Raw genomic sequence first — 56,589 nt, 5'->3', positions numbered from 1 at the left:
GCAGGGGGGACCCTGTGGGAGAGTAGGACACCGCCGAACAATTCTTCAGCCTCGGTCCAGGGAACCTCGTTCCCCGGACCGAGGCTTTTTTTGTGTCCCTTTCGGTTTGCGTTCGGACCGTGGCAGCCGATTAGGTGTTCGGGCCTTCCTCGGGGTATAGTTCTCACGTCGCCGCGAGGGAAACCTCGAAAACGACAGGCCCCTATAGCTCAGTCGGCAGAGCGTCTCCATGGTAAGGAGAAGGTCAACGGTTCGATTCCGTTTGGGGGCTCCGAACAGAAGGCCCCCCGCCTCACGGCGGGGGGCCTTCGTCGTATGCGGAACCCTACTGCTGGTGCGGCTCCGGGACGCGCAGCGTCAGGATCGCCATGTCATCCGACGCCGGCTCCGCGGCGAACCGCTCCACCGCCCGCAGCACACGCGCCGCGACCGCGCCGGCCGTCAGACCCGTACACGTCCGCAACACCTCCGTCAGGCCGTCGTCGCCCAACATGCGCGCACCCTCACGGCGCTCCGTGACACCGTCCGTGACGCACAACAAGACATCGCCCGGATCCAGCGTCACCGTCTCCTCGTACAACTCCAGATCGTCCATCACACCCAGCAGAGGCTGCGGCTCCGCGGCCGGTACCACCGTGCCGTCCTGGCGCAGCCGCAACGGCAGCGGATGCCCCGCGCACACCACCTTCAACACCGCGCTGCCGTCCTCCTGCGGCCGCAGCTCCCCGTACAGCAGAGTGAGGAAACGGCTCCGGGCCCCCTCGTCGAGGATCGCCGCGTTCAGCCGCTCCAGCACCGCCGGACCGCCCAAACCCTCACGGGCCAGCAGCCGTAGCGCATGACGGGCGAGACCCGTCACCGCGGCCGCCTCCGGGCCCGTACCGCACACATCGCCGATCGCGAAGCCGTACGCCCCGTCCCCGATCGGGAACAGGTCGTAGAAGTCGCCTCCCACCTCGTTGCCCTCGCCGGCGGCCCGGTAGATCACGTCCACCTCGACCCCCGGGACCTGCGGCAGCCCCGGCGGGAGGAGACTGCGCTGCAGCGACTGGCTGATCGCCGTCCGCTCGCTGTACAGCCGCGCGTTGTCCAACGCCAGCGCCGCACGGCGGGACAAGTCCTCCGCCAGTTCCAGGATCTCCTGGCGGAAGCGGTCGTCCGACGGCTTGCCCAACGTCAGCATGCCGATCACCCGGTTGCGGGCCACCAGCGGCAGCACCACCGTCTCACCGCCCACCGCGGCCGCCGTCGCCAGCGTCGTACCGATCCCCGACGACAGCGGCGACGACACCCCGCCCAACTGCCGGCGCGACGCCTCCAACGCCGCCCGCTGGGCCGCCTCCGCGGGCGCGTTCCACACACGGGCACCCGGCGTCGGCACCGGATCCGGTGGGGTGACGCCCGACAGGAGGTCCTTCAACCCGTCGATGCGCTCCTCGTCCTCGTGCAGCACGTACGACAGGAACGGGTCCGACGCCTGATCGGCGATCGTGTACACGGCGCACCACGTCGCCAGCGTCGGGACGGTCATCTGGGCCATCAGCGCCAGCGTCTGGTCCCGGTCCAGCGTGCCCGCGAGCAGGTCCGACGCCTCCACCAGGAAGCTCAGCGAACCGCGGCGCAGCCGCTCCAGCTCGCCGAGACGGGCCGACTCGACGGCCAGGGCGATCCGGTCGGCGGCGAACTGCAGCCGCAGCGCCTCCTCGTTCGAGTAGCGGCCCGCCGACTCCGCCGCCACCCCCAGGGAACCCGTCAGGCGGCCCTCCACCTTGAGGGGGACGGTCACGACCGAGCGCATGCCCGTGCCGTTCAGCAGCGGAACCGCGCCCGGCACCGCCAGCAGGTCCTCGTGGACGGCCGGCATGCGGGCCGACGCGTACCGGCTCGTCCCCGCCTCCACCGGTACGCGCGCGAAGCGCTGGCGGGCGGACGGAAGGCCTGTCGTGGCCCGCACCTCCAGCTCCGTCTCGTCGTCCGTCGCCAGGAGCAGGAACGCGGCGTCCCCGTCGAGCATGTCGCGGGCCCGCTCCACCGTGCGCTGGAGCAGACCGTCCAGGTCGTCCGGGGCGGGAGAGCCGATGAACACCTCGAACGGGTCCGCCGTACGCCCCTCGCCCGCCGAGTCGCCGCCCGCAGCGCGGGGCGGGGTCTGCAGGACGGCGCGCTCGTAGTCGCGCACCAGCAGGCACACCGTCGACGGTTCGCCGTGCGTGTCGCGGACCCGCAGGTGGGAGGCGTACACGGGGATCACACGGCCGTCCGTGCCGCGGATGCCGTAGCTGCCCTCCCAGCGGGACAGCCGCAGCGCCTCCGCCAGGCCCGTGCCCGTACCCGGCGTGTGCGGCCAGGCGGCGAAGTCGCCGAGCGGCTTGCCGACGACCTGGTCCGCGGCGTACCCGAAAAGGTGCTCCGCGTCGTCGTTCCAGGCCGCGATGGCGCCGGCCCGGTCGATCTGCACGACCGCGACCCGGACGCGCTCGTCCGCGACGGGCAGCAGGTCCGTCGGGAGCGCGGGGCCCGCGTGGCGCGTGCCGACCGGGCGCTCCGGAAGGTCCAGCTGGAACCAGACGCGTTTGCGGGTGGGGGAGTACTCGACGCCCCAGCGGGTGGCCAGGGCGGCGCAGAGGAGCAGCCCGCGGCCGTTCTCCCGGTCCAGGGCCGCGGTGGGCTGGGCGACGCCCTGGAGGGGCACCTCGCGCTCCGGGTAGCGGTCCGCGACCTCGACCCGCACGCCGTCCTCCGTGCGCAGGCACAGGACGTCCGCCGCCGTACCGGCGTGGACCATGGCGTTGGTGACGAGTTCGCTGGTCAGGACGACGGCGTCGTCGACGATGTCGGAGTAGCCCCAGCCTTGCAGGGTGTCCCGGACGAAGGCCCGGGCGGTCGCGACCGACCGTCCCACAGGTTCGAAGGTGGCAGCCGCCCGCGCGGTGATCACAGAACTCCTCGTACGCGTCTCGACGCCCGGCTTCGCCATGATCGGCCCCGCCCCTCCCGGTACCCCGTGCTCGTACGGTCACACCGCCCCCGCCGGGCGGACCGGGGCGGTTGGACAGCCGCATGCCAGGTTACTTACCTTCACAGTCCGGGCGGGCGGTGGTCACGGCTGTTTCCGTCCCCAGTGGACGGGGACGTTATGCGAAGCTGCCGAACTGTTATGGCCCGGTCTGTTCGCGGTGGAAGACTGGGAAGGATTCCGGCGGCGGTCACCGCGAGGGCCGCGGCCGGATCGGCATCCGAACACGAGCCCGAGGAATACGGTCAACCCCTGCGGGAGGGACACGGTGGAGTCTGGCGTAGCGGCGCGGGGCGGTAGCACGCGCGCGAAGGGCGGACGGTCCCGGAGCAGCGGAACCGTCGAGGTGGACGCCGCCGCACTGGAGCGGTTGCTGGGAGCTCTGGTCGCGATGCGCGACGGCAACTTCCGCAAGCGGCTCACCGTCACCGGCGAAGGGACGATGGCGGAGATCGCCGCCGTCTTCAACGAGGTCGCCGACCGCAAGCTGCACCTCACCGGTGAGCTCGCGCGGGTCCGCCGGGTCGTCGGCCGGGAGGGGAAGCTGTCGGAGCGGCTGGAGGTCGGCGCCAGCGAAGGCGCCTGGGCCAGCGCGATCGAGGCGGCCAACGCGCTCGTCGACGACCTGACCAGGCCCGTCTCCGAAGTCGGGCGGGTACTGTCCGCGGTCGCGGACGGTGACCTGGAGCAGCGCATGGAGCTGCGCTCCGAGGGGCCCGACGGGGCGGGGCGGCCGCTGCGGGGCGAGTTCCTGAAGGTCGCCCGTACCGTCAACAACCTCGTCGACCAGCTGTCGTCGTTCACCGACGAGGTGACACGGGTCGCCCTCGAGGTCGGTACGGAGGGCAAGCTCGGCGGGCAGGCGCAGGTGCGCGGGGTGTCCGGCTCGTGGAAGGACCTCACCGACTCCGTCAACACGATGGCGTACCGGCTGACCGCGCAGGTCAGGGACATCGCCCTGGTCACCACGGCGGTCGCCAAGGGCGACCTGTCGCGCAAGGTCACCGTGCACGTGGCCGGCGAGATGCTGGAGCTGAAGAACACCGTCAACACGATGGTGGACCAGCTGTCGTCGTTCTCCTCCGAAGTGACCCGCGTCGCGCGCGAAGTCGGTACGGAGGGCGAACTCGGCGGGCAGGCCGAGGTGCCCGGCGTCGCCGGCGTGTGGAAGGACCTGACGGACTCCGTCAACACGATGGCGGGCAACCTCACCTCCCAGGTGCGCGGCATCGCGGAGGTCACCACGGCGGTCGCCAACGGTGACCTGTCGCAGAAGGTCACCGTCAGCGCGCGCGGCGAGGTCGCGCAGCTCGCGGACACCATCAACCAGATGACCGAGACGCTGCGCACGTTCGCCGACGAGGTGACGCGTGTGGCGCGGGAGGTCGGTGTCGAGGGGTTGCTCGGCGGGCAGGCGCAGGTGCCCGGTGCGGCCGGCACGTGGAAGGACCTGACGGACTCGGTCAACACGGCGTTCCGGAACCTGACGGGTCAGGTGCGGGACATCGCGCAGGTGACGACGGCGGTCGCCAACGGCGACCTGTCGCAGAAGGTCACGGTCGACGTGGCCGGCGAGATGCTGGAGCTGAAGAACACCGTCAACACGATGGTCGACCAGCTCTCCGCGTTCGGCTCCGAGGTGACGCGTGTGGCGCGGGAGGTCGGTGTCGAGGGGTTGCTCGGCGGGCAGGCGCAGGTGCCCGGTGCGGCCGGCACGTGGAAGGACCTGACGGACTCGGTCAACACGGCGTTCCGGAACCTGACGGGTCAGGTGCGGGACATCGCGCAGGTGACGACGGCGGTCGCCAACGGCGACCTGTCGCAGAAGGTCACGGTCGACGTGGCCGGCGAGATGCTGGAGCTGAAGAACACCGTCAACACGATGGTGGCGCAGCTCTCGTCGTTTGCCGACCAGGTGACGCGGATGGCCCGCGACGTGGGAACGGAGGGCCGACTCGGCGGCCAGGCGCGCGTACCGGGGGTGTCCGGTACGTGGAAGGAGCTCACCGACTCCGTCAACTTCATGGCGGGCAACCTCACCTCGCAGGTGCGGCAGATCGCGCAGGTGACGACGGCCGTGGCGCGGGGCGACCTGTCGCAGAAGATCGACGTGGACGCGCGCGGTGAGATCCTGGAGCTGAAGAACACCATCAACACGATGGTCGACCAGCTCTCCGCGTTCGCCGAGCAGGTCACGCGGGTGGCCCGCGAGGTGGGTACGGAGGGGCGGCTCGGCGGCCAGGCGCAGGTGCCGGGCGTGGCCGGGGTGTGGCGCGACCTGACGGACTCCGTGAACAGCATGGCGGGGAACCTCACCGCCCAGGTCCGCAACATCGCCCAGGTGGCCACGGCCGTGGCGCGGGGCGACCTGTCGCAGAAGATCGACGTGGACGCGCGCGGTGAGATCCAGGAGCTGAAGAACACCCTCAACACGATGGTCGACCAGCTCTCCGCGTTCGCCGAGCAGGTCACCCGGGTCGCCCGCGAGGTGGGCACCGAGGGCATCCTGGGCGGGCAGGCCGAGGTTCCCGGCGTCGCCGGCACCTGGAAGGACCTGACGCTGTCGGTCAACTTCATGGCGAGCAACCTCACCTCCCAGGTGCGGCAGATCGCCCAGGTGACCACGGCGGTCGCCAAGGGTGACCTGTCGAAGAAGATCACCGTCGACGCGCGGGGCGAGATCCTCGACCTGGTCACCACCGTCAACACGATGGTCGACCAGTTGTCGAACTTCGCGGACGAGGTCACGCGCGTGGCGCGCGAGGTCGGTACGGAGGGCATCCTCGGCGGCCAGGCGCGGGTGCGCGGGGTGACCGGCATCTGGAAGGACCTCAGCGACAACGTCAACGTGATGGCCAACAACCTCACCTCGCAGGTGCGGAACATCGCGCGCGTGTCGGCGGCGGTCGCCAACGGCGACCTGACGAAGAAGGTGACGGTCGAGGCGCGCGGTGAGGTCGCGGAGCTGGCCGACACGGTCAACACGATGGTGACGACGCTGTCGTCGTTCGCCGACGAGGTCACGCGCGTCGCGCGCGAGGTGGGCACCGAGGGCGAACTGGGCGGCCAGGCACGCGTGCCGGGGGTGTCCGGTACGTGGAAGGACCTCACCGAGTCGGTGAACTCGATGGCGTCCAACCTGACGGGTCAGGTGCGGCAGATCGCGGCCGTCACGACCGCCATCGCCAAGGGCGATCTCACCAAGAAGATCGACATCGACGCGCGCGGTGAGATCCAGGAGCTGAAGAACACCATCAACACGATGGTCGACCAGTTGTCGTCGTTCGCGGAGGAGGTCACGCGCGTCGCGCGCGAGGTGGGCACCGAGGGCATCCTGGGCGGCCAGGCACGCGTACGGGACGTCGACGGCACGTGGCGGGACCTCACCGAGTCGGTGAACGAGATGGCCGGGAACCTCACCCGGCAGGTGCGCGCCATCGCCGCCGTCGCCACGGCGGTGACCCGCGGCGATCTGAACCTGAAGATCGACGTGGACGCGTCCGGGGAGATCCAGGTCCTCCAGGACAACATCAACACCATGATCGCCAACCTGCGCGACACGACCCTGGCCAACGAGGAGCAGGACTGGCTGAAGGGCAACCTCGCCCGGATCTCCGGCCTGATGCAGGGCCGCCGGGACCTCGACGACGTCGCCTCGCTCATCATGAGCGAACTGACGCCGGTCGTCTCGGCGCAGCACGGCGCGTTCTTCCTCGCCATGCCGACCGGCGGCGGGTCGGCGGAGCCGGGCGGCGAGGACGACGGCTCGTACGAGCTGCGGATGCGCGCCAGTTACGGCTACTCGGCCGGGTCGATGCCGACGTCGTTCCGGCCGGGCGAGACGCTGATCGGGACGGCCGCCGAGGAGAAGCGGACGATCCAGGTGAACGTCCCGCCGGGCTACCTGAAGATCTCGTCGGGTCTCGGGGAGGCCGCTCCGGCGCACGTGATCGTGCTTCCGGTGCTGTTCGAGGGGAAGGTCCTCGGGGTGATCGAGCTGGCGTCGTTCCAGCCGTTCACGCAGATCCAGCGGGACTTCCTCAACCAGATCGCCGAGATGATCGCGACGAGCGTCAACACGATCAGCGTCAACAGCAAGACCGAGGTGCTGCTGAAGCAGTCGCAGGAGCTGACCGAGCAGTTGCGGGAGCGGTCGGCGGAGCTGGAGAGCCGACAGAAGGCGCTGCAGGACTCCAACGCCGAACTGGAGGAGAAGGCGGAGCTGCTGGCGCGGCAGAACCGCGACATCGAGGTGAAGAACACCGAGATCGAGGAGGCGCGGCAGGTGCTGGAGGAGCGGGCCGAGCAGCTCGCCGTCTCCATGCGCTACAAGTCCGAGTTCCTGGCGAACATGTCGCACGAGTTGCGCACCCCGCTCAACTCGCTGCTGATCCTCGCCAAGCTGCTCGCCGACAACGCGGACGGCAACCTGTCGCCGAAGCAGGTGGAGTTCGCCGAGACCATCCACGGCGCGGGCTCCGACCTGCTCCAGCTGATCAACGACATCCTGGACCTGTCGAAGGTCGAGGCGGGCAAGATGGACGTCAGCCCGACGCGGATCGCGCTGGTGCAGCTGGTCGACTACGTGGAGGCGACGTTCCGGCCGCTGACCGCGGAGAAGGGCCTCGACTTCTCCGTACGGGTCTCCCCGGAGCTGCCCGCGACGCTCCACACCGACGAGCAGCGGCTGCTGCAGGTGCTGCGCAACCTGCTGTCCAACGCGGTGAAGTTCACCGACACCGGCGCGGTCGAGCTGGTCATCCGCCCGGCGAAGGCGGACGTGCCGCCGTCGATCCGGGAGCAGCTCCTGGAGGCGGGTTCGCTGCGCGACCCGGACGCCGACCTGATCGCCTTCTCGGTGACCGACACGGGCATCGGCATCGCCGCGAGCAAGATGCGGGTCATCTTCGAGGCGTTCAAGCAGGCGGACGGCACGACGAGCCGCAAGTACGGCGGTACGGGGCTGGGGCTGTCCATCAGCCGTGAGATCGCCCGGCTGCTGGGCGGTGAGATCCACGCGGCGAGCGAACCGGGCCGCGGCTCGACGTTCACGCTGTACCTGCCGCTCCACGTCAACGAGCTGCCGCCGCACGGGTACGGCTCCGGGACGGGCCTCCCGCAGGGCCCGCACGCGGGCGCGGCCGACGAGGCGGCGCTCGACGGGACGGGGACCGCGCCCGCGGCGCCGGCGCCCGCGGTGCCCGCCGTGCCGGCGCCGGCCCACGGCATGGCGTCCGGTGCGTTCCCGGCGGACGGCCGGCAGGCCGGTACGAGCGCGCTGTTCCGGCACCGCCGCATGGCGGCCGCCGCGGCGGAGGCCCGCATGCAGGCGGGCCAGGACGGCCGGCGGGCCGCCGGGGCGACCCAGGAGGCGGCCGAGCAGCGCCGGACGTTCCGGTTCGACGGCGAGAAGGTGCTGATCGTCGACGACGACATCCGCAACGTCTTCGCGCTCACCAGCGTCCTGGAGCAGCACGGCCTGTCGGTGCTGTACGCGGAGAACGGCCGCGAGGGCATCGAGGTCCTGGAGCAGCACGACGACGTGGCGGTCGTCCTGATGGACATCATGATGCCGGAGATGGACGGGTACGCCACGACGACGGCGATCCGCAGGATGCCGCAGTTCGCGGGGCTGCCGATCATCGCGCTGACGGCGAAGGCGATGAAGGGCGACCGGGAGAAGGCGATCGATTCCGGAGCCTCGGATTACGTCACCAAGCCGGTCGACCCGGATCACCTGCTCGGCGTAATGGACCAATGGATGCACGAGAAGTGATCGCGTTTTGAACAATTTTCGATAACACGCCAATCGGCAGTTGCCGGGGGCGCGTGTAGGAGGCCCTATTCGGGGAACCTTCTGGTCGCCCACCGCGTTTCCGTTACGTGCACAGTGACATCACGGTGACAGGGTGTGGCGACGGGTGGGGTGCGGCTACCATGACCGGCACAAGGACGGACGGCACAAGGGAGTCGTCCCCTGGGGCGGCGCCCGGCCAACTGCCGGGGCGAGGAGGACGGGCCATGGTGCAGAAGGCCAAGATCCTCCTGGTCGATGACCGGCCGGAGAATCTGCTGGCGCTGGAGGCCATCCTCTCTGCGCTCGATCAGACGCTGGTGCGGGCATCGTCAGGGGAGGAAGCGCTCAAGGCGCTGCTGACGGACGACTTCGCGGTCATCCTTCTGGATGTCCAGATGCCGGGCATGGACGGTTTCGAGACCGCCGCGCACATCAAACGGCGGGAACGCACGCGCGACATTCCGATCATCTTCTTGACCGCCATCAACCACGGTCCCCACCACACGTTCAGGGGATACGCCGCGGGCGCGGTCGACTACATCTCCAAGCCGTTCGACCCGTGGGTCCTGCGCGCCAAGGTGTCCGTGTTCGTCGAGCTGTACATGAAGAACTGTCAGCTGCGCGAGCAGGCCGCCCTGCTCCGCCTCCAGCTCGAGGGGAGCGACGGCGGCCAGGGCGGCGCCGCGGCGAAGGAGACCGCGGGCCTCCTCGCCGAGCTGTCGGCGCGACTCGCCGCCGTCGAGGAGCAGGCCGAGGCGCTGTCCAAGCAGCTCGACGACGAGTCCGCCGACGCCGCGGCCGTCGCCACCGCCGCGCACCTGGAGCGGAAGCTGACGGGGCTGCGGCGGGCGCTGGACGCGCTGGAGCCCGGCACCGGAGGCGGCGGATCCGGCCTCCCCGCCTGACCGTCCCGCGCCCCGACGCGGCGCTTGAGGGGACGTCACCTTCCGTACGCCATAGGAGCGACACGAAAGGGTGAAGGGGGCGGACGCGTGTCCCGCGCGGCCCGCACCGGTAATCTCACCCCCATGGCCTCACGTACGTCCGGCAAGGGTCCCCACGGCACGGCGGGCACCGCGAAGCCGCGCGCCGCCGGCCGTACGAGGGGCGCCGCGCAGAAGGCGGTCCCCGGCAAGCCGACCGCCGGGAAGACCGTCGCCAAGCAGTCCTCCCCGGCCAAGAAGACCGCGGTGAAGAAGGCCCCCGTCAAGAAGGCCGCGAAGAAGGCGGCCGCCAGACCGGTGCCCAAGCCGGCGCCGTCCCCCACGGGCGGCGTCTACCGGATCGTCCGCGCCCTCTGGCTCGGCCTCGCCCACGCCGTCGGCGCCATGTTCCGGGGGATAGGGCGTGGCGCGAAGGGGCTCGACCCCGCGCACCGCAAGGACGGCCTGGCCCTGCTGCTGCTCGGCCTCGCCCTCGTCGTCGCGGCCGGTACCTGGGCCAACCTCCACGGCCCGGTCGGCGACCTCGTCGACATGCTCGTCACCGGCGCGTTCGGCCGGCTCGACCTGCTCGTGCCGCTCCTCGTGGGCACCATGGCCGTCCGGTTGATCCTGCACCCCGAGAAGCCCGAGGCGAACGGACGCATCGTCATCGGCCTGTCCGCCCTGGTCGTCGGTGTCCTGGGCCAGGTCCACATCGCCTGCGGCTCACCGGGCCGCGACGCGGGCGCCCAGGCCATGCAGGACGCGGGCGGCCTCATCGGCTGGGCCGCGTCCACCCCGCTGATCTTCATGACGGGCGAGGTCCTCGCCGTCCCCCTGCTCGTCCTGCTGACGCTCTTCGGCCTGCTCGTCGTCACCGCCACCCCCGTCAACGCCATCCCGCGACGGCTGCGGGCGCTCGGCGAGCGGCTCGGCGTCATCGAGCCGTACGAGGAGTGGAGCGACGAGGAGTGGGACGACGACCGGCGGTACGACGAGCAGTGGCGCGAGGGCCTGCCCGCGCCCTCCCGCCGCCGGGCCGGCGGCCGCGGCGGTGAGGCGGCCGGCGGGTACGACCCCGAGCGGGCCGAGGAGGAGGCGCTCACGCGGCGCGGGCGGTCGCGCGCGCGCCGGGCGCCGGGCACGGCCGAGTCCGGGTTCGGGCGGGCGCTGGACCCCGTCGACATCGCCGCGGCCGCGGCGGCGGACCTCGACGGCGCCGTGCAGAACGGCATGCCGCCCTCGCCCCTCGTGGCCGACCTGACCAAGGACGTCACGGCGGACCGCGGCCGGACCGGCACCGACACCGGTGCGGCCGGCCGTGACGCGGAGCGCTCCCCGGGCCGGGGCGCCCCCGCCGTACCCCCGGCACGGGAGGAGGCGGACGGCGGGCTCGTACCGGACCTGACCAAGCCCGCGCCCGTACGGGACGTGCCCGAGCCGATGCCCGCGCGGGCCGAGCAGCTCCGGCTGGCCGGGGACATCACGTACGCCCTGCCCTCCCTCGACCTGCTGGAGCGGGGCGGCCCGGGCAAGACGCGCAGCGCCGCCAACGACGCCGTCGTCGCGTCCCTGCGCAACGTCTTCTCCGAGTTCAAGGTGGACGCCGACGTCACGGGCTTCACCCGCGGCCCGACGGTCACCCGCTACGAGGTGGAGCTCGGCCCGGCCGTGAAGGTCGAGCGGATCACGGCGCTGACGAAGAACATCGCGTACGCGGTGGCCAGCCCCGACGTGCGGATCATCTCGCCGATCCCCGGGAAGTCCGCCGTCGGCATCGAGATCCCGAACACCGACCGCGAGATGGTCAAGCTCGGCGACGTGCTGCGGCTCGCCGACGCCGCCGGGGACGAGCACCCGATGCTGGTCGCGCTGGGCAAGGACGTCGAGGGCGGCTACGTCATGGCCAACCTGGCGACGATGCCGCACGTCCTGGTCGCCGGCGCCACCGGATCCGGCAAGTCGTCGTGCATCAACTGCCTGATCACGTCGGTGATGATAAGGGCCACCCCCGAGGACGTCCGGATGGTGCTCATCGACCCCAAGCGGGTCGAGCTGACCGCGTACGAGGGCGTCCCGCACCTGATCACGCCGATCATCACCAACCCCAAGCGGGCCGCCGAGGCGCTCCAGTGGGTCGTGCGGGAGATGGACCTGCGCTACGACGACCTGGCGGCGTTCGGGTACCGGCACATCGACGACTTCAACGCCGCCGTGCGCAGCGGCAAGCTGAAGACGCCCCCGGGCAGCGAGCGCGAGCTCCAGCCGTACCCGTACCTGCTGGTCATCGTGGACGAGCTGGCCGACCTGATGATGGTCGCGCCGCGCGACGTCGAGGACTCCATCGTCCGCATCACGCAGCTGGCCCGCGCCGCCGGCATCCACCTGGTGCTCGCCACGCAGCGGCCCTCCGTGGACGTCGTCACCGGCCTCATCAAGGCCAACGTCCCCTCCCGCCTGGCCTTCGCCACCTCCTCCCTCGCCGACAGCCGCGTCATCCTCGACCAGCCGGGGGCCGAGAAGCTCATCGGCAAGGGCGACGGCCTGTTCCTGCCGATGGGCGCGAACAAGCCGGTACGGCTCCAGGGCGCCTTCGTCACGGAGGAGGAGGTCGCGGCTGTCGTCCGGCACTGCAAGGAGCAGATGGCGCCCGTCTTCCGCGACGACGTCACGACCGGGACGAAGCAGAAGAAGGAGATCGACGAGGAGATCGGCGACGACCTCGACCTGTTGTGCCAGGCCGCCGAACTGGTCGTCTCCACGCAGTTCGGCTCCACGTCGATGCTCCAGCGGAAGCTGCGGGTCGGCTTCGCCAAGGCGGGCAGGCTCATGGACCTGATGGAGTCGCGGAACATCGTCGGCCCCAGCGAGGGCTCCAAGGCACGGGACGTCCTGGTCAAACCGGACGACCTGGATGGCGTACTCGCCTCGATCCGCGGTGAGAGCGGCCCCTGACCCGACCGTGTCCCATCCGTGAGGAAACCGCGGGCAAACCGTTGCCCCGGGCCGTACGCCGAGTTGGAGGAAGGGCGGAGAATGACGGTCACCGCACCGCGGGGCACGGCCATTCCGATGGCGTACAAACCACGTCCGCCCGGTTGCCCCACCCTTTCGTACCACCCATAGACTGAACCTCCGGCAGGTGGTTACACGCTCGAAAGGCGCCCTCGTGTCCATCGGCAACGCCCCCGACGGCAACTCCCCCGAAGACGACCGGCCTTCGTTCCTCCCGGACGACCGGCCCTCGATCGGCCGTGCGCTCCGCGACGCGCGCGTCGCGGCGAACCTGACCGTCGAGGAGGTCAGCAGCTCCACGCGCGTGCGCGTCCCCATCGTGCTCGCGATCGAGGAGGACGACTTCTCGCGCTGCGGCGGCGACGTGTACGCCCGCGGACACGTGCGGACGCTCGCGCGGGCGGTGGGGCTCGACCCGGCCGCCCTGGTCGAGCAGTACGACGCGGAGCACGGCGGCCGTCCCGCCCCCACCTCGGCCGCACCCATGTTCGAGGCGGAGCGGATCCGGCCGGAGCGGCGCCGACCCAACTGGACCGCCGCCATGGTCGCCGCGATCGTCGTGGTGATCGGCTTCGTCGGCTTCACCCTCTTCGGGCAGGACGGCACCGGCACCAGGAACGTGGCGGAGGCGCCGGCCCCGGTCCGCTCCCCGAGCCAGGCGCCCAAGCCGGCGCCGTCCAAGCCCGCGCCCGTCCCCTCGGAGAGCGCGATCGCGGCCGTCCCGCAGGACAAGGTCACGGTCAAGCTCACCGCCATCGACGACAAGAGCTGGATCTCGGCCAAGGCCCGCGACGGCAAGCTCCTCTTCGACGGCCTGCTCCAGAAGGGCGATTCCAAGACCTTCCAGGACGACGAGCGGCTCGACCTCATCCTCGGCAACGCCGGGGCGATCGAGCTGTTCGTGAACGGCAAGAAGATCGAGGACGAGTTCTCCCCCGGCCAGGTCGAACGGCTGACGTACACCAAGGGCGACCCCCAGGTCGGCTGACCGCCCGGCCCCCGTCCCCCGCGCACCACGGGCCGCCCCCGCCGCGCCCCCGCCCGTGCCCCCGGACCCGGGGGTACGGGCGGGGGCCGGACCTGCGCGCCGGAGGGGCACCGGGGACGAAGTAGTCTTGAGTCCATGCCCGAACGCCGTACCGTCGCCCTTGTCACTCTTGGCTGCGCCCGTAACGAGGTGGACTCGGAGGAGCTCGCAGGCCGCCTGGCAGCGGACGGCTGGGAGCTCGTCGAGGACGCCGCCGACGCCGACGTCGCCGTCGTCAACACCTGTGGCTTCGTCGAGGCCGCGAAGAAGGACTCCGTCGACGCCCTCCTCGAAGCGAACGATCTGAAGGACCACGGCCGCACCCAGGCCGTCGTCGCCGTCGGCTGCATGGCCGAGCGGTACGGCAAGGAGCTCGCCGAAGCCCTGCCCGAGGCCGACGGCGTGCTCGGCTTCGACGACTACGCCGACATCTCCGACCGCCTCCGGACCATCCTCAGCGGCGGCGTCCACGCCTCGCACACCCCCCGCGACCGGCGCAAGCTGCTGCCGCTCAGCCCCGTCGAGCGCCAGGGCGCCGCCGGCGCCGTCGCCCTGCCGGGCCACGGGGCCCCGCAGGGCCCCGCCGAGGCGCCCGCCGACCTGCCCGAGGGCATCGCGCCCGCCTCCGGCCCGCGCGCCCCGCTGCGCCGCCGCCTGGACACCAGCCCGGTCGCCTCCGTGAAGCTGGCCTCCGGTTGCGACCGGCGCTGCTCGTTCTGCGCCATCCCGTCCTTCCGCGGCTCCTTCGTGTCGCGGCGCCCCAGCGACGTGCTGGGCGAGACGCGCTGGCTGGCCGAGCAGGGCGTCAAGGAGATCATGCTGGTCTCCGAGAACAACACCTCGTACGGCAAGGACCTCGGCGACATCCGCCTGCTCGAGACGCTGCTGCCCGAGCTGGCCGCCGTCGACGGCATCGAGCGCGTCCGGGTCAGCTACCTCCAGCCCGCCGAGATGCGGCCCGGCCTGATCGACGTCCTGACGTCCACGGAGAAGGTCGCCCCCTACTTCGACCTGTCGTTCCAGCACTCCGCGCCCGCCGTGCTGCGCGCCATGCGCCGCTTCGGCGACACGGACCGGTTCCTGGAGCTGCTGGACACGATCCGCGGCAAGGCGCCGCAGGCCGGCGTGCGGTCCAACTTCATCGTCGGCTTCCCCGGCGAGACCGAGGAGGACTACGCCGAGCTGAAGCGCTTCCTCACCCACGCCCGGCTCGACGCCATCGGCGTGTTCGGCTACTCCGACGAGGAGGGCACCGAGGCCGCCACGTACGAGGGCAAGCTGGACCAGGAGGTCGTCGACGCGCGTCTCGCGCACCTGTCCAGACTCGCGGAGGAGCTGACCGCCCAGCGTGCGGAGGAGCGCCTGGGAGAGACCCTGGAGGTACTGGTCGAGTCCGTCGGGGGCGACGACCCCGACGACCTCGACGACTACGCCGGTGCCGGCCGCGCGGCGCACCAGGCGCCGGAGACGGACGGGCAGGTGCTGTTCACGACGGGCGCCGGGCTGGCCGTGGGCCGTATGGTCAAGGCGAAGGTCGTGGGGGCGGAAGGCGTCGACCTGGTGGCCGAGGTACTCGAGGAGGCGGGCAGATGACCGGAGTCCCGGCGTCCGCTTCGGGCGGCACGGGGAGGAGGGCGCCCGTCGGGAAGCTGGGAGCGGCGGCCGTGAACCAGGCCAGTCTGTGGAACATCGCCAACATCCTCACCATGGTGCGGCTGGTGCTCGTCCCGGCGTTCGTGGTGCTGCTGCTCCAGGACGGCGGGTACGACCCCGTCTGGCGCGCCTGGGCGTGGGCGGCGTTCGCCGTCGCCATGATCACGGACGTGTTCGACGGCCACCTGGCGCGGACGTACAACCTCGTCACGGACTTCGGGAAGATCGCCGACCCCATCGCCGACAAGGCCATCATGGCCGCCGGGCTGATCTGCCTGTCCGCCCTCGGCGACCTGCCGTGGTGGGTGACCGGCGTGATCCTCTTCCGCGAGCTGAGCATCACGCTCATGCGGTTCTGGGTGATCCGCCACGGGGTGATCCCGGCCAGCCGCGGCGGCAAGATGAAGACGCTCGCCCAGGGCACGGCCGTGGGCATGTACGTGCTGGCGCTGACCGGCCCGCTGGCCACCCTGCGCTGGTGGGTGATGGCCCTGGCGGTCGTCCTGACGGTCGTCACGGGGCTCGACTACGTACGGCAGGCCGTCGTGCTGCGCCGCAGGGGGCTCGCCGCCGAGCGGGCCGCCCGGGCGGCCCGGGCCGCCTCGGAGCCGCCCCGGTGAGACAGGCGGTACGGGAGGGGGTCCCGGTGGCGGCGCGCGTGCTACGTCTGCTAGCGGAGCGTGACCAGACGCTCGCCGTGGCCGAGTCGCTCACGGGTGGCCTGGTCGCCGCGGAGCTGACCGCCGTGCCGGGCGCCTCCCGCGCCTTCCGCGGGTCCGTCACGGCGTACGCCACGCCGCTCAAGCGGGACCTGCTCGGTGTCGACGGGGAGCTGCTGGAGCGGCGCGGAGCGGTCGACGCGGAGGTCGCGCTGCAGATGGCGCGGGGCGTACGGGACCGGCTGGGCGCCGCGTGGGGCGCCGCGACGACGGGGGTGGCGGGCCCCGACCCGCAGGACGGGCAGCCGGTGGGGACCGTGTACGTGGCCGTGTGCGGGCCGCCCGGCGGCGCCGCCGCCGAGGGGAAAGTGGCCGCTTTGCGGTTGAACGGCGACCGCGCGGAAATCCGTAGAGAGAGTGTACGGAGCGTGCTGGAGCTGCTCGTGGACGAACTCTCGGAGAATGCGCGGGCAAAGGATACGGAACAGAACGGGGGGAATTGATGTTTGCAGCCCTGAGTGAACACGACATCGCTCCCCGCACGGCCGCAGCGCGAGGCGGTACGGTGGGGCGTGAAGGATGCGGCTACGCGGTCCGAGGAGGGAGCCACCGATGATTCTGCTCCGTCGCCTGCTGGGTGACGTGCTGCGTCGGCAGCGCCAGCGCCAGGGCCGTACTCTGCGCGAAGTCTCCTCGTCCGCCCGAGTATCACTCGGCTATCTTTCCGAGGTGGAGCGGGGGCAGAAGGAGGCTTCCTCCGAACTGCTCTCCGCGATCTGCGACGCGCTGGACGTACGGATGTCCGAGCTCATGCGAGAAGTGAGCGACGAGCTGTCGCTGGCGGAGCTGGCGGAATCGGCAGCGGCGAGTGAGCCGGTGCCCGCGCCAGTGCGCCCGATGCTCAATTCTGTGTCCGTGACGTCGGTGGCGGGTGTGCCGACGGAGCGGGTGACCATCAAGGCGCCCGCGGAAGCGGTGGACGTCGTCGCCGCCTGATCCGCCCGGTTCCGCGGTCCATCCACCGCGGTTCCGTCGGATCGACGTTTTGGGCTGAGCCCCGGCCGGGTACCCGAGGTGCCGACCGGGGCTTTCGCTTTTAGTTGAATGCCCGTTTTGCGCGCTGTGTGTCATGGTGGAACGTGCGCACGGAATGGAGGATTCGCATGGCTGTCGTCAAGAGTTCGCTGTCCGATGCCGACCTGAAGACGGTCGGGGAGGCCCTGCAGGGTGCCCTCGTGGACCTGATCGACCTGTCGCTGGTGGCCAAGCAGGTCCACTGGAATGTGATCGGGTCGCGCTTCCGCTCCATCCACCTGCAGCTCGACGAGGTCGTGACCACCGCCCGGACGCACTCCGACGTGGTGGCGGAGCGCGCCTCGGCCCTCGGCATCAACCCCGACGGGCGTGCCGCGTCGGTGGCGTCCGGCAGTGCCATTGGCGAGGTGCCGACCGGGTGGATCCAGGACCAGGACGCCGTACGGATCATGGTGGACGCGCTCGTCGCGGTCATCGAGCGGATGCGGGAGCGGGTCGCGGTGACCGACGAGCCGGACCCGGTCACCCAGGACCTGCTCATCGGGCTGACCGCCGAACTCGAGAAGCACGCGTGGATGTTCCAGGCCGAGAACGTCTGACGCGACCCGCCGCCGGGCCCTCGGGCCCGGCGGCCGTGTGTGGGGCGGTGGGTGCGCCGGCGGCTGCTCCGGTGCGCCCTCCCGCCCGGTGATCGGGCCGGTCTAGCGTCGACCGGAGGAGGCGGCATGGTACGGCGACGAGTCCCGCTGCCGGCGCTGGCGTCGGCGCTCGTACTGGGCGGACTGTGGTGGTGGGCGGTGTTGCGCCTGGCGCTCCTGCCCGACCGGGCCGGACTGGTCGAAGGGGTCGCGGCGGCGAGCGGCTGGGGGCTCAGCCTGCTCCCGGTGCACGTCGCGGCGGCGCCCGGGCCTGGGCGGCCGGCCGGGCGGCGCTCCCGGTGGCGCGCCGCGGTGCGCGACTCGTTCCCGGAGGCGCTGCGGGGTCTCGTGTGGGACGTCGTGGGGGCCTTCGGCCGGGGGGTGCCGCGCCGGCCGCGCGGCGGGGGCGGATCCGAAGGCTGAAGGGGCTGGGTGGCTGTAGGGGCTGAGTCGGTTGGGAGTTGCGGGGTTGAGAGCGTGTCAGAAGTTCTCGCGGGGGCTTCACGAGGCCCTCGCCGCGCCCGTGTCCGAGCGCGGCGGGACGAGTGATCAGGCCGGTGCGGGGCCGGTCTGGCAGCCGGGGCACCAGTAGGAGACGCGATCGCGGGCGTCGTCCCCGCCGCCGTACCAGCGGATCGGGGCCCCGCAGCGGTAACAGGGCCGGTGGCGGCGCCCGTACACGTACAGGCGGCGATCGGCGCGGCCACCGGGCACGGTGCGGCGGTCGAAGCGGCCCTTGTTCTCGTCCAGCAGGCGCCGGGCCGTCGCGACCAGCCGCTCCGGCACGCCGGCGGGGAGGTCGCCGACCGGCAGCCACGGCGTGACGCCGGCCAGGAAGGCCAGCTCGCACTTGTAGACGTTGCCGATGCCGGCCAGGTTCCGCTGGTCGAGGAGGGCCTCGCCGAGCGGGCGGGCCGGGTCGGCGAGGACGCGCCGCACGGCCTCTTCGAAGTCCCAGTCCGGGCCGAGCGGGTCCGGGCCCAGATGGCCCACGACGGCCGGTTCGTCGACGGTGCGGAGCAGTTCCAGGACGGGCAGCCGGTAGCCGACCGCGGTGTGCGCGGCGGTGCCGAGGACCGCGCGGATCTCGTGTCCCGGTCCGCCGCGCCAGCGCTCGTCCGCCGCGTACACGTGCCAGGCCCCGTCCATCCGCAGGTGCGAGTGGAGGGTGAGGCCGCCCTCGATCCGCGTGAGCAGGTGCTTGCCGCGCGGGACGACGCCGACGACGGCCCGGCCGGTCAGATCGGTGGTGGCGAGCTTCGGGACGCGCAGGTCCGACCGGGTCAGGAGCCGGCCGGCGAGGGCGCCGTGCAACTGATGGGCGGTCAGCCAGACCGTGTCTCCTTCGGGCATGGCATCCATGATGCGCCGGAGGACCGGCCCTTCGGCGCGCCCGCGCGCGCAGGGCTGCCGACGGGGCCGTCAGGCGCGTAGGCGCAGCCCCCTCGGGGTGGCGTGGAAGCCCGCGGCCTCCAGAGCACGGGAGAGGGGGGACGTCAGGGCGGCCGCGCCGTTGACGCGCTCCACCGTGACCGTGCCCAGCGCGCCCGCGGCGGCCGCCAGTGCCTCCGCGGCGGCCCGGAGGGCCGGGGCCTCCGGGTCGAGGGGCCAGGACAGCAGGGTCTTGCCGCCGCGCTCCACGTACAGCGTCAGCTCGCCGTCCACCAGGACCACCAGCGAGCCCGCCTTCCGGCCCGGCTTGTGGCCCGCGCCGGTCGGCGGCTCGGGCCAGGGGAGGGCCGCGCCGTACGCGTTGGCCGGGTCGGCGGCCGCCAGGACGACGGCCTGCGGGGCGGCGGACCCTTCGGCGCGCTCCCGGGCCGACGCCGCCGCCCGCAGCCGGTCCACGGCCCCGTCCATCGCGAACTGGGCGGCGCCCAGCCCCTCCACGACGTAGCCGCGGCGGGCCTGGCCGCTGTCCTCGAACGCGGACAGGACCCGGTACGTGGCGGAGAAGCCGCCCTCGACGCCCTCGGCGGCCACCGCGCCGCGCGTGACCACGCCGTGCCGGTCCAGCAGCGTCCGGGCCAGGGCGTGGGCGCGGTGCGTGGGCTCGGGCTCGGCGGGCGGCAGCAGGGACCAGCGGCCGCTCACCGTGGGCGGGCCGGAGCGGGACGCGGGGCGGACGGCGGCGGTCGGCGTGCCGTACCGGCCGCGCGGGACGGGGCGCCTGGCCCGGTGCGCCGTGGAGCCCGCCGTACGGCCGGAGCCGAGTACGGCGCGCAGCGGGGCGAGGGTGTCGTTGGTGAGCCGGCCGGACCAGGCGAGGTCCCACAGGGCGTCGGCGAGCTGGGTGTCCGTGGCGTCCGGGTGCGTGGTCGCCCGGACCTGGTCGGCGATCTGACGGAAGAACAGCCCGTAACCGCCGGACAGGGCGGCGAGCACGGACTCGTGGAGCGGCGTCGGCTCCAGCGGGTGCGGCGGCGACAGGAGCAGCGGCGCGGTGTCGGCGAGGTACAGGGACACCCAGCCGTCCTTGCCGGGCAGCGAACCCGCACCCGCCCACACGACCTCGCCGGTGGTGGTCAGCTCGTCGAGGAGCTGGGGGCCGTAGTCGCGGACGCGGGACGGCAGGACCAACTTCTCCAGCGCCGACGCGGGTACGGGCGCACCCTGCAACTGCTCGATCGCGCGGGCCAGGCCGTCGATGCCGCGCAGCCCGCCGCTCCCCACGTGCTGCCACTGCGGCAGGAACGTGGCGAGCGCGGCCGGCGGGACCGGCTCCAGCTCCTGGCGCAGCGCGGCCAGGGAGCGGCGCCGCAGCCGGCGCAGCACCGCGGCGTCGCACCACTCCTGGCCGATGCCCGAGGGGTGGAACTCGCCCTGCACGACGCGGCCGTCCGCGGCGAGGCGGTGCAGCGCCCCGTCCGTGACGGCCGTGCCGAGGCCGAACCGGGCGGCGGCCCGCGCGGACGTGAACGGGCCGTGGGTGCGCGCATAGCGCGCCAGGAGGTCGCCCAGCGGGTCCTTCACCGGCTCCGTGAACGCCTCGGGGACACCGACCGGCAGCGCCGTGCCCAGCGCGTCGCGGAGGCGGCCGGCGTCCTCGACGGCCGCCCAGTGGTCGACGCCCGCGATCCGGACCCGGATCACCCGACGGGCGGCCGCCAACTCCTCGGGCCAGGCGGGGTCGGCGCCCCGCTCGACCAGCTCGGCCTCCGTGAGCGGGCCCAGCACGCGCAGCGCGTCGGCGACGCCCTCCGGGTCCTTCACCCGGCGCTCGTCCGTACGCCACTGCAGCTCGCGCTCCAGCTCGGCCAGCACCTCCGGGTCGAGCAGCTCGCGCAGCTCCGCCTGGCCCAGCAGCTCCGCCAGCAGCCGCGAGTCCAGGGACAGGGCGGCCGCGCGGCGCTCGGCGAGCGGGGAGTCCCCCTCGTACAGGAACTGGGCGACGTACCCGAACAGCAGCGAACGGGCGAACGGCGACGGCTCGGGCGTGGTGACCTCCACCAGCCGGACGCGGCGCGACTCGATGTCCCCCATCAGCTCCTGGAGGCCCGGCACGTCGAACACGTCCTGGAGGCACTCGCGGACCGCCTCCAGGACGATCGGGAACGAACCGAACTCGCTCGCCACCTGGAGCAGTTGCGCCGCGCGCTGGCGCTGCTGCCACAACGGGGTGCGCCTGCCGGGGTCGCGCCTGGGCAGCAGCAACGCACGGGCGGCGCACTCCCGGAAGCGGGACGCGAACAGGGCCGAACCGCCGACCTGCTCGGTGACGATCCGGTCGACCTCGCCCTTGTCGAAGACGACGTCGGCGGCGCCGACGGGTACCTGTTCGCTGTCACACTCCGGGCCCGGCGCGACCGGTTCCTGGTCCAGCAGGTCGAGGCCCATCAGATCGGCGTCCGGCAGGCGCAGGACGATGCCGTCGTCGGCGTGCATGACCTGGGCGTCCATGCCGTACCGCTCCGCGAGCCGGGCGCCCAGCGCGAGCGCCCACGGGGCGTGCACCTGCGCGCCGAACGGCGAGTGCACCACCACGCGCCAGTCGCCCAGCTCGTCGCGGAACCGCTCCACGAGGACCGTCCGGTCGTCCGGCACGTGCCCGCAGGCGCGGCGCTGCTCGTCCAGGTACGCCAGGACGTTGTCGGCGGCCCACGCGTCCAGGCCCGCCGCGGTCAGCCGCGCCCGCGCGTCGTCCGGTGCCAGCGAACCGACCTCCCGCAGGAACGCCCCCACCGCCCGCCCCAGTTCGAGCGGACGGCCCAACTGGTCGCCCTTCCAGAACGGCAGCCGGCCCGGCACGCCGGGCGCGGGCGACACCAGCACCCGGTCGCGCGTGATGTCCTCGATCCGCCACGACGACGTACCGAGCGTGAACACGTCGCCGACGCGCGACTCGTACACCATCTCCTCGTCGAGCTCCCCGACCCGGCCCCCGCCCCGCTTCGGATCGGCGCCCGCCAGGAAGACCCCGAACAGGCCCCGGTCGGGGATCGTGCCGCCCGAGGTGACGGCCAGGCGCTGGGCGCCGGGGCGTCCCGTGACCGTCCCGGCGACCCGGTCCCACACCACGCGCGGGCGCAGCTCCGCGAACGCGTCCGACGGATAGCGCCCGGCGAGCATGTCCAGCACGGCCGTGAACGCCGACTCGGGCAGCGACGCGAACGGGGCCGCCCGCCGCACCAGCGCCAGCAGGTCGTCGTAACTCCACGTGTCCAGCGCGACCATGGCGACGAGCTGCTGGGCCAGCACGTCCAGCGGATTGGCCGGGACGCGCAGCGACTCGATCGCGCCCTGTCGCATCCGCTCCGTCACCACCGCCGCCTGCACCAGGTCGCCCCGGTACTTCGGGAACACCACGCCCCGCGACACGGCGCCCACCTGGTGCCCGGCGCGGCCCACGCGCTGGAGCCCGGACGCCACGGAGGGCGGCGACTCGACCTGGACGACCAGGTCGACCGCGCCCATGTCGATGCCCAGCTCCAGGCTGGACGTGGCCACCACGGCGGGCAGGCGGCCGGCCTTCAGGTCCTCCTCGACCAGGGCCCGCTGCTCCTTGGAGACCGAGCCGTGGTGCGCCCGCGCCAGCAGCGGCGGTGCGCCCTTGGCGGCACCGGACTGGGCCATCAGCTCGGCGGGGGAGGCGTCGGCGGGCAGCGCTTCGCCCGTGGCCCGCTCGTACGCGATCTCGTTGAGCCGGTTGCACAACCGCTCAGCCAGGCGCCGCGAGTTGGCGAACACGATCGTCGACCGGTGCTCCTGCACCAGGTCCGCGATCCGCTCCTCGACGTGCGGCCAGATCGACGGCTTCCCGCCGGGACCGTCGCCCGCGTCGGCGGCCGGCGAACCGCCCAACTCGCCCAGGTCCTCGACGGGCACCACCACGGACAGGTCGAACTCCTTGCCGGACGGCGGCTGGACCACCTCGGCCTTCCGCCGCGGCGACAGGAACCGCGCCACCTCGTCCACCGGCCGCACCGTCGCGGACAGGCCGATCCTGCGCGCGGGGCGGGGCAGCAGCTCGTCGAGCCGCTCCAGGGACAGCGCCAGGTGGGCGCCCCGCTTCGTGCCCGCCACGGCGTGCACCTCGTCGAGGATCACCGTTTCCACCCCCGCCAGCGCGTCGCGCGCGGCGGACGTCAGCATCAGGAACAGCGACTCCGGCGTGGTGATGAGGATGTCCGGCGGGCGCGTCGCCAGCGACCGCCGCTCGGCGGCCGACGTGTCCCCCGAGCGGATCCCGACCCGCACCTCCGGCTCCGGCAGCCCCCGCCGCACCGCCTCCTGGCGGATGCCCGTCAGCGGGCTGCGCAGGTTCCGCTCCACGTCGACCGCCAACGCCTTCAACGGCGACACGTACAGCACCCGGCAGCGCTTCTTCGGGTCGGCGGGCGGCGGCGCGGACGCCAGCCGGTCCAGGGCGGCGAGGAAGGCCGCCAGCGTCTTGCCGGACCCCGTCGGGGCGACCACCAGCACGTCCGAGCCCGCGCCGATCGCCCGCCACGCCCCTTCCTGGGCGGCGGTGGGCGCGCTGAACGCCCCCGTGAACCAGCCGCGGGTCGCGGGGGAGAAGGAGTCGAGTGCGGTCCCGGCCATGCCCCCCATCGTGCACCCCACCACTGACAACCGGCGTCCACACCGCGGACCGGCAGGTCAGCGGGGTGCGGGCGGGCGCAGAATGGGGGCATGGCGACCACCCCGGACGGCGGACGGCCCGACGAGTGGGCCCGGCACTGGCAGTACCCGGGCCTGCCCGGCCTCGACCTGCTGCGCGCCCGCTACGTCCGCCACTCCTTCTCCCGCCACAGCCACGAGGGCTACGTGCTGGGCGCCGTCCGCCGGGGCATCGAGGACGTCGTCATGCCGGAGGGCACGATCAAGGCCCGTCCCGGCACCGTCGTCATGATCAACCCCGAGGTGCCGCACTCCGCGCGCGCCGGGGTGCCCGAAGGCTGGTCGTACACCACGCTCTACCCGTCGTCGCGGCTGGTCGCCGGGATCGCCGAGGAGGAGACCAGTCTGCGCGGCACGGTCGCCTTCGGCGAGACCATCGTCGAGGACGAGAGCACCGCCCGGCTGATCGGCGCCGTGCACCGCGCGGCCGAGGAGGGCAACGCCCTCGCCGCCGACAGCATCCTGCGCGTCGCCGTCGCCCGGCTGCTGCGCCGCCACGGCCGGACCCTCCCGCAGCGGATTCCGCGCCCGGCCGGAGCCCGCACGGCCGCCGCCGCGCGCGAGGTGCTCCTCGACCGCATGACCGGGCCGCCGTCCCTGGAACAGCTCGCCCGGGAGCTCGGCACCAGCCCGTTCGCGCTGCTGCGCGCCTTCAAGGCGGCGTACGGGATGCCGCCCCACACCTGGCTCACCAACGCGCGCGTACGGGCCGCCCGCCGCCTCCTGGAGGCGGGCAGGGCACCCGGCGACGCGGCCGTGGCGGTCGGCTTCACCGACCAGCCCCACCTCAACCGCCACTTCACCCGGATCGTCGGCGTCCCGCCGGGCGCCTACCAGCGGGAGCGCGCAAGAACGTACAAGACCGGGAGCGCGGAGCGACCTTAGCGTGCCGGGCGTGGCAGAACAGTCAACACCATCAGCAGCACCCATGGCGGAGCGCACCGCGCACGCGGACGCGGCGCGGCACACGGACGCGGCGAAGCCGGACCGGGCCGTCGTACGGGACTCCCTCGGGGTCGGCGTCGCCGTCGGCCTCTCCGGTTTCGCGTTCGGCGTCACCTCGGTCGGCGCCGGGCTCGACCTCCTCCAGACCTGCGCGCTCAGCCTGCTCGTCTTCACCGGTGCCTCGCAGTTCGCGCTCGTCGGCGCGCTGGCCGCCGGGGGCAACCCGTTCACCGCCGCCGCGGGCGCCTTCTTCCTCGGCACCCGCAACGCCTTCTACGGGCTCCGCCTCTCCCAGCTCCTGGCCCTCCCGCGCGCGCTGCGCCCGCTCGGCGCCCACTGGGTCATCGACGAGACGACGGCGGTGGCCCTCGCCCAGCCCACGCGTCGCGCCGCCAGGATCGGCTTCACCGTCACCGGCCTCACCCTGTACGTGCTGTGGAACCTCACCACGCTCGCCGGCGCCCTGGGCGCGGAGGCCGTCGGCGACACCGGCGCCTGGGGGCTCGACGCCGCCGGACCGGCCGTCTTCCTCGCCCTGCTGGCCCCGATGCTCCGCTCCACCACCGACCGCGCCGTCGCCGGCCTGGCGGTGGTCCTGGGGCTCGGGTTCCTGCCGGTGCTGCCCGCCGGCGTGCCGGTGCTCGTCGCGGCGCTGGCCGCCCCCGCCGTGCTGTGGCTACGAGGACGCGAGGAGGACCGGCGATGAGCGCCACCACCGTCTGGGTCGCGATCGGCCTGACCACCGCCGGCTGCTACCTGCTGAAGCTCGGCGGTCTGCTGGTGCCGGCCGACACCCTGGAACGGCCCCTCGTGCGGCGCCTGGCGGCGCTGCTGCCGGTCGCCCTGCTCGCCGCGCTCACCGCGCAGCAGACGTTCAGCGCGGACGGCGCGCTCGTCGTCGACGCGCGCGGAGCGGGTCTCGCCGCCGCGGCCCTCGCCCTGGTGCTCCGCGCGCCGTTCCTGGTGGTCGTCGCCGTGGCCGTGGTGGTCACGGCCGGGGTGCGGGCGCTGGGCGGCTGACGCGCGCGGCGGCGGGCCGGGCCCGTCAGCCGACGCTGCGGCCGTACGCCCGCAGCGTGCGCAGCGCCTCGATCGTGACGATCGGCCGCGACTCCAGGGCGGTGCCCGGCGCCCACTGCCGCCAGCCGACCGGCCAGCCGCCGTCATCGGACTGCGCGGCCACCAGGTGGTCCAGGGAACGGGCCATCTCCTCGTCGGTGAACCACCGCCGGGCGAGCGAGTCCGGCACGCGCGCGTAGTCGTGCGGGAAGTGGTACTCGCCCGGCGCGTACCCGGGGGCGAGCGGATACGCGTCGGCCCGCTCCGGCTCCAGCACCGCCAGCCGCTGTCCCCGCACCACCCGGCCCAGCCGGTCGGCCGCCGCCTCCGCCCGGGCCCGGTCGGGGACCCCGTCGAGGAACGCCACGGCGGCCTCGGCCTCGTACGGGTGCGTCGGCCGGTCCCTCCCGATCGCGTCGACCGCCGCCCAGCAGAAGTCGGTGGCGCGGAACAGCCACGCGTGCCAGACCTGGTTGCGGTGGAGCAGCCCGACCACGGGTCCCGTGGTCAGCAGGTCGCTCGGCGGGTCGTCGACGACCGGGACGAACGGCGCGACGGGATAGCCGCGCACCGACGGGTGGACGGCGGGCAACGCGCCGTCGCGGGTGGAGACACCGGTCAGGTACCGGCAGACCCGCTCCACGCGCAGCCCGCCGCACCGGCCGATCGAGTCGAGCACGCGCAGCGCGTGCGCCGTGTGCAGCGGCTGGCTCACCGGGCCCCGCACGTCCGGCTCCAGGGCGTGCCCGTAGCCGCCGTCCTCGTTGGCGTACGGGACGAGGGCGGCCTCCACGGCGTCGGCGCCTCCGCCCAGGAAGTGGTAGGCGAACCGGCGTTGTTCGAGGACGCGGGCCGTGAGCCAGACGAACTGCTCGGCGCGCGCGAGGGGGGTTCCAGCCATGTGTCGACCCATGTTCCGACCGTAGGGCGGAAAGGGTCTCCGGCAAGCGGCCGGGGACGGTCTGCACTCTCAGGAGCGCGATACTGGACGCATGCGGTTGACGATTTTCTGGGAGCGCATGGCGGACCACTTCGGCGCGGCCTACGCCGAGTCCTTCGCCCGCGACCACGTGATGTCCGAACTGGGCGGCCGGACGGTGTACCAGGCGTTCGACGCCGGCTGGGAGGCGAAGGACGTGTGGCGTGCCGTGTGCGCGGCCGTCGGCGTCCCCGCCGACAAGCGCTGATCCGGGGCCCGGCCGCACGCCGGGTCCGGGTTGTCCACAGGTTGAGCGCGGTGTCGCCGACGTGCGCGACACTTGCCCCGTGGCCCCGACTGACGAGACACAGAACCCCGCCCCCGACTCCGATCCGCCCGCCGGACCCGCCGCCGATCCGGCGGGTTCCGCGGGTTCGGCGTCGGGACCGACCGGTGCGCAGACGCCGGCCCCGGCCGGCGGACCGGCCCCGGCGACCGCGGGCGCCGCCAGGATGCCGCGCTGGCTGCCGAAGGCGATGACTCTCGCGCTGGCCCTCTACGCCTGCTTCCAACTGGGCAGCTGGGCGTTCCACCAGCTCATCGGGTTGCTGATCAACATCCTGATCGCGTTCTTCCTCGCCCTCGCCATCGAGCCCGCGGTCGGCCGCATGGCCGCGCGGGGGATGCGCCGGGGCCTGGCGACGTTCCTGGTGTTCCTGGGGGTCCTCGTCGTGAGCGTCGGCTTCGTCGTCCTCCTCGGGTCGATGCTCGCCGGTCAGATCGTCGACATGGTCGAGGACCTCCCCAAGTACCTCGACTCGCTGGTCAACTGGATCAACCACACGTTCCACACCGAGCTCTCCCGCGTCGAGGTCCAGGACAGCCTGCTGCGCTCCGACTGGCTCCGTCAGTACGTGGAGAACAGCGCGAGCGGCGTGCTCGACGTCTCCGCCACCGTGCTCGGCGGCCTCTTCAAGCTCCTGACGATCTTCCTGTTCTCGTTCTACTTCGCCGCGGACGGCCCCCGCCTGCGCCGCGCCCTGTGCTCCGTCCTCCCCCCGGCGAAGCAGGCGGAGGTGCTGCGGGCCTGGGAGATCGCGGTCGACAAGACCGGCGGCTACCTCTACTCGCGCGGGTTGATGGCCCTGGCGTCCGGCGTGGCGCACTTCGTCCTGCTGGAGTTCCTGGGCGTTCCCTACGCGCCCGCGCTCGCCGTGTGGGTCGGTCTCGTCTCGCAGTTCCTGCCCACCATCGGCACGTACCTGGCGGGCGCGCTGCCGATGCTGATCGCCTTCACCGTCGCCCCCTGGTACGCGCTGTGGGTGCTGGCGTTCGTCGTCGTCTACCAGCAGTTCGAGAACTACCTGCTCCAGCCGAAGCTCACGGCGCGGACCGTGGACATCCACCCGGCGGTGGCCTTCGGCTCCGTCGTCGCGGGCACCGCGCTGCTCGGCGCGGTCGGCGCGCTGATAGCGATCCCCGCGGTCGCCACGCTCCAGGCGTTCCTCGGCGCGTACGTGAAGCGGTACGCGGTGACGGAGGACCCGCGGGTGCACGGCCACCGCCGGCACGGCGAGATGGTGCTGGCCCGGGTCCAGCGGGCGCTGCGCACCGGGCGGGGCCAGGAGCCGCCCGAGGACGGCGCCTGACCCCGGAAGGCCGCCTTCCGGAGCCGTACGGGACGGGGCGCGAGACGGTCGCGCCGTCCTCGTACGGGGTCCGCAGACCGGTGACGCCCGGCGCCGCGCGACCGCGCCGAGGAGCGCCTCGACGCGCCGCCGTACGCCCGTGCTCCGTGCCCCGTACCGCCCGCACACCGCGTACCCCGTACGCCCGCACCCCGCATCCCGTCCGTCCGAGCCCCGCACCCCGTCCGCGTCGTCCCGTTCCGCGATGCGCACCGTCGCGCCGGCCCGTGCCGTGCCGGCACCGCGCGGGCCCGCTGCGGGTCCGTCCCGGGTGGGGAGGAGCCGTCGGGGTGGGCGCCGCCCACGGACGGTGAGACCGCGGCGCTCCCGGCGACCGGCACCACCCGCAGCGGCACCGCCCCCAGCGGTGGCGGTGCGGGAAGGCCATCGGGCGCTCGAAGGCGCTCCCGCGCCGCAGTCCGGCCGCTCGCCGACGGTGTCCTTCGCGGTCGTGGCCGACGTCCTCCCGCAGGGGCTCCGGGAAGCCCGGCTCACAGGTAGGAGGGGCCGGTCACGCGGTGCCGGAAGACGTACCACGACCAGACCTGGACGGCGACGAGCGGGGGCGTCACCACGAGCAGGGCGGGGACGAGCAGGACGAGCGTGGCGTGGTCCGCCGCCGACCGGGCCAGCGGCAGCGCCACCCCCGCGGCCACGGGGACGGCGGCCATGAGGACGGCCGTCAACGCGAACGAGTGCACCGCGCGCGTACGCCCGACGAGCCGCCTGGCCCGCTCGTACGGCAGCCCCGTGAGCCGGACGGCCGCGAAGCCCAGCCCGTGCGCGGCGAACAGCGCGGCGACGGCGGCAGCCGTGACCAGCGCCACCGCCCCGGACGCGGGCCTCTCCGGGGTGCCGCCGAGCACCCCGGCCAGCAGCCAGCCCCACGCGAGGGCCACCGTCCAACTGCCGCACACCACCGCGCCGTCGCACCCCGCCCGCCAGGCCCGCCCCGCCCGGCCGGTGACCCGCCCCCGCAGCCACAGGCCCGAGTCGCGGACGACCCAGCCGACCAGCAGCGGCACGATCACGACGAACTGACCGCTCAGCAACTCGCCCTCCAGGACCGGGAAGCAGCCGACGAACAGCCCGGCGGTGGCGACCAACCACACCTCGTTGCCGAGGAGGAAGGGCGCGAACGAGGCGATGACCAGCCGCCGCTCGCGGTCGGTGCGCCCCAGGTAGGGCGCGACCATCCCGGTCCCGACGTCCGCTCCGGCGAGGACGAAGTAACCGGCGGCGTAGAAGCCGAGCAGGGCGATGGCCAGGGTCTCCACGGAAAGCTCCTCGGGTCAGTAGCGCGGGACCGGCAGGGCGCCCGCGGGGTCCTCACGGCCGCCGGGGTCCGCGTCCGGCCGCTCGTCGCGGCCCAGGCCCACGTCGGCGGGGCCGCGCCGGGCGTGCCGCACCAGCAGCCAGGCGTTGACGGCGACGAGCAGCGCGAACAGGGTGGTGAAGGTCGCCAGGGAGGCGCGCATCGCGGCGGGGGAGAGGTCGGAGACCGCGTCCTCGGTCTTCAGCAGCCCGTACACCACCCAGGGCTGGCGGCCCGCCTCCCGGAACACCCAGCCGCTGATCATCGCGACGTAGGGCAGCGGTACGGCGGCGATCAGCGCCACGTGCCACGCCCGGAACCGGAAGACCGCCGTCCGGAAGAAGGCCAGGACGAACCCGGCGAGGGTGAAGTACATCATCAGGCCGAAGGCGATCAGCATGACCAGGGCGCCGCCCCGGGTCCACGCCTCCGGCGGGACGTAGTCGCCCGGTCCGAAGCGGGCCGCCAGCTCCGCCTGGAGACGGGCGATCTCCGCCGTCTCCTGCTGGAACACCGCCGACTTCACGGGCTGCAGCGTGGCGAGGGACGACATCTGGAGTCCGCCGAAGACGGCCGTCACCACCAGCGCGGGGAAGGACAGGAACACCCCGACGCGCAGGCTCCGGCCGAAGAACGCCCACTCCGGGGTCCGCCGGAACAGGTGGTACGCGCTGACGGCCGCCATGAAGAACCCCGCCGTGAGCAGCGCACCGGCCACGATGTGCCCGAAGGCCAGCAGGGCGCTCGGGTTCGTCAGGACGGCGACCGGATCGTCGAGGACCAGTCGGTCGCCGTCCATGCGGTGCCCCACGGGGTTGTTGAGGAAGCCGTTCGAGACGAGGATCCAGTACGCCGACGCGTACGCGGTGAGGGTGACGATCCAGATGGCCGCGAGGTGCGTCCAGCGGCCCAGCCGGTTCCAGCCGAAGATCCACAGGCCGAGGAAGGTCGACTCGACGAAGAACGCCACGATCGTCTCCACGGCGAGCGACGCCCCGAGGATGTTGCCCGCCTGGTGCGTCAGGCCGCTCCAGCTCAGCCCGAACTGGAACTCCATGACGATGCCCGTGACGATCCCGACCGCGTAGTTGACGACGTACAGCTGCCCCCAGAACCGCACCAGGCGGGCGTCGAGGTCGCCGCCGCCGAACGTCGCCCTCGTCTGCAGGCAGGCGACGACGGTCGCGAGGCCCAGGGTGAGGGCGACGAACAGGAAGTGGCCGCCCGCGGTGAGCGCGAACTGCAACCGGGCGAGACCGAGGACTTCCGAGACGTCTGGATTCACGCCGCCAGCATCGGAGTACGGCTGCGCCCCCGTCGTCGCCCACCGGTCGTCAGTGCGGGTACCCCACCGGTTGCGGCCTCCTACGCGCGCGTACTCCGGTGGTCGCACCGGAGGGGCCCGGAGCCTCGGGGGTGCGTCGGGGTGGGGATCAGGGTCGGGCCGGTGACGCCGGCGTCCGCGCGGCACCGGGGGCCGCGGGGCCGGGTCAGGCGAGCCAGCCGGGCGTGATCATCCCCGACTCGTACGCGAGGATCACCAGCTGCGCCCTGTCGCGGACGCCGAGCTTCGTCATGATGCGGCTGACGTGCGTCTTGGCGGTGGCGGGCGACAGGACCAGCCGCCGGGCGATCTCGTCGTTGGACAGCCCCGCGCCGACCAGGCCCATCACCTCGCGCTCCCGCTCGGTCAGGGCGTTCAGCCGCGGGCTCGGGTCCGGCTGCCGGCCGCGGCCCGCGAACTCGGCGATCAGGCGGCGGGTCACCGCCGGCGCGATCAGCGCGTCACCGCGCGCCACCACCCGCACGCCGTGCAGCAACTCCATCGGCTCGGTGTCCTTCACCAGGAAGCCCGACGCGCCCGCGCGCAGCGCCCCGTACACGTAGTCGTCGACGTCGAACGTGGTCAGGATGACCACGCGGACGCCCTCCAGCCGAGGGTCCCCGGTGATGCGGCGAGTGGCCTCCAGGCCGTCCGTACCGGGCATGCGGATGTCCATCAGGACGACGTCCGGGCGCAGCTCCCGGGCGAGGGCGACGGCCTGCTCGCCGTCGGCGGCCTCGCCCACGACCTCGATGTCCGCCTCGTCGGCCAGGATCGACCGGAACCCGGCGCGTACGAGGGTCTGGTCGTCGGCGAGCACGACGCGGATCATTCGGTCCCCTTGGTGGTGGTGAGGCTGCTGGTGAACGGGAGGCGGGCGGAGACCTGGAAGCCGCGGCCGGTGTTCCCCGCGGTGAACTCGCCGCCGAAGGCCCTGGCCCGCTCCGCCATGCCGCGCAGGCCGCTGCCGCGCGCGTGGGCGTCGGGCGAGCCCTCGCCGTCGTCCTCGATCCGCAGCCGCAGCCCGTCGTCCGCCCAGGACAGTGTGACCAGCACCCCGCGGGCGCGCGCGTGCCGGGTCACGTTCGTCAGGGACTCCTGCACGATGCGGTACGCGGCGAGGTCCAGGGCGGGCGGCAGCGACCGAGGCGTGCCCTCGGTGCGGGTCACGACGTCCAGGCCGGCCGCGCGGGCCCGGTCGACCAGCGCGTCCAGCCGGTCCAGGCCCGAGGCGGGCGCGGTGGGCGCGGCCTCGTCGGCCTGGCGCAGCGCGCCGAGCGTGCCGCGCAGTTCCCGCAGGGCGTCCTTGCTGGTCGCCCTGACCGCCTCCAGTGCCTCCGCGGCGATGGGCAGGGCGTCGGCGGCGTCGGACCTCCCGGCCAGCCGGTGCAGGGCGGCGCCGGACTGGACGCTGATCAGCGAGAGGCTGTGGCCGAGGACGTCGTGCACTTCGCGCGCGATGCGCAGCCGTTCCTCGGTGGCGCTCTGGCGGGCACGGGCCTCCTGCTCCCGCTCGGCCGCCAGGGCGCGCTGCTCGACCTCGTGGAGGTACGCGAGGCGGGCGCGCTGCGCGCGGCCGACCGCGACCAGGCTGATCAGCCAGCCCGCCAGCATCACCAGGGACGTGTCGTCGATCTGGCGCCGACCCGGGTCCTGGCGGATCTCGCCCAGCCCGACCGCGAGCAGCGTCGCGGAAGCCAGGGCGACGGCGGCCACGAACCGCCCCTCGGCGGCCGTCGTGTACAGGGCCAGGGCGAACGTGACCATCAGCGGGCCGTCGTACGAGCTCGTCGGGTAGTAGGCGACCGAGGCCAGGAGGGTGACGACGGCGACGGCCACCGGCCTGCGGCGCCGGAACAGCAGCGCGCCGCACCCCGCGGCGAGCAGGCACCAGCCGAGGACGGTGCGGGAGAAGGCCTCGCTCCCCGGGGCCGCGGAGGCGATGGAGACGGCCGTCCAGCCGGCCACGAAGGCGGTGACGACGGCGGTCACGGCCAGGTCGGCCGTCCGCGCGGACACCCGGCCGCGCCGGACGGGGGAGGGGAGGGCCATGCCAGGAAGGATAGGCGCCGCCCGGGAGGCGACGGGCCGCCGAGGTGGTGCCCGCCCCCGCGCCGACACGGCCGCCCCCGGCCCGGTACGGCCCGGTACGGTCCGGTCGGGCGGACGTGCCCGTCGCGTGGGGCACCTCACATCCGCGGGGGGCCGCCCGCGCCGGCCCCGGTGGTCGCGGCACCCTGGAAACGCCCCTGTCCACAGGGGCGTGGCTCGCTTGACACTAAAATCGAACATCCATTCTTATGAGGGCGTGGCCTGGTCCTCCGCCTGCTGCGGCGGGGGTTTTCCACAGGCCGGGAGGTGCGTCGAGGCGCGTTGTCAGTGGCAGGGGTTAGCGTCTTTGACGTGAAGCGATCGACTCAAGCAAATCGGGTGGAACCCATGGCAGGAACCGACCGCGAGAAGGCGCTCGACGCCGCGCTCGCACAGATTGAACGGCAATTCGGCAAGGGCGCCGTGATGCGCATGGGCGAGCGGTCGAACGAGCCCATCGAGGTCATCCCGACCGGCTCCACCGCGCTCGACGTGGCGCTCGGCGTCGGCGGCCTGCCGCGCGGCCGCGTGGTGGAGATCTACGGCCCGGAGTCCTCCGGCAAGACGACTCTGACCCTGCACGCCGTGGCCAACGCGCAGAGGGCCGGCGGGCAGGTCGCCTTCGTCGACGCGGAGCACGCCCTCGACCCCGAGTACGCCAAGAAGCTCGGCGTCGACATCGACAACCTGATCCTCTCCCAGCCCGACAACGGCGAGCAGGCCCTGGAGATCGTGGACATGCTCGTCCGCTCCGGCGCGCTCGACCTGATCGTCATCGACTCCGTCGCCGCGCTCGTGCCGCGTGCGGAGATCGAGGGCGAGATGGGCGACTCGCACGTGGGTCTGCAGGCCCGCCTGATGAGCCAGGCGCTCCGGAAGATCACCAGCGCGCTCAACCAGTCCAAGACCACGGCGATCTTCATCAACCAGCTCCGCGAGAAGATCGGCGTGATGTTCGGCTCGCCCGAGACCACGACCGGTGGTCGCGCGCTGAAGTTCTACGCGTCGGTGCGCATCGACATCCGACGCATCGAGACGCTCAAGGACGGCACGGACGCGGTCGGCAACCGCACGCGCTGCAAGGTCGTCAAGAACAAGGTCGCCCCGCCGTTCAAGCAGGCCGAGTTCGACATCCTCTACGGCGAGGGCATCAGCCGCGAGGGCGGCCTGATCGACATGGGCGTCGAGCACGGCTTCATCCGCAAGGCCGGCGCCTGGTACACGTACGAGGGCGACCAGCTCGGCCAGGGCAAGGAGAACGCCCGCAACTTCCTCAAGGACAACCCCGACCTCGCCAACGAGATCGAGAGGAAGATCAAGGAGAAGCTGGGCGTCGGCGTCCGGCCGGACGCCGCGGCGGCGGAGCCGGCCCCGGACGCCGCGGTCGCGGCGGACGCCACGGCCGAGGCCGCGAAGACGGTGCCCGCACCGGCGGTGAAGGCAGCCAAGGCGACCAAGGCCACAGCGGCCAAGGGGTAACCCATGGCCCGGCGCACCGAATGGCCGGGCGGTGGCACCGACTCGTCGAGGGCCGAGAAGGAGCTGCCGCCCCAGGACCCGGCCGAGCAGGCGCGGGCGATCTGCCTGCGCCTGCTCACCGGGACGCCGCGCACCCGCAGGCAACTCGCGGACGCGCTGCACAAGCGGGGCATCCCGGAGGAGGTCGCCGACGAGGTCCTCTCCCGTTTCGAGGACGTCGGACTGATCGACGACGCGGCGTTCGCCGGGGCGTGGGTGGAGTCCCGGCACCACGGCCGCGGCCTGGCCCGCCGCGCCCTCGCCCGGGAGCTGCGCACCAAGGGCGTCGACTCCGCCCTGATCGACGAGGCGGTCGGCCGGCTCGACGCCGAGCAGGAGGAGGCGACGGCCCGCGAGCTCGTCCAGCGCAAGCTGCGCTCCACGCGCGGCCTCGACCGCGACCGCCGCCTTCGCCGCCTCGCCGGCATGCTCGCCCGCAAGGGCTATCCGGAGGGCCTCGCCCTCCGCGTCGTCCGCCGGGCCCTGGAGGAGGAGGGTGAGGACACCGACGACCTGCACTTCGACGGCACCTGACGGCCGGCGCGTCACCCGGCCGGTGGCCCGCCGGCGGCCCGTCCGGGCCCGGCGGCCCGGCGCCGGTCAGGGGACGTTGGCGGCCTCCCCCCGGGCCTCGGCCGCGGCCTGCCCCGGCGCGTCCCCGAGCAGGGCGTCCGCCGCCGCGCGGAGGGCCGCCGGATGGACGCCGGCGAAGGCGGCGGTCAGATGGCCGTCGGGTCGTACCAGCAGCACCGTGTGCGCCGCCGCACCCGGATACGCCTCCGTGACGAGCAGCTCGCCCCGTACGGGCAGGGACCGCACCGTCTCGGCCAGCCGCGGCATGACCCCCGCAGTGACCCAGTGGCGCCGGTCCCACACCCCGGTCCCCGGCGCGACGAGCACCACCAGCACGCCCCGCCCCAGCCGGTCCCGGAGCCGTCCCGCCGTGCCGTCGGGGGCGGTCACCGGCACGTCGGCGACCGGCGAGCCCGGAGCCGTACCGACCTCCACCCCGCCCTCCACGTCCGCCGGTGTGAGCGGTGAATGCGGGTAGGCGGGCGGGGCGCCCAGCGGCCCGCGCCCCAGGTGCCCGTCGGTCAGCAGCGCGTCGTGCCCCCGCGCACCGCCCCGCAGGTACGTCCGCAGCCCGCCCCCGCCCCGCAGCACCGGCAGCGACTGGTCCGCCGCCCGCAGCCGGGCGGCCACCGCCGTCCGCCGCTCCGCCTGGTAGCTGTCGAGCAGCACCTCCGGCGACCCGCCGCCGTGCCACGCCCGCGCCAGCTTCCACGCCAGGTTCTCCACGTCGCGCAGGCCCTCGTCCAGGCCCTGCGTGCCCAGGGCGCCCAGCAGGTGCGCGGCGTCCCCCGCCAGGAACGCCCGGTCGACGCGCCAGCGCCGCGCGAGCCGGTGGTGCAGCGTGTACACACCGGTGTCGATCAGCTCGTACGGGGGCGTGTCGCCGCACCACCCCGACAGCGTCTCCCGGATCCGCCGCACGAGGGCCTCCGGCGTCACCAGGTCCCCGCGCGGCGGCAGCAGCCAGTCCAGCCGCCAGCTCCCGCCCCCGAGCGGGCGCGCCGCCACCTCGTCCCCGCCGCCCCGCCACGGCGGCCGGCGGTGCAGCACGCCCTCGTCGGGCCACGGCAGTTCGGTGCGGAGCGTCGCGACGGCGTGGCGCTCCACCGCCGTACGCCCCGGGAAGCGGATGCCCAGCAGCTTGCGCACCGTGGACCGCGCACCGTCGCAGCCCACCAGGTGACTCCCGCGCCACCACGTCGCACGCGCCCCGCGGGTGTGCGCCGCGACCCCCTTCGCGTCCTGCTCCAGCGCGTCCAGGCGGCAGTCCGTGACGACCCGCACGAGCCCGGCCGCGGGCGGCGACGCGAGGGCCGCGCGCAGCGCGCCCGCCAGCGCGTGCTGCGGAACGTGCAAAGGCGCCGCGACGCGCTCGCCGAGCCCCCCCTCGTCGTCCTCGCCGTCCGCCGCGCCGTCCGGCGCGTCCGCGAACGTCAGGTGCCGCACGAGCTGCCCGCGCCGCATCGTCCGCCACCCGCTCCACCGGACGCCCTCGCCCCCCAGCGCCCCGGCGCCGCCCAGCCGCTCCACGAACGAGGCGGTGTCGGCCCGCAGGACCACCGTCCGGGCGGGCCGGTACTCGTCCTCAGCCGTCCCCTCGTCCAGGACCACCGACGGCACGTCCTGCGCGGCCAGCGCGAGGGCCAGCGCGAGCCCGACCGGCCCCGCACCGACGACGATCACCGGGTCCACGGCGTGACTCCTGCGACTTCTGTGACCCGGATGGACCTACGGCGAACAGGGGAAACGCGTGCACGTGCGACTGGTACCCGGTGAGTGATCACAGAACGTATGCAACCCACTGCGTGTTCTTGCGTCAAGTGACGGCGGAACACGCGGGACGGCGGCGCCGCGTGCCGCGGGCGGGCCCGAGCGGCGCGCGGGACGGAAGACCGGGTGCGCCGTCCCGTCGCGGGGCGGTTCTGGGACGGCGGACGAGAAGAAGCCCGGCGGACGGCTCGAAAGCCGTCCGCCGGGCAGGTGCGGACACCGCCGGCCCCCGCCGGTGTCCGCTACTTCCGGACGTCCGGCGCGGCGTGGGGACCGATGTCGTCGGCGGGCGTCCCCGTGGCCCCCAGGACACCGGGCGCCTCCGCCGGTTCGGCTGCGGCGGCCACGCCGATCCCGGTCTTCGCCCTCCGGCCGCGCCGCTCGATCCAGTTGGCGAGGGCGGAGAGCGCCAGGCACATCGCGACGTAGATCACACCGATCACGATGATGGTCGAGACGTACGGGTACTGCCCGTTGACCTGCGTGTTGCTCGCGATGAGCCGGGCCGCGTACAGCAGCTCCGGGTACAGGATGATGAAGCCGAGCGACGTGTCCTTCAGCGTCACCACGAGCTGGCTGATGATCGTCGGCATCATCGCCCGCACCGCCTGCGGCATGAGCACGCTGGTCATCACCTGCGTCTTGCGCAGGCCCAGCGCGTACGCCGCCTCCCGCTGGCCGCGCGGCACCGAGTTGATGCCGGCGCGCAGCACCTCGGCCTGCACGCACCCGTTGTAGAGGGAGAGGCCCAGGGCGAGCGCCCACATCGAGTGGTCGGTGAGGAAGCCGACCCACACCGCGTAGATCGTGATGAGGAGCGGGATCGAGCGGAAGACCTCGATGAAGGCCGTCGCCAGCCACCGGACCGCACTGTGGTCGGACAGCCGCCCCACCGCCAGGACCACGCCCAGGACCAGGGAGCCCACGGCGGCGATGCCGAAGGCCTTGAGCGTCGAGATCACACCCTCGGCGATGTTCTGCCGGATGCCCGCGTAGTTGAAGATGTCCCACATCGCGGGGGCGAAGTGCCCCTTCTCGGCGAGGCGGGCGATGCTGACGCCGGCCACCGCCAGCACGGCGAGCGTACCGAGCACCGCGTAGACGCGGTTGCGTGCGATCGCCTTGGGGCCGGGGGCGTCGTACAGGACACTGCCGCTCATCGCGCGACCTCCAAACGTCGCTCCAGCAGACGGAAGACGCCACTGATGGTGAACGTGATGACCAGGTAGCCGAGCGCCACCCAGAAGAAGAGGGACACGATGTCGTAGCCCTGGTCGCTCAGCAGCTTCTGCCAGCCGAACAGTTCGGTGACGCTGAAGGCGCCGGCGATCGCCGAGTTCTTCGTCAGCGCGATGAAGATGGAGCTGAGCGGCGGGAGCACCGTCCGGGTGGCCTGCGGGAGGATGACGAGCCGCAGGGTCTGGCCGAACGACATCCCGATCGAACGCGCCGCCTCCGCCTGGCCCAGCGGAACCGTGCTGACACCGGACCTGACCGCCTCGGCGACGAAGGCCGAGGTGTAGAGGCCGAGCGCGAGCGCGCCGAGCACGAAGGTGCTCATGCCGGGGAAGAGGATCTCCGGCACGACGAAGAACGAGACGAGGAAGAGCAGCGTCAGCGGCGTGTTCCGCAGCAGGGTCACCCAGGCCGCGCCGAAGAACCGCAGGGGGGGCGCCGGCGAAACGCGGAACGCGGCGATCAGGATGCCCAGCAGGAGGGCGATCACGCTGCTCACAACGGTGATCGACAGCGTTCCCAGGAAGCCGGCACGGAAATCCGAAAAGTGGTCGAGCAATACATTCATGAGGTCTCCGCGTCGGCGGCGGCAGGGACGGGGGAGTCAGGACAGGGGGCGGCGCGCCCCGCACGCGTCGTGTGCGGGGCGCTCGCCGGGGAGGGCGTCAGTAGCGCTGGACGGCCGGCGGCTCGACGAAGGGGGATCCCGACAGGCCCAGCGTGGCCTCGTAGATCTTCTTGTACGTGCCGTCCTTCACGCGCTTCTCCAGCGTGGAGTTGACGAAGTCGCGCAGGGCCTTGTCGTTCTTGTCCATGCCGATGCCGTAGGGCTCCTCGGTGAACGGCTTGCCGATGACCTTGAGCTTGGTCGGGTTCGACGCGGCGTACCCCTTGAGGATCGAGTCGTCCGTCGTGACGGCGTCCACCTGGCCGGTCAGCAGCTGCTGCACGCAGTCGGAGTACTTGGCCAGCTCGGTCGTCTGCGCGCCGTACTCGGGCTTCTTGATCTCCTGAAGCGGCGTGGAGCCCACGATGGAGCAGACCTTCTTGCCCTTCAGGGTCTCCGGGCCCGTGATGGCCTTCTCGTCCTTGCGCACGAGGAGGTCCGCGCCGGCCTTGTAGTACGGGCCCGCGAAACCGACGAGCTGCTTGCGCTTGTCGTTGATCGTGTAGGTGCCGACGTAGTAGTCGACCTGCCCCTTGGAGATCGCCGTCTCACGGACGCCCGAGTCGACGGTCTTCCACTCGATCTGGTCCTCGCCGAAGCCCAGGTCCGCGGCGACCATCCGGGCGATCTCGATGTCGAAGCCGGAGCGCTTCTTGGTGGCCTGGTCCTCGAAGCCGAGGTAGGGCTGGTCCGCCTTCGAACCGATGATCAGCTTGCCGCGCTTCTTGGCCTCCTGGAACGTCGGCGAGTCCAGCGTGACGTTCTGGGCGACGGCGTACTCCGGCAGTTCCGGCGCGCCGGACTGACCCGGCTTGACGGACTGCGGGTCGCCGGCGGAACCCTCCTTGCCGCCGCACGCCGTGGCGGTCAGCGCGAGGACGAGGGCCGCTGCAGCGGCGGCGGAGGCCTTGCGGAGCTTCATGTGAACATCCCTCAAGTCGTAGGTCGGTGCTCGTCAGTGGTGCAGGATCTTCGAGAGGAAGTCCTTCGCACGGTCGCTGCGCGGGTTGCTGAAGAACTGGTCGGGCGTCGCCTCTTCGACGATCTTCCCGTCCGCCATGAAGACCACCCGGTTGGCGGCCGACCGGGCGAAGCCCATCTCGTGGGTGACGACGACCATGGTCATCCCCTCGCGGGCGAGCTGCTGCATGACCTCCAGCACCTCGTTGATCATCTCCGGGTCGAGAGCCGAGGTCGGCTCGTCGAAGAGGATCACCTTGGGGTCCATCGCCAGGGCGCGGGCGATCGCCACGCGCTGTTGCTGCCCGCCGGAGAGCTGGGCCGGGTACTTGTCCGCCTGGGTGGCCACCCCGACCCGGTCGAGCAGCCGCCGGGCCTTCTCCTCCGCCGTCTTCTTGTCCGTCTTGCGGACCTTCACCTGGCCGAGCATGACGTTCTCCAGGACCGTCTTGTGCGCGAACAGGTTGAAGGACTGGAAGACCATGCCAACGTCGGCACGCAGCCGGGCGAGTTCGCGGCCCTCCGCGGGGAGCGGCTTGCCGTCGATCGTGATCGTGCCCGAGTCGATGGTCTCCAGGCGGTTGATCGTGCGGCACAGGGTGGACTTGCCGGACCCGGAGGGACCGATGACGACCACGACCTCGCCCCGCGTGATGGTCAGGTCGATGTCCTGGAGCACGTGCAACGCGCCGAAGTGCTTGTTGACGTTGCTCAGCACCACCAGGCCGTCTGCCGCCGCTACGGCGCCGTCACTGCCCTTGGCCACTGACACTCCGCTCATCATGCTCCGTCCTCGTCGGTTGGGGAGGACCTTAATCACGGCCCGAGAGCAGCGTCATCACATCTGAGCGGAAATTGAGCATAACGATACGGCCGCGGGCGGGTACGCTGCGTGAACGGGACCACCGGCCCGGGTACGGGTGCATAACGGAACCGCGGTACCGGCCCCCACCCTCTTGACTGATACGCCCGCCATCGGCATGGATGCCGTGATGCATGACGTCAGGATGTCGCCGGGACGAGCGGCACACCACCGGAGGGAGGCCATGAGACTGCTCCTCGTCGAGGACGACGACCACGTGGCCGCGGCCCTCTCCGCCGTGCTCAGGAAGCACGGGTTCGCCGTCACGCACGCCAGGAACGGCGAGGAGGCCCTCAAGGCGGTCCTGCCCTCCGGCGACGCCGGGAGGACGCCCTTCGGCGTGATCCTGCTCGACCTCGGCCTCCCCGACCAGGACGGCTACCAGGTCTGCGGAAAGCTCCGCAAGCTCACCGGCACCCCCGTGATCATGGTGACGGCGCGGTCGGACGTGCGCTCCCGCATACACGGGCTGAACCTCGGCGCCGACGACTACGTCGTCAAGCCGTACGACACGGGCGAGCTGCTCGCCCGCATCCACGCCGTCAGCCGGCGCGCCGCCGGCGACGCGGAGGACACCGGGCCCCTGCCGGTGGCCGGTTCGCCCGCGGCACCCCTGCGGCTCGGCCCCGTCGTCGTCGAGCTGCCCACCCGCCGGGTCAGCGTGGACGGCGCGGCCGTACAGCTCACCCGCAAGGAGTTCGACCTGCTCGCGCTCCTCGCCCAGCGGCCCGGCGTGGTCTTCCGCCGCGAGCAGATCATCAGCGAGGTGTGGCACACGAGCTGGGAGGGGACGGGCCGCACGCTGGAGGTCCACGTCGCGTCGCTGCGCGCCAAGCTGCGGATGCCCTCCCTGATCGAGACCGTACGGGGTGTCGGGTACCGCCTCGTCGCCCCCGCCGCCCCGTCGGTGACCCGGTAGGGCCGACGCCCGACGAAACGGCCGGCGACCTGTGCGTACGCGTCTCCTCCCCCTGCTCATCGTCCTCATGGCGGGCGTGCTCCTCGCGCTCGGCTTCCCGCTCGCGGGCAGTCTCGCCGCCGCACGGCAGCAGAAGGTGGTCGTCGACCGGATCGACGACACGGCCCGCTTCGCCGCCATCGCCCAGGACGCCACCGGGGCCGGCCCCGGCGTCGACGAGCGGCGCGTGACCCTCCAGGGCGAACTCGCCCGGTACCACGACGTGTACGGGATCAAGGCGGGCGTGTACTACCGCGACCGCACGGCCCTGGCCGCCGCGCCCGGCGGGTGGACCGTACCGGAGGAGGGGGAGCTGAACCGGGCGTTCGGCGAGGCCCTGCTCGGCCGCCGGTCGCACGATCCGCCGCAGGTCTGGCCCTGGCAGGACGACCCCCGGCTGGCCGTCGCCTCACCCGTGGTGCGGGACGGGGACGTGGTCGCCGTGGTGGTCACCGACTCGCCGACGGGGCAGCTGCGCTCCCGCATCCTGCACGGCTGGCTGCTGATCGCGCTGGGGGAGTGCGCGGCGATGCTCCTGGCCGTCGGTGCCGCGTTCCGGCTCACCGGCTGGGTGCTGAAGCCGGTCCGCGTCCTGGACGCGGCCGCCCACGACATCGCGACGGGACGGCTCACCTCGCGGGTCGCCGCGTCGGGCGGCCCGCCGGAACTCAGGCGCCTGGCCCGGTCGTTCAACGAGATGGCGGACCACGTCGAGGAGGTGCTGGAGCAGCAGCGCGCGTTCGTCGCCGACGCCTCGCACCAGCTCCGCAACCCGCTCGCCGCGCTGTTGCTGCGCATCGAACTCCTCGCGCTGGAACTCCCCGAGGGGAACGAGGAGGTCGCCTCCGTCCGCACGGAGGGCAAGCGCCTCGCCCGGGTCCTCGACGACCTGCTGGACCTGGCCCTGGCCGAGCACGCCTCCGCGGACCTGCGGCTGACGGACATCGGGCAGTTGGCGGCCGAACGCGTCGCGGCCTGGCGCCCGCTCGCGGACGAGAAGGGCGTCCGCCTGACCGGCCGCGGGCCCGCGGCCGTCACCGCCTGGGCGGACCCGGTGGCGCTCTCCAGCGCCCTGGACGCCGTGATCGACAACGCCCTCAAGTTCACCCCGCCGGGCGAGGAGGTGACCGTCGGGACGGCGGCGAGCGGCGACGCGTCGACGATCGTCGTGGCCGACCGCGGACCGGGGCTCACGGACGAGGAGCTCGACCGGGTCGGCGACCGCTTCTGGCGCAGCGGCCGACACCAGAACGTCAAGGGCTCCGGCCTCGGCCTGTCCATCTGCCGGTCCCTGCTCGCCGCGGGCGGCGGCTCGGTCACCTTCGCCCACAACGACCCCCGCGGCCTGCGCGTGACCCTCACGGTGCCGCGCACGGCGCCCGAGGAGACGGCACCGGCCGCGCCCCCGCGTGAGACCGCGTGAGACCCGCGCGGGAGGCCGCGGGCCCGGGCGGCCGGGCTACGGCTTGACCGAGCGGTAGTAGCGGCGGGCGCCCTCGTGGAGGGGCAGCGGATCGGTGTAGACCGCCGTGCGCAGGTCCACCAGTTGCGCGGGGTGGACCACGCGGCCGATGCGGTCCCGGCTCCCGATCACGGTGCGGGTGACGGCCTCGGTGAGCCCGGCGTCCATCCGGTCCGTCGTCACGAGCAGGTTCGCCACGGCCACGGTCTGCACCGGCTCACGGCTGGGGATCCTGGCGTAGGCGTCCATGGGGATCATGGCGGAGCGGTAGTGGCGGTTGAGGCCGTCCTCGCCGCCCGCCGTGCCGGTGCCGGAGCCGTGCCCGGCCCCGAGGGCGTGCACGGCGTCGAGCAGCTCCGTCTCCAGGGGGACCAGCCGGACCGGGAAGCGCTCCGAGAGCCGCAGGATGGCGCTGGTCGGCAGCCCCCCGGACCAGAAGAACGCGTCGAGCCGCCCCTCCTCCATCAGTTCCGGCATGGTGTCGATCCCGGCCGGCACCGCCCGCACGTCCGTGGCCGGGTCCAGCCCCGCCGCGGTCAGCAGCCGGTCCGCGAGCAGCCGCACCCCCGATCCGTCCTGCCCGACCCCCACCCGCAGGTCGCCCAGGTCGCGCACCGAACCGACCGTCGACCCCTGCGGGACCACCAGCTGGACGTAGTCGTCGTACAGCCGGGTGCAGCCGCGCAGGCGCTTCCAGCCGGGCCGCCTCTCCTGGATGTACGTCGCGACGGCGTCGGCCGTGGCGATGGTGAAGTCGGCCTCGCCGGACGCCAGGCGCGCGAGGTTCTGCTGGGAGCCCTCGCTGTCGCGCAGCTCCGTCGCCACCCCGGGCAGGTCCCGCCGGAGCGCCTCCCGCAGCAGCTCGCCGTACCGCTGGTAGACGCCGCTCGGAACCCCCGTGCTGAACGTGATCCTCCCCCGCGGCCCGGTGTCCCCGGCCGGCCAGAGCCACCAGGCCAGCACGGCCGACACGACCAGCAGCACGGCGCCGGCCCGCACCGCCCGGCGGCGCGGGGGGCGGGGCGGCGAGGGCGGGGCGGAGAACATGGCGCGATCCTGCCAGCCCGCCCCCGCCGGAGGGAACCGTGCTCCCCGCCGCTCCCGGGCCACCGGCCGCTCCGGGGGAGGCGCGGGGTTCCCGGCCCGGGGCCGGGGCGCCTCCGGCACCGCCTACCCTTGTTCCATGACCAGCAGCGACCGGAGCCAGACAGTGGACGTCACGCGTACCTATGCAGTTCGCACCTACGGGTGCCAGATGAACGTCCACGACTCCGAGCGTCTCTCCGGTCTGCTGGAGGACGCCGGGTACGTACGCGCCCCCGAGGGCGCCGACGAGGCCGATGTCGTGGTCTTCAACACGTGCGCGGTGCGCGAGAACGCCGACAACAAGCTCTACGGCAACCTCGGCCGCCTCGCCCCGGTGAAGGCCCGCAAGCCCGGCATGCAGATCGCCGTCGGCGGCTGCCTCGCCCAGAAGGACCGCGACACGATCGTGAAGAAGGCGCCGTGGGTCGACGTCGTCTTCGGCACGCACAACATCGGCAAGCTGCCGGTGCTGCTGGAGCGCGCCCGCGTCCAGGAGGAGGCGCAGGTCGAGATCGCCGAGTCGCTGGAGGCGTTTCCCTCCACGCTGCCGACCCGCCGCGAGTCCGCGTACGCGGCGTGGGTCTCGATCTCCGTCGGCTGCAACAACACCTGCACGTTCTGCATCGTCCCGGCGCTCCGGGGCAAGGAGAAGGACCGCCGGCCCGGCGACATCCTCGCCGAGGTCGAGGCGCTCGTCGCCGAGGGCGTCTCCGAGATCACCCTCCTCGGCCAGAACGTCAACGCGTACGGCTCCGACATCGGTGACCGCGAGGCGTTCGGCAAGCTCCTGCGCGCCTGCGGGAAGGTCGAGGGCCTGGAGCGCGTCCGCTTCACCTCACCGCACCCGCGCGACTTCACCGACGACGTCATCGCGGCGATGGCCGAGACGCCGAACGTGATGCCGCAGCTCCACATGCCGCTGCAGTCCGGCTCGGACAGCGTCCTGAAGGCGATGCGCCGGTCGTACCGCCAGGAGCGCTTCCTCGGCATCATCGAGAAGGTCCGCGCCGCCATCCCGCACGCCGCGATCTCCACCGACATCATCGTGGGCTTCCCCGGCGAGACCGAGGAGGACTTCGAGCAGACGCTGCACGTCGTCCGCGAGGCCCGCTTCGCGCAGGCGTTCACCTTCCAGTACTCCAAGCGCCCCGGCACGCCCGCCGCCGAGATGGAGGGCCAGGTCCCCAAGGAGGTCGTGCAGGCCCGTTACGAGCGGCTGGTCGCGCTCCAGGAGGAGATCTCCTGGGAGGAGAACAAGAAGCAGGTCGGCCGCACGCTGGAGGTCATGGTCGCGGAGGGCGAGGGCCGCAAGGACGACGCCACCCGCCGCCTCTCCGGCCGCGCCCCCGACAACCGCCTCGTCCACTTCACCCGGCCGGACGAGGACGTGCGCCCGGGCGACGTGGTGACCGTCGAGATCACGTACGCGGCCCCGCACCACCTGCTCGCGGAGGGCCCCGTCGCCGCGATCCGCCGTACGCGCGCGGGCGACGCCTGGGAGCGGCGCAACGCCGTCCGGGCGCCCGAGCCGGCCGGTGTCATGCTCGGCCTGCCCCAGATCGGCGTCCCCGCCCCGCTGCCCCCGGCCGCGGACGGCTGCGCGGTGGGCTGAGCCCGCCGGCCCGCCCGGGCCCGGCCGGGACGCCCCGTCCCGACCGGGCCCGGGCGGGTCTCGCGTTACGCTGCGGATCATGCTTGTCGCCGCAGCCGTCTGCCCCTGCCCGCCGCTCCTCGTCCCCGCCGTCGCCGCCGGTGCCGCGCCCGAACTGGACGACGTGCGCGCGGCCTGCCTCGACGCGATCGGCGTGCTGGCCGCCGCGCGCCCCGACCGGCTCGTGGTCGTCGGCCCCGACCCGGGGGCCGACCCCGGCGCGGGCGGCACCGTGCCGTACCCGGAGGGCACCGCGGGCGGTTTCCGCGGGTTCGGCGTGGACCTCGACGTACGGCTCGGGCCCGGCGGGGCGGAGGGCGCTGCCGCGGCCCGCGCGCTGCCGCCGGCGCTGGCCGTGGCCGCCTGGCTGCTCCAGCGCGTCGACTGGGCGGACGCGCCCGTGGAGGGCGTCGGCGTCGCCGAGCGGCTGGAGCCCGCGCGCTGCTCGGCGGCCGGCCGGGAGCTCGCCGCGCGGGCCCCGCGGGTCGCCCTGCTCGTGATGGGCGACGGCAGCGCCTGCCGCACCGTCAAGGCGCCCGGGTACCTCGACGAGCGCGCCGCCGGTTTCGACGAGCGCGCCGCCCGTGCCCTCGGCGCCGCCGACACGGCCGCCCTGGCGGCGCTGGACGCCGGTCTCGCGCACGAGCTGAAGGCGGCCGGCCGCGCCCCGTGGCAGGTCCTCGCGGGAGCCGCGCACGCCGCTTCCCCGGAGGGCCGGCTGCTCTACGAGGGCGCCCCGTACGGCGTCGGCTACCTGGTCGCCGCCTGGTCCTGAACGCGGCGGCGCGCGGTCGTGGAGCGTCGTGCTCCACGACCGCGCGCCGCGCCGCGCACCCCGGACCGGACGGCGGTCAGACCGGCGGCGGTGCGGGCGGGGCCGGCGGGGCACCGCCCCCGTCGTCCCGGTGGGCGAGCCGGTCCACGGCGTGCCTGGCCTTGACCGTGCCGGACTCGATCTTGTCGCTGTACTTGCCCCTGGTCCTCTGGTCGACCATCCGGGCGGCCTTCTCGATGCCGTGGTCGATCCTGTCGCCGTGCTGCTGGGCGAGGTCCGAGACCTTTCCCCTGGCCGGGGCGAGCTTGGTCTTCAACGTGTCCAGGAAGCCCATGACCCACCTTCCCTCGAACTGACCGGTTCGCGCCGGGCCGGCCCGGCGGACCGGCTCTGCCGGCTGTGCCCGCCCGGCCTACTTGCGGGCGCCTTCGCCCGCCTCGTTGTCCGCCGCCTCCTCGGCCGACTGCTGCTTGGGGATCTCCACGCCCTCGGCCGCCCCCTCCGGGGCCGTCCCGCCGGACGCGGCCTCCGCGGCCGCCTCCTCGGGGCGCTCCCCGCTCTCCGGCCCGCCGGGCGCCGCGTCCTCCTCGGCCCGCTCCTCCGGCTCGGCCGTCAGCGCGGTGTCCGCCGCCGTGTCGGCGGTGGCTTCGGCAGTCGGCTCGCCTTTCTCACCCTTCCGGCGAAACCATGCAAAAACGCCCATATCAACTCCATAGCGTACTCGTGCGGGCGGAATCCCGCGCTGTCCGGAGCGCCCCATTGCGTCGCCCGGCGGGGCCGGTCCGTGAACCGGCGGTCGGAACCTCGCAACTGGCAACGACGCCGACCGTGCTCCGTCACGTAACTCGTTCGGGGACACCCCCCGATGTTTGCGAGACTGGGTCGGTGAGCAGCACACTCCCCGCCCCCCGCGTCATCGCCGTCGTCGGCCCCACCGCAGCCGGAAAGTCCGATCTGGGCGTCCACCTGGCGCGGGAGCTCGGCGGCGAGGTCGTCAACGCCGACTCCATGCAGCTGTACCGAGGGATGGACATCGGCACCGCCAAGTTGACCCCCGAGGAGCGCGGCGGGATCCCCCACCACCTCCTCGACGTCTGGGACGTCACCGAGACCGCCAGCGTCGCCGAGTACCAGCGGCTGGCCCGCGCGGAGATCGACCGGCTGCTCGCCGAGGGCCGCACCCCCGTCCTCGTCGGCGGCTCCGGACTGTACGTCCGCGGCGCCATCGACGCCCTGGAGTTCCCCGGTACCGACCCCGACGTCCGCGCCCGCCTGGAGGCGGAGCTGGAGGAGCGCGGCCCCGGCGCCCTGCACGCCCGGCTCGCCGCCGCCGACCCCGACGCGGCCCGCGCCATCCTCCCCAGCAACGGCCGCCGCGTGGTGCGGGCGCTGGAGGTCATCGAGATCACCGGCAGGCCCTTCACCGCCAACCTCCCGGGACACGACTCCGTCTACGACACGATCCAGATCGGCGTCGACGTCGAACGCCCCGAACTGGACGCGCGCATCGCCGCGCGCGTGGACCGGATGTGGGAGGCCGGACTGGTCGACGAGGTGCGCGCGCTGGAGGAACGGGGCCTGCGCGAAGGCCGTACGGCCTCCCGCGCCCTCGGCTACCAGCAGGTCCTCGCCGCGCTCGCCGGGGAGTGCACCGAACGGGAGGCGCGCGACGAGACCGTGCGCGCCACCAAGCGCTTCGCGCGCCGTCAGGACTCCTGGTTCCGCCGCGACCCGCGGGTCCGGTGGCTCAGCGGCGCGGCCGCCGACCGGGGGGAACTCCCGCGCCAGGCGCTGACGTTCGTCGAACGAGCGGTTACAGCCTGATCACGTGATGGCATCGGGACGTCCTGCCCGTCATCCCGGCGGCCGTGTCCGTGCCATCATCGAGCATCGATCGACCAGTGGATCCGAGTGGGGAGGGCGCGTGGCGATGGAGGCCGGCCCTCGCGACAGAGAACGGCGAGAGGCGCCGGACGGCGAAGACCCGCAGGCGCAGGACGCGCCGCGGCTCAGCCCGGACGGCCCCGAGCTGACCGAGGACGGGGCGCAGGACATCACCCCCGACGAGGTCGAGGTGGAGCTGCGCCCGCAGCGGCGCCTGCGCATCTGGCAGCTCGCCCCCATCGTCGGCCTCGGCGCGCTCGGCTCCCTGATGTTCGCCTTCCCCCTGGCCTTCGGGTCGGGCGACGGCGGCGCCGTCCTCGCGATGCTCGGACTGCTGCTCTGCGGCTGCGCGGCCGGCTGGGGCATGATGGCCGCCCGCCGCGTCGGCCACACCTGGCCCGGCCTGCCCCCGCGCGGCTCCGGCGAGCGCCCCGACTGGCGCGTGATCGCCCTGTACGCCGCCGGGGTCACCCTGCTGGTCGCCCTCGCCGTCTGGCGCGTCGCCCGCCTCCGCTGACGCGGCCCGCCGAAGCGGTCCACCGACCGGACGTCTCCGCCGCCGCCGCACCGACCCCGTACGATTGATCGCGTGAGCACCGCACCCCTCGCCTTCCTCAAGGGCCACGGCACCGAGAACGACTTCGTGATCGTGCCCGACCCGGACAACGCCGTCGACCTGTCCGCCGCCCTGGTGGCCAGGGTCTGCGACCGGCGCGCCGGGATCGGCGGCGACGGGGTGCTGCACGCCGTCCGCAGCGCCGCCCACCCCGAGGCCCGCCACATGGCCGACGAGGCCGAATGGTTCATGGACTACCGCAACGCCGACGGTTCGATCGCCGAGATGTGCGGCAACGGCGTCCGCGTCTTCGCCCGCTACCTGGAGCACGCCGGCCTCGTCGCGGCCGGTGACATCGCCGTGGCCACCCGCGGCGGCGTCAAGCGGGTCCACCTCGCCAAGAACGGCGACGTCACCGTCTCCATGGGCCGCGCCGTCCTCCCGGAAGCCGGTGTCACGGTCACCGTCGAGGACCGGAGCTGGCCCGCGCGCAACGTCAACATGGGCAACCCCCACGCGGTCGCCTTCGTCGAGGACCTCGCCCACGCCGGCTCCCTCTCCACCGAGCCGCTCTACGCCCCCGCCGCCGTCTACCCGGACGGCGTCAACATCGAGTTCGTCGTCGACCGCGGCCCCCGGCACGTCGCGATGCGCGTCCACGAGCGCGGCGCCGCCGAGACCCGCTCGTGCGGTACGGGCGCCTGCGCCGTCGCCGTCGCCGCAGCCCGCCGCGACGGCGTCGACCCGGCCGCGACCGGCACGCCCGTCACGTACACCGTCGACGTCCTCGGCGGCACGCTGGTGATCACCGAGCTGCCCGACGGGCAGATCGAGATGACCGGACCCGCCGTGATCGTCGCCGAAGGCCGCATCGACCCCGCCTGGCTCTCCGAAACGGCCGTCTGAGCCTCCGGAGCGATCACGGAGCGAAACCGTACGTGCGTAAACCTCGCTCGAATGGGTGATCCCGTTCACGCTGAGCGAGAGCGCGACTGCGCCGCGTGGTGGGCTCGGTAGCATCAAGCACCGGCAGGGCGGCGACGCCGTACCCGTCCACCGCCGGTCGACGCCGCCGGAGGTGCCCCATGAGCGCAGAGGCCACCAACCCCAGTGCCACCGGCCGCAGGCGCGGCCTCCCCAGAATCGACCTGCGCAGACTCGGCCGCGCCGCGCTGCTCGGTCCCACCGGCCGCGACCGGCTGCCCGACGCCATCGGCCACGTCGCGGACGCCCACCGCGCCCACCACCCCGACGCCGACCTGGCCGTCCTCCGCCGCGCGTACGAGTTGGCGGAGTCGTCCCACCGCGGCCAGTTCCGCAAGAGCGGCGAGCCCTACATCACCCACCCCCTGGCCGTCACCCTCATCCTCGCCGAACTCGGCGCGGAGACCACGACCCTGACGGCCTCCCTCCTCCACGACACGGTCGAGGACACGGAGGTGACCCTCGACCAGGTCCGCGAGGAGTTCGGCGACGAGGTCGCCTACCTCGTCGACGGCGTCACCAAGCTGGAGAAGGTGGACTACGGTGCCGCCGCCGAGCCCGAGACGTTCCGCAAGATGCTCGTCGCCACCGGCAACGACGTCCGCGTCATGTCCATCAAGCTCGCGGACCGGCTGCACAACATGCGCACCCTCGGCGTCATGCGCCCCGAGAAGCAGGCGCGCATCGCGAAGGTCACCCGCGACGTCCTCATCCCCCTCGCGGAGCGGCTCGGCGTCCAGGCCCTCAAGACCGAGCTGGAAGACCTGGTCTTCGCCATCCTCCACCCCGTCGAGTACGAGCGGACCCGCGCCCTCATCGCGGAGAACGCCACCGCCGGCGACGCCCTCGCGACCGTCGCCGCCGACGTGCGCGCCGTCCTGCGGGAAGCCGGGATCCCGGCCGAAGTCCTCGTCCGCCCCCGCCACTTCGTCTCCGTGCACCGGGTCAGCCGCAAGCGCGGCGAACTGCTCGGCACCGACTTCGGGCGGCTGCTCGTCCTCGTCGGGGAGGACGCCGACTGCTACGCCGTGCTCGGCGAGCTGCACACCTGCTTCACCCCGGTGATCTCCGCGTTCAAGGACTTCATCGCCGCTCCCAAGTTCAACCTGTACCAGTCGCTGCACACGGCCGTCGCCGCGCCCGACGGCGCCGTCGTGGAAGTCCTCATCCGCACCCACCAGATGCACCGGGTCGCGGAGGCCGGCGTCGTCGCCCTCGGCAACCCCTACGCCGTCCCCGCCGACGCCTCCGACACGGCCGACGAGGGGGAGCGCGCCGACCCCACCCGCCCCGGCTGGCTCTCCCGCCTCCTCGACTGGCAGCAGTCCGCGCCCGACCCGGACACGTTCTGGACCTCGCTGCGCGCGGACCTCGCCCAGGACGGCGAGATCACGGTCTTCCTGCCCGACGGCGGCACCCTCGCCCTCCCCGCCGGCGCCACCTGCGTGGACGCCGCGTACGAGCAGTACGGCACGGCCGCCCACGCCTGCGTCGGCGCGCGCGTCAACGGCCGCCTCGCCACCCTCGGCACCGTCCTGCGCGACGGCGACACCGTCCAGCCGCTGCTCGCCGAGGACGCCGGCTCCGGCCCGTCCCCCGACTGGCTGGACCACGCCCGCACCCCCACCGCCCGCATCGCCATCGACCACTGGCTCGCCACCCACCCCCACGGCGCCGACGCGCCGGCCGCCGACCCGCGCCCGCCCGCCTCCGTCGTCACCGGTCGCAGGCCCACGGCCAACGCCGTCGTCGACGCGCCGCACACCGGCGTCCGCCTGGCCGGCTGCTGCACGCCCGTACCGCCCGACACCGTGACCGGGTTCGCCGTGCGCGGCGGCGCCGTCACCGTCCACCGCGCGGAGTGCCCCGCCGTGCACCGGATGGAGAGCCTCGGGCGGCAGCCCGTGACCGTGCGCTGGAGCGGTGCCGCGGCCTGTCGCGTCACGCTCGTCGCCGAGGCGTTCGGCCGGCCCCGGCTGCTCGCCGACCTCACCGAGGCGATCGCCACGGCGGGTGCCGCGATCGTCTCCGCCACCGTCGAACCCCCCAGCGAACAGCGGGTCCGCCACACGTACACGCTGCGGCTCCCCGACGCGTCCGGCCTGCCCGCCCTGATGCGCGCCATGCGCGACGTACCCGGCGTGTACGACGTGAGCCGCGCGCAGCACCCGGCCCCGGCGCAGTAGCGGGCCCGCGGGCGGCGAGGCGCCCGGCGACCGCCGGACGGGCCACCGCGGGCCCGCGCGCGGCGCTCGTTCGGGTGCGCCGGGAGCGCGCCGTCCCGAAGCGGGCCGGGCGCGCTGGTAGCGGTGGCTCCATGTTCCTCACCTCCCCACGCCTGCGCGCCGTCCTCCTCGCCGCGACGTCCGCGGGGCTCATCGCGGCGGCCGTGCCCGCCCCCGAGCCGCTCGGCATCGGCGACCCCCTCTTCCCGCACCTCGGCAACCCCGGCTACGACGTCCTCGCGTACGACATCGCCCTCACCTACGGCGGCGACAACCGCAAGGCCCTCGACGCCCTCACCACGATCGACGCGCGGACCACCGGCCGGCTGGAGCGCGTCAACCTCGACTTCGCCCACGGCACCGTCGAGTCCGTGACCGTCGACGGCCGCCCCGCCGACTTCGCCGGCGTGGAGGAGGACCTCGTCGTCGAGCTCGGCCGGCCCGTCGACGCCGGTACGCGGATCAGCATCGCCGTCACCCACACCAGCGACCCGGCCGCCGACGCGGAGGGCGGCTGGGTCCGCACCTCCGACGGCCTCGCCATGGCCAACCAGGCCGACGCCGCCCACCGCGTCTTCCCCTGCAACGACCACCCCGCCGACAAGGCCCGCTTCACCTTCCGCGTCACCGCGCCCAAGGACCTCGTCGCCGTCGCCAACGGCCAGGCCGTCGACCACGTCGTCACCGGGTCCACCGCGACCTGGACGTACCGCGGCGCCCACCCCATGGCGACCGAGCTGGCCCAGGTCTCCATCGGCCGCTCCGCCGTCGTCCGCCGCACCGGCCCGCACGGCCTGCCCCTCCGCGACGTCGTCCCGGTCGCCGACCGGGAGCGGATGGAGCCCTGGCTGAGGAAGACCCCCGGCCACCTGCGGTGGATGGAGGACAGGGTCGGCCGCTACCCCTTCGAGACGTACGGCGTGCTGGTCGCCGACGCGACCACCGGCTTCGAGCTGGAGACCCAGACCCTCTCCCTCTTCGAGCGCGGACTGTTCACCCGCACCGACCTGCCCGAGTGGTACATCGAATCGATCATGGTCCACGAGCTGGCCCACCACTGGTTCGGCAACAGCGTCACCCCCCGCGCCTGGTCCGACCTGTGGATCAACGAGGGCCACGCCACCTGGTACGAGGCGCTGTACGCGCAGGAGACCGGCCAGGCCCCCCTGGAACGCCGCATGCGCGACGCGTACGCCGCGTCCGACCAGTGGCGCGCCGCCGGCGGCCCCCCGGCCGCGCCCCACCCGTCCGCACCGGGCGACAAGAGCGGCCTCTTCCGGCCGGTCGTCTACGACGGCAGCGCCCTCGTCCTGTACGCCCTGCGGCAGGAGATCGGCGTCACCGCCTTCGACGAGCTCCAGCGGCGCTGGGTGACCGAGTACGCGCACGCCACCGCCGGCACCGCCGACTTCGTCCGCCTCGCCTCCGACACCGCGGGCCGCGACCTCACCGGTTTCCTGCGCGGATGGCTCTACGGCGAGAAGACCCCGCCCATGCCCGGCCACCCCGACTGGCGCAGCAAGGCCCCGTCGAACGGGAAACCCGCGTGACGGACCCGGCCGCACCGTGCGACCATCGTCACGTCGGCGGCGCCGCCGGGGAGTGGCCCGGCCCTCTGCGGGAATGATCCGGGGAGAGCGGGCGTTGTGCCTGACGAATCGACTTTTCCATCGACGTAAGGATCCAATGACCTCCTCTTCATCCCCTTCCCAGGACAAGCTGAGCTCCGCGGAGCCGAACCGCGCCGAGAGCCTTCGGGCCGATGCCCTGATGGAAGAGGACGTCGCCTGGAGCCACGAGATCGACGGAGAGCGGGACGGCGACCAGTTCGACCGCCAGGAGCGCGCCGCGCTCCGCCGTGTGGCCGGCCTTTCCACCGAGCTCGAGGACGTCACCGAGGTCGAGTACCGGCAGCTGCGCCTGGAGCGCGTCGTGCTGGTCGGCGTCTGGACCTCGGGGACCGTGCAGGACGCCGAGAACTCCCTGGCCGAGCTGGCCGCCCTCGCCGAGACGGCGGGCGCGCTCGTCCTGGACGGCGTCATCCAGCGCCGCGACAAGCCCGACCCGGCCACGTACATCGGCTCGGGCAAGGCCGACGAACTGCGGGACATCGTGCTGGAGACCGGTGCCGACACCGTCGTCTGCGACGGTGAGCTGAGCCCCGGCCAGCTGATCCACCTGGAGGACGTCGTCAAGGTCAAGGTGGTCGACCGGACCGCCCTGATCCTCGACATCTTCGCCCAGCACGCCAAGTCGCGCGAAGGCAAGGCGCAGGTCGCGCTCGCCCAGATGCAGTACATGCTGCCGAGGCTGCGCGGCTGGGGCCAGTCGCTGTCCCGGCAGATGGGCGGCGGCGGCGGTGGCGGCATGGCCACCCGAGGCCCCGGTGAGACCAAGATCGAGACGGACCGTCGACGGATCCGCGAGAAGATGGCGAAGATGCGCCGGGAGATCGCGGAGATGAAGACGGGCCGCGACATCAAGCGCCAGGAGCGGCGGCGCAACAAGGTGCCGTCGGTCGCCATCGCCGGCTACACCAACGCCGGCAAGTCGTCCCTGCTCAACCGGCTGACCGGCGCGGGCGTCCTGGTGGAGAACGCCCTGTTCGCCACCCTCGACCCGACGGTCCGCCGGGCCGAGACGCCCAGTGGCCGCCTGTACACGCTGGCCGACACGGTCGGCTTCGTCCGGCACCTGCCGCACCACCTCGTCGAGGCGTTCCGCTCCACCATGGAGGAGGTCGGGGACTCCGACCTGATCCTCCACGTGGTGGACGGCGCGCACCCGGCGCCGGAGGAGCAACTGGCCGCCGTGCGCGAGGTGATCCGCGACGTGGGCGCGACCGGCGTGCCCGAGATCGTCGTGGTCAACAAGGCGGACGCGGCCGACCCGCTCGTCCTGCAGCGGCTGCTGCGCGTCGAGAAGCACTCGATCGCCGTCTCGGCGCGGACCGGCCAGGGCATCGCGGAACTCCTCGCGATGATCGACGCCGAGCTGCCCCGCCCGGAGGTCGAGGTCGAGGCGCTCGTGCCGTACACGCAGGGCGGACTGGTCTCGCGGGTGCACGCCGAGGGCGAGGTGATCTCCGAGGAGCACACCCCGGAGGGCACGCTGCTCAAGGCGCGGGTGCACAGCGAGCTCGCCGCGCTGCTCGCCCCGTACAGCGCCGTCACGGCCTGACGCGCACGACGAAGCGGGGGTCCCCGGCCGCACCGGCCGGGGACCCCCGCTTCTCCCGTCGTCACCGCCGCCGAGGCCCGGCGGTCCGGTGGCCTATCGGCCCGCGAACTTCTCGCTGACCGCCGTGAAGACGCCCTTCGCCTCCGCGCCGAGGCGCGGCCCGGCGAGCCAGCCCGCCTGCACCGGCCCGATCGAGGTGTTCGACACGAGCGCCGGCTTGCCGTCCCCGCCCGTGGCGACCCAGCCGCCGCCCGACGAACCACCGGTCATGCTGCACCCGATGCGGTACATCGTCGGCTGGTCGGCCTTCACGGACAGTCGGCCCGGCTCGTCCGCGCACCGGAACATCCTCTGGCCGTCGTACGGCGGCGCCGCCGGGTAGCCGGTCGCCTCCATGCTCGCGATCTTCGACACGGCAGGCGCCTCGAAGTCGACCGGCAGCGCGGAACCGACCGTCTCCTCCAGTGACTTGCCGCCGCTTCCCTTCTCCGGCGTCACGTGGACGACCGCGAAGTCGTACGGGGCGCCCTGGCCGCCCGTCGGCGCGCCCTGGTCGATCCACTGCTCGGAGGTCTGGGCCCAGTCGCCCCACCACACGCCGTACGGGGCGATCTCCTCGCGGGACGCCTTCTCCAGCTCCGCGGTCGACAGGCCCTTGTCGTTGTACGACGGGACGAACGCGATGTTCCGGTACCAGCCGCCGTTCTTGCCGGCGTGGACGCAGTGCCCGGCCGTCCACACGAGGTTCGACCTGCCGGGGTTCGCGGGGTCCTTCACGACCGTCGCCGAGCACACCATCGAGCCCTTGGGGCCGTCGAAGAGGAGCTTGCCGGCCTCCGGCGCGCTGCCGTGGTACTCCGGCTCCACCTCCTTGGCCTCGACCCGCCGGGGCGTCGGGTCCGTCACGCCCTCGTCACTGGGGAGGTCCCCCTCCTCGACCGGCCGGTCCGGCTCCTCCGCCTCCCGCATGCGGTCCGGGTTCCAGAGGTCCTCGATGATCGGGTTGACGAAGTCCTGG

44 protein-coding genes and 1 tRNA gene (1 of these 45 only partly in view) are annotated in these 56,589 nt (G+C 73.3%); 28 read left to right on the top strand and 17 right to left on the bottom strand.

Going from position 1 to position 56,589, the window contains the following annotated elements; all coding sequences use genetic code 11:
• Nucleotides 1-198 precede the first annotated feature (198 nt).
• Nucleotides 199-271: transfer RNA gene (locus tag AC07D6_RS12015), tRNA-Thr, on the top strand.
• A gap of 54 nt (nt 272-325) precedes the next feature.
• Here the strand turns inward: AC07D6_RS12015 and AC07D6_RS12010 are convergent.
• Complete coding sequence (locus AC07D6_RS12010; RefSeq protein ID WP_479043559.1) at nt 326-2,977, bottom strand: SpoIIE family protein phosphatase; 2,652 nt, start codon at nt 2,975-2,977, stop codon at nt 326-328.
• A 307-nt stretch (nt 2,978-3,284) separates the two neighbouring features.
• Between AC07D6_RS12010 and AC07D6_RS12005 the strand changes: the two genes are divergently transcribed.
• The 10 genes from AC07D6_RS12005 (at nt 3,285) to AC07D6_RS11960 (ending at nt 18,186) form a co-directional block, all read left to right on the top strand.
• Nucleotides 3,285-8,792, top strand: a complete 5,508-nt coding sequence (locus AC07D6_RS12005; protein ID WP_479043557.1) for a HAMP domain-containing protein — start codon at nt 3,285-3,287, stop codon at nt 8,790-8,792.
• 245 nt (nt 8,793-9,037) lie between these two features.
• Entirely contained in the window at nt 9,038-9,718 is a 681-nt protein-coding gene (locus AC07D6_RS12000) for a response regulator (protein WP_315880822.1), read from the top strand.
• Between the two features lie 123 nt (nt 9,719-9,841).
• A complete protein-coding gene (locus AC07D6_RS11995) occupies nt 9,842-12,691 on the top strand; it encodes a DNA translocase FtsK (RefSeq protein WP_479043555.1) in 2,850 nt (949 codons plus the stop codon).
• Nucleotides 12,692-12,905: 214 nt separating this feature from the next.
• Entirely contained in the window at nt 12,906-13,739 is an 834-nt protein-coding gene (locus AC07D6_RS11990) for a helix-turn-helix domain-containing protein (RefSeq protein WP_315880820.1), read from the top strand.
• A gap of 135 nt (nt 13,740-13,874) precedes the next feature.
• Entirely contained in the window at nt 13,875-15,371 is a 1,497-nt protein-coding gene (gene rimO, locus AC07D6_RS11985) for a 30S ribosomal protein S12 methylthiotransferase RimO (protein WP_315880819.1), read from the top strand.
• Nucleotides 15,368-16,051, top strand: a complete 684-nt coding sequence (gene pgsA / locus AC07D6_RS11980) for a CDP-diacylglycerol--glycerol-3-phosphate 3-phosphatidyltransferase (RefSeq protein WP_479043554.1) — start codon at nt 15,368-15,370, stop codon at nt 16,049-16,051. Before rimO ends, pgsA begins: the two co-directional genes overlap by 4 nt.
• Before the next feature lie 38 nt (nt 16,052-16,089).
• Complete coding sequence (locus AC07D6_RS11975; protein WP_479043553.1) at nt 16,090-16,593, top strand: CinA family protein; 504 nt, start codon at nt 16,090-16,092, stop codon at nt 16,591-16,593.
• 109 nt (nt 16,594-16,702) lie between these two features.
• Nucleotides 16,703-17,086, top strand: coding sequence for a helix-turn-helix domain-containing protein (locus AC07D6_RS11970; RefSeq protein WP_019889909.1), 384 nt, complete (start codon nt 16,703-16,705; stop codon nt 17,084-17,086).
• Nucleotides 17,087-17,253: 167 nt separating this feature from the next.
• Nucleotides 17,254-17,724: a Dps family protein gene (locus tag AC07D6_RS11965; protein WP_315880816.1), complete on the top strand. Its 471-nt coding sequence runs from the start codon at nt 17,254-17,256 to the stop codon at nt 17,722-17,724.
• Nucleotides 17,725-17,850: 126 nt separating this feature from the next.
• Nucleotides 17,851-18,186, top strand: a complete 336-nt coding sequence (locus tag AC07D6_RS11960) for a hypothetical protein (RefSeq protein WP_315880815.1) — start codon at nt 17,851-17,853, stop codon at nt 18,184-18,186.
• Between the two features lie 126 nt (nt 18,187-18,312).
• Here the strand turns inward: AC07D6_RS11960 and AC07D6_RS11955 are convergent, their stop codons facing one another.
• Nucleotides 18,313-19,116: an Fpg/Nei family DNA glycosylase gene (locus tag AC07D6_RS11955; protein ID WP_479043552.1), complete on the bottom strand. Its 804-nt coding sequence runs from the start codon at nt 19,114-19,116 to the stop codon at nt 18,313-18,315.
• Between the two features lie 69 nt (nt 19,117-19,185).
• Nucleotides 19,186-23,805, bottom strand: a complete 4,620-nt coding sequence (locus AC07D6_RS11950) for an ATP-dependent helicase (RefSeq protein ID WP_479043550.1) — start codon at nt 23,803-23,805, stop codon at nt 19,186-19,188.
• Nucleotides 23,806-23,895: 90 nt separating this feature from the next.
• Here AC07D6_RS11950 and AC07D6_RS11945 point away from each other — a divergent pair, with 90 nt between their 5' ends.
• Genes AC07D6_RS11945 through AC07D6_RS11935 form a run of 3 tightly spaced genes read left to right on the top strand, consistent with a single transcriptional unit; the run spans nt 23,896 to nt 25,848 of the window.
• A complete protein-coding gene (locus AC07D6_RS11945) occupies nt 23,896-24,768 on the top strand; it encodes a helix-turn-helix transcriptional regulator (RefSeq protein WP_479043549.1) in 873 nt (290 codons plus the stop codon).
• A gap of 43 nt (nt 24,769-24,811) precedes the next feature.
• Entirely contained in the window at nt 24,812-25,534 is a 723-nt protein-coding gene (locus AC07D6_RS11940) for an AzlC family ABC transporter permease (RefSeq protein ID WP_479043568.1), read from the top strand.
• Nucleotides 25,531-25,848 (top strand): AzlD domain-containing protein, encoded by a 318-nt coding sequence (locus AC07D6_RS11935; RefSeq protein ID WP_315880811.1) that lies wholly within the window; start codon nt 25,531-25,533, stop codon nt 25,846-25,848. The genes AC07D6_RS11940 and AC07D6_RS11935 overlap by 4 nt, the downstream gene beginning before the upstream one ends.
• Before the next feature lie 25 nt (nt 25,849-25,873).
• On the opposite strand, the gene AC07D6_RS11930 is transcribed toward AC07D6_RS11935, so the two are convergent.
• Entirely contained in the window at nt 25,874-26,788 is a 915-nt protein-coding gene (locus AC07D6_RS11930; protein ID WP_479043547.1) for a hypothetical protein, read from the bottom strand.
• Between the two features lie 91 nt (nt 26,789-26,879).
• Here AC07D6_RS11930 and AC07D6_RS11925 point away from each other — a divergent pair, with 91 nt between their 5' ends.
• Nucleotides 26,880-27,074: a DUF3046 domain-containing protein gene (locus AC07D6_RS11925; RefSeq protein WP_315880810.1), complete on the top strand. Its 195-nt coding sequence runs from the start codon at nt 26,880-26,882 to the stop codon at nt 27,072-27,074.
• A 244-nt stretch (nt 27,075-27,318) separates the two neighbouring features.
• The gene (locus AC07D6_RS11920; protein WP_479043567.1) at nt 27,319-28,455 is read left to right on the top strand and encodes an AI-2E family transporter; all 1,137 of its coding nucleotides are present in this window, start codon (nt 27,319-27,321) and stop codon (nt 28,453-28,455) included.
• A gap of 530 nt (nt 28,456-28,985) precedes the next feature.
• Here AC07D6_RS11920 and AC07D6_RS11915 read toward each other — a convergent pair.
• From AC07D6_RS11915 to AC07D6_RS11900, 4 genes are all read right to left on the bottom strand, one after another.
• The gene (locus AC07D6_RS11915) at nt 28,986-29,771 is read right to left on the bottom strand and encodes a cytochrome d ubiquinol oxidase subunit II (RefSeq protein ID WP_479043545.1); all 786 of its coding nucleotides are present in this window, start codon (nt 29,769-29,771) and stop codon (nt 28,986-28,988) included.
• A 15-nt stretch (nt 29,772-29,786) separates the two neighbouring features.
• Nucleotides 29,787-31,094 (bottom strand): cytochrome ubiquinol oxidase subunit I, encoded by a 1,308-nt coding sequence (locus tag AC07D6_RS11910; RefSeq protein ID WP_479043544.1) that lies wholly within the window; start codon nt 31,092-31,094, stop codon nt 29,787-29,789.
• Between the two features lie 205 nt (nt 31,095-31,299).
• Nucleotides 31,300-31,965, bottom strand: coding sequence for a response regulator (locus AC07D6_RS11905; protein WP_479043542.1), 666 nt, complete (start codon nt 31,963-31,965; stop codon nt 31,300-31,302).
• A complete protein-coding gene (locus AC07D6_RS11900) occupies nt 31,962-33,185 on the bottom strand; it encodes a sensor histidine kinase (protein ID WP_479043541.1) in 1,224 nt (407 codons plus the stop codon). Before AC07D6_RS11900 ends, AC07D6_RS11905 begins: the two co-directional genes overlap by 4 nt.
• 387 nt (nt 33,186-33,572) lie before the next feature.
• Here AC07D6_RS11900 and recA point away from each other — a divergent pair, with 387 nt between their 5' ends.
• Both recA and recX read left to right on the top strand, forming a co-directional pair.
• Complete coding sequence (gene recA, locus AC07D6_RS11895) at nt 33,573-34,703, top strand: recombinase RecA (protein ID WP_315880804.1); 1,131 nt, start codon at nt 33,573-33,575, stop codon at nt 34,701-34,703.
• A 3-nt stretch (nt 34,704-34,706) separates the two neighbouring features.
• Entirely contained in the window at nt 34,707-35,276 is a 570-nt protein-coding gene (recX, locus tag AC07D6_RS11890; protein WP_479043539.1) for a recombination regulator RecX, read from the top strand.
• A gap of 66 nt (nt 35,277-35,342) precedes the next feature.
• Here the strand turns inward: recX and AC07D6_RS11885 are convergent, their stop codons facing one another.
• From AC07D6_RS11885 to AC07D6_RS11865, 5 genes are all read right to left on the bottom strand, one after another.
• Nucleotides 35,343-37,007 (bottom strand): FAD-dependent monooxygenase, encoded by a 1,665-nt coding sequence (locus tag AC07D6_RS11885; RefSeq protein WP_479043538.1) that lies wholly within the window; start codon nt 37,005-37,007, stop codon nt 35,343-35,345.
• Between the two features lie 320 nt (nt 37,008-37,327).
• Nucleotides 37,328-38,245 (bottom strand): amino acid ABC transporter permease, encoded by a 918-nt coding sequence (locus tag AC07D6_RS11880; RefSeq protein WP_315880801.1) that lies wholly within the window; start codon nt 38,243-38,245, stop codon nt 37,328-37,330.
• Nucleotides 38,242-38,889 (bottom strand): amino acid ABC transporter permease, encoded by a 648-nt coding sequence (locus AC07D6_RS11875; RefSeq protein ID WP_315880800.1) that lies wholly within the window; start codon nt 38,887-38,889, stop codon nt 38,242-38,244. Before AC07D6_RS11875 ends, AC07D6_RS11880 begins: the two co-directional genes overlap by 4 nt.
• A 97-nt stretch (nt 38,890-38,986) precedes the next feature.
• Complete coding sequence (locus AC07D6_RS11870) at nt 38,987-39,910, bottom strand: glutamate ABC transporter substrate-binding protein (protein WP_315880799.1); 924 nt, start codon at nt 39,908-39,910, stop codon at nt 38,987-38,989.
• Between the two features lie 33 nt (nt 39,911-39,943).
• Complete coding sequence (locus AC07D6_RS11865; protein WP_479043535.1) at nt 39,944-40,729, bottom strand: amino acid ABC transporter ATP-binding protein; 786 nt, start codon at nt 40,727-40,729, stop codon at nt 39,944-39,946.
• A 265-nt stretch (nt 40,730-40,994) separates the two neighbouring features.
• On the opposite strand from AC07D6_RS11865, the gene AC07D6_RS11860 reads away from it, so the two are divergent.
• Together AC07D6_RS11860 and AC07D6_RS11855 are read left to right on the top strand one after the other, a co-directional pair.
• Complete coding sequence (locus AC07D6_RS11860) at nt 40,995-41,729, top strand: response regulator transcription factor (protein WP_315880797.1); 735 nt, start codon at nt 40,995-40,997, stop codon at nt 41,727-41,729.
• 31 nt (nt 41,730-41,760) lie between these two features.
• Complete coding sequence (locus AC07D6_RS11855; protein WP_315880796.1) at nt 41,761-43,191, top strand: sensor histidine kinase; 1,431 nt, start codon at nt 41,761-41,763, stop codon at nt 43,189-43,191.
• Nucleotides 43,192-43,227: 36 nt separating this feature from the next.
• Here the strand turns inward: AC07D6_RS11855 and AC07D6_RS11850 are convergent, their stop codons facing one another.
• Entirely contained in the window at nt 43,228-44,277 is a 1,050-nt protein-coding gene (locus AC07D6_RS11850; RefSeq protein WP_479043534.1) for a TAXI family TRAP transporter solute-binding subunit, read from the bottom strand.
• Between the two features lie 136 nt (nt 44,278-44,413).
• On the opposite strand from AC07D6_RS11850, the gene miaB reads away from it, so the two are divergent.
• Both miaB and AC07D6_RS11840 read left to right on the top strand, forming a co-directional pair.
• Nucleotides 44,414-45,928 carry a tRNA (N6-isopentenyl adenosine(37)-C2)-methylthiotransferase MiaB gene (gene miaB, locus AC07D6_RS11845; protein WP_315880794.1) on the top strand — a complete coding sequence of 505 codons (1,515 nt, stop codon included), beginning with the start codon at nt 44,414-44,416 and terminating at the stop codon, nt 45,926-45,928.
• Between the two features lie 79 nt (nt 45,929-46,007).
• On the top strand, nt 46,008-46,742 hold the full coding sequence (locus tag AC07D6_RS11840) for a class III extradiol ring-cleavage dioxygenase family protein (protein WP_479043532.1): 735 nt from the start codon (nt 46,008-46,010) through the stop codon (nt 46,740-46,742).
• A gap of 76 nt (nt 46,743-46,818) precedes the next feature.
• Here AC07D6_RS11840 and AC07D6_RS11835 read toward each other — a convergent pair whose 3' ends face one another.
• On the bottom strand, nt 46,819-47,076 hold the full coding sequence (locus AC07D6_RS11835) for an antitoxin (RefSeq protein ID WP_479043531.1): 258 nt from the start codon (nt 47,074-47,076) through the stop codon (nt 46,819-46,821).
• Between the two features lie 78 nt (nt 47,077-47,154).
• Complete coding sequence (locus AC07D6_RS11830; RefSeq protein WP_315880791.1) at nt 47,155-47,445, bottom strand: hypothetical protein; 291 nt, start codon at nt 47,443-47,445, stop codon at nt 47,155-47,157.
• Nucleotides 47,446-47,627: 182 nt separating this feature from the next.
• Between AC07D6_RS11830 and miaA the strand changes: the two genes are divergently transcribed.
• From miaA to hflX, 6 genes are all read left to right on the top strand, one after another.
• Nucleotides 47,628-48,566, top strand: a complete 939-nt coding sequence (gene miaA, locus AC07D6_RS11825) for a tRNA (adenosine(37)-N6)-dimethylallyltransferase MiaA (protein ID WP_315880790.1) — start codon at nt 47,628-47,630, stop codon at nt 48,564-48,566.
• Between the two features lie 106 nt (nt 48,567-48,672).
• Nucleotides 48,673-49,143 carry a hypothetical protein gene (locus AC07D6_RS11820; protein WP_315880825.1) on the top strand — a complete coding sequence of 157 codons (471 nt, stop codon included), beginning with the start codon at nt 48,673-48,675 and terminating at the stop codon, nt 49,141-49,143.
• 72 nt (nt 49,144-49,215) lie between these two features.
• On the top strand, nt 49,216-50,088 hold the full coding sequence (gene dapF / locus AC07D6_RS11815) for a diaminopimelate epimerase (protein WP_479043529.1): 873 nt from the start codon (nt 49,216-49,218) through the stop codon (nt 50,086-50,088).
• Between the two features lie 179 nt (nt 50,089-50,267).
• Entirely contained in the window at nt 50,268-52,352 is a 2,085-nt protein-coding gene (locus AC07D6_RS11810) for a RelA/SpoT family protein (protein WP_479043528.1), read from the top strand.
• A 131-nt stretch (nt 52,353-52,483) separates the two neighbouring features.
• On the top strand, nt 52,484-53,941 hold the full coding sequence (locus tag AC07D6_RS11805; RefSeq protein ID WP_479043527.1) for a M1 family metallopeptidase: 1,458 nt from the start codon (nt 52,484-52,486) through the stop codon (nt 53,939-53,941).
• A 136-nt stretch (nt 53,942-54,077) separates the two neighbouring features.
• A complete protein-coding gene (gene hflX, locus AC07D6_RS11800; protein WP_315880786.1) occupies nt 54,078-55,571 on the top strand; it encodes a GTPase HflX in 1,494 nt (497 codons plus the stop codon).
• A gap of 93 nt (nt 55,572-55,664) precedes the next feature.
• Here the strand turns inward: hflX and AC07D6_RS11795 are convergent, their stop codons facing one another.
• Nucleotides 55,665-56,589, bottom strand: partial view of a trypsin-like serine peptidase gene (locus tag AC07D6_RS11795; protein WP_479043525.1) — the 3' portion only. It continues 254 nt past the right edge of the window; only the last 925 of its 1,179 coding nucleotides appear in the window; the start codon falls outside the window, past its right edge — the gene reads right to left on this strand; it ends in the stop codon at nt 55,665-55,667.

Source organism: Streptomyces sp. NPDC045287 (genome assembly GCF_056432325.1).
This window is presented reverse-complemented; position numbering and strand designations above follow the sequence as displayed.

Coding starts and splice junctions, on each gene's coding strand:
- AC07D6_RS12010 (WP_479043559.1), bottom strand. CDS start 2,977: ATGGCGAAGCCGGGCGTCGAGACGCGTACGAGGAGTTCTGTGATCACC.
- AC07D6_RS12000 (WP_315880822.1), top strand. CDS start 9,038: ATGGTGCAGAAGGCCAAGATCCTCCTGGTCGATGACCGGCCGGAGAAT.
- AC07D6_RS11995 (WP_479043555.1), top strand. CDS start 9,842: ATGGCCTCACGTACGTCCGGCAAGGGTCCCCACGGCACGGCGGGCACC.
- rimO (WP_315880819.1), top strand. CDS start 13,875: ATGCCCGAACGCCGTACCGTCGCCCTTGTCACTCTTGGCTGCGCCCGT.
- pgsA (WP_479043554.1), top strand. CDS start 15,368: ATGACCGGAGTCCCGGCGTCCGCTTCGGGCGGCACGGGGAGGAGGGCG.
- AC07D6_RS11970 (WP_019889909.1), top strand. CDS start 16,703: ATGATTCTGCTCCGTCGCCTGCTGGGTGACGTGCTGCGTCGGCAGCGC.
- AC07D6_RS11965 (WP_315880816.1), top strand. CDS start 17,254: ATGGCTGTCGTCAAGAGTTCGCTGTCCGATGCCGACCTGAAGACGGTC.
- AC07D6_RS11960 (WP_315880815.1), top strand. CDS start 17,851: ATGGTACGGCGACGAGTCCCGCTGCCGGCGCTGGCGTCGGCGCTCGTA.
- AC07D6_RS11955 (WP_479043552.1), bottom strand. CDS start 19,116: ATGCCCGAAGGAGACACGGTCTGGCTGACCGCCCATCAGTTGCACGGC.
- AC07D6_RS11950 (WP_479043550.1), bottom strand. CDS start 23,805: ATGGCCGGGACCGCACTCGACTCCTTCTCCCCCGCGACCCGCGGCTGG.
- AC07D6_RS11945 (WP_479043549.1), top strand. CDS start 23,896: ATGGCGACCACCCCGGACGGCGGACGGCCCGACGAGTGGGCCCGGCAC.
- AC07D6_RS11940 (WP_479043568.1), top strand. CDS start 24,812: ATGGCGGAGCGCACCGCGCACGCGGACGCGGCGCGGCACACGGACGCG.
- AC07D6_RS11935 (WP_315880811.1), top strand. CDS start 25,531: ATGAGCGCCACCACCGTCTGGGTCGCGATCGGCCTGACCACCGCCGGC.
- AC07D6_RS11930 (WP_479043547.1), bottom strand. CDS start 26,788: ATGGCTGGAACCCCCCTCGCGCGCGCCGAGCAGTTCGTCTGGCTCACG.
- AC07D6_RS11925 (WP_315880810.1), top strand. CDS start 26,880: ATGCGGTTGACGATTTTCTGGGAGCGCATGGCGGACCACTTCGGCGCG.
- AC07D6_RS11920 (WP_479043567.1), top strand. CDS start 27,319: ATGCCGCGCTGGCTGCCGAAGGCGATGACTCTCGCGCTGGCCCTCTAC.
- AC07D6_RS11905 (WP_479043542.1), bottom strand. CDS start 31,965: ATGATCCGCGTCGTGCTCGCCGACGACCAGACCCTCGTACGCGCCGGG.
- AC07D6_RS11900 (WP_479043541.1), bottom strand. CDS start 33,185: ATGGCCCTCCCCTCCCCCGTCCGGCGCGGCCGGGTGTCCGCGCGGACG.
- recA (WP_315880804.1), top strand. CDS start 33,573: ATGGCAGGAACCGACCGCGAGAAGGCGCTCGACGCCGCGCTCGCACAG.
- recX (WP_479043539.1), top strand. CDS start 34,707: ATGGCCCGGCGCACCGAATGGCCGGGCGGTGGCACCGACTCGTCGAGG.
- AC07D6_RS11880 (WP_315880801.1), bottom strand. CDS start 38,245: ATGAGCGGCAGTGTCCTGTACGACGCCCCCGGCCCCAAGGCGATCGCA.
- AC07D6_RS11875 (WP_315880800.1), bottom strand. CDS start 38,889: ATGAATGTATTGCTCGACCACTTTTCGGATTTCCGTGCCGGCTTCCTG.
- AC07D6_RS11870 (WP_315880799.1), bottom strand. CDS start 39,910: ATGAAGCTCCGCAAGGCCTCCGCCGCCGCTGCAGCGGCCCTCGTCCTC.
- AC07D6_RS11865 (WP_479043535.1), bottom strand. CDS start 40,729: ATGAGCGGAGTGTCAGTGGCCAAGGGCAGTGACGGCGCCGTAGCGGCG.
- AC07D6_RS11860 (WP_315880797.1), top strand. CDS start 40,995: ATGAGACTGCTCCTCGTCGAGGACGACGACCACGTGGCCGCGGCCCTC.
- AC07D6_RS11850 (WP_479043534.1), bottom strand. CDS start 44,277: ATGTTCTCCGCCCCGCCCTCGCCGCCCCGCCCCCCGCGCCGCCGGGCG.
- miaB (WP_315880794.1), top strand. CDS start 44,414: ATGACCAGCAGCGACCGGAGCCAGACAGTGGACGTCACGCGTACCTAT.
- AC07D6_RS11840 (WP_479043532.1), top strand. CDS start 46,008: ATGCTTGTCGCCGCAGCCGTCTGCCCCTGCCCGCCGCTCCTCGTCCCC.
- AC07D6_RS11835 (WP_479043531.1), bottom strand. CDS start 47,076: ATGGGCTTCCTGGACACGTTGAAGACCAAGCTCGCCCCGGCCAGGGGA.
- AC07D6_RS11830 (WP_315880791.1), bottom strand. CDS start 47,445: ATGGGCGTTTTTGCATGGTTTCGCCGGAAGGGTGAGAAAGGCGAGCCG.
- AC07D6_RS11820 (WP_315880825.1), top strand. CDS start 48,673: ATGGAGGCCGGCCCTCGCGACAGAGAACGGCGAGAGGCGCCGGACGGC.
- AC07D6_RS11810 (WP_479043528.1), top strand. CDS start 50,268: ATGAGCGCAGAGGCCACCAACCCCAGTGCCACCGGCCGCAGGCGCGGC.
- AC07D6_RS11805 (WP_479043527.1), top strand. CDS start 52,484: ATGTTCCTCACCTCCCCACGCCTGCGCGCCGTCCTCCTCGCCGCGACG.
- hflX (WP_315880786.1), top strand. CDS start 54,078: ATGACCTCCTCTTCATCCCCTTCCCAGGACAAGCTGAGCTCCGCGGAG.